Origin of the sequence: Chryseobacterium vietnamense (assembly GCF_031454475.1) — a bacterium.
GTDB lineage: Bacteria > Bacteroidota > Bacteroidia > Flavobacteriales > Weeksellaceae > Chryseobacterium > Chryseobacterium vietnamense.
The window spans coordinates 461,372-519,042 of record NZ_JAVDQX010000002.1; the positions used below are offsets into that span (position 1 = coordinate 461,372).

The window sequence follows — 57,671 nt, forward strand, 5'->3', positions numbered from 1 at the left end:
TATTTTTGAGACCTGAAAGTCTTCCTTCCTGCAGCTTCCAGCTTCCTTACCCTGCAAAAATAAAATCTCTGTTTAAGAACTCAGTTCAATTAATAAAAGAAATAATTATCTTTGCCACTAAAGAAATAAGGATATGAATACTCCCTCAAATATGCTGGCATTAGGAACAAAAGCTCCGTTTTTTGAACTTCCTAACCCGTCAAAAACGAATGAACTTCAGTCTTTGGATGAACTGAAAGGAGAAAAAGGTACATTGGTGATCTTTATGTGTAACCACTGTCCGTTTGTTCTTCATGTGATTGATAAGATCAATGAACTGTACGAAGATTATAACGAGCGTGGAATTGAATTCATTGCTATCAATGCTAATGATATTGAAAAATATCCGGCAGATTCTCCTGAAAAAATGATCGAATTCCAGATTGAAAGAAGATTTGATTTCCCTTATCTGTTTGATGAAAGCCAGGCTGTAGCTAAAGCTTACGAAGCTGCTTGTACACCGGATTTTTATTTCTTTGATGATAAGCTTGATCTTGTATACAGAGGTCAGATGGATGATTCAAGACCTGGAAATAATAAAGATGTAACCGGAGAAGATCTGATTATTGCTTTTGAAAATCTTTTGGCTGGGGAAGCTCAGGAAGAAATTCAAAGACCAAGCATGGGATGCAATATTAAATGGAAATAATTACTGGTTGCTGGTTTATTTAGTTACTGGTTTTACTCAATAATACAAAGCTGCTCTTTTGGGGTGGCTTTTTTGTTTCTTGCCGGGTTCTTTTCTCTCGCAGATTTTGCAGATGACGCAGATTTTTAATACATAGTAAATTTCTTCCTACGCTTTGTCACTCCGTAGGAGTCTCAACACAGTTTGTATTCCTTTATTATAAACTTCTGAAATGTAAGCCTGGATTCCTACGAAATGGACAAGTATAACGCTTAGTATAACCATACGAATTGTCCTCAGGAATTTATACTACTATTAAAAACTTGCTTTAACCTTAGTCTCCTTTTCAACCTTCAGATCCACATTCACTTTATTATGAGAGTAATTTCTGATAAACTCAGAAGGAGTCTTTCCTGTATATTTTTTAAACATTCTGTTAAAGTAGGTCACATTATTAAATCCACATTGATAACTGCATTCTGAAATAGATCTGTCCTGCGCCATCAGCAGGCATGCTTTATTAATTCTATAGCGGTTCACAAACTCTGTAAACGTAATCTGGGTGGCTTTTTTAAAGAAATTGCAGAAAGCAGGTAAAGTGAGGTTGGCAAGTTTTGCCACGTCTTCAATATCAATTTCCTTGTCGTAATGATGTTCTACATAAGTGAAGATGTTTTCAAGGCGGGTTTTATTTTTTGAAATAATGGTGTAGGGCATGATTTCTTTATTCAACAGATCATAATCTTCACATTTTGAAAGTTCAAAAAGAATTTCAAGCAATAATAAATATCTTTTGTAGCCTTCAGATTCCAGCATCAGTTTCAGTTTGGGAAGCATTACTTTTTTAACTTTATGATGAAAATGAATTCCATATTTTGAAAGTTCCAACAGGTTTTTGATGGATCTTACTTCTACTTCCTGCTGAGGAAACTGTAGAACTTCTTCCTTGAACTGGAGGACAATTTCTTCATGCGGATCAATAGAATTCAGGCCAAATCCGGAATGAGGAATATTCGATCCGATGAGTACCAGATCTCCGTTCGTATAATTACTTTTATGATAGCCCACGTGACGGGTACCACTCCCGGAAATCACACATACCAGCTCAATTTCGGGATGATAATGATACTCCCATTTGAACTCTGAAATAGGGGAATTATTATGAATCGTGCGGAATGAGCTCTTTTCATTAGGGATAACCCTTTCAAAAGTAACTTTCATTTAATTAATCATATTTAATTACTAAAAATAGTAAATATATTAATATAGTTCAAATATTCATTTACTGTGTTAAATTATCGTTAACACAAATGCTTCTATCTTAGCCGACAAGAAATAACCTGAATGAGAAATCTTAACATCAAGGCCGTTTTATTTTTAAACTATTTTGTCTTTGCCATTCTTCTGAATTCTGTAGGAACAGTCATTCTACAGGTACAGCAGAACTTTGGAATTTCAAAATCATCGGCCAGTGTTTTGGAAGGCTTCAAAGATCTTCCCATTGCTATATGTTCTTTCATTCTGGCTTCATTTCTTCCGAAGATAGGAATCAAAAAATCAATGCTGACCGCCTTGCTTTTGGTAAGCTGCATGTGTTTTGTAATGCCTTTTACCAATGATTTTTGGGTATTCAAATTATTATTTGCAACGGTAGGAGTGTCCTTTGCATTAATCAAAATATCGGTTTTTACCTCTATCGGGCTGGTAACGGAAACAGATAAGGAACATTCCAGCTTTATGGGATTTCTGGAAGGTTTTTTTATGATCGGAGTATTGGCAGGAAATGTTTTGTTCAGCTTATATATTGATGATCATAATCCGAAATCTACAGAATGGCTGAATGTATATTGGGTGCTGGGAGCTCTTTCAACGCTGTCTTTTTTATTCTTATTCTTTTCAAAACTGAACGAACAGGAAGCTAAAAGTGAGAAAACAGACCTCTTGGGTGATTTAAAAAACAGTGTAAGTTTATTCAGCTATAAAAAAGTATTGTGCTTTTTATTATGTGCTTTTCTTTTTGTATTGGTAGAGCAAAGCTTTCAGACGTGGACGCCTACTTTTTATAAAGAAATTTTAAAAGTGCCTACTTCTATGAGTATCCAGGCAGGTGCCGTTTTAGCAGGAGCTTTTGCATTGGGCAGATTTTTGTCGGGATTCTTCTCCAAAAAATTCAGCTGGATCTATGTGGTTTCTTTCTGTGTAGTTGGTTTTGCTATCAGTTTACTGTTGGTTTTACCATTGACCCATAACATTCATATTGATACGAATACAAACTGGATGAATGCTCCTTTGGTTGTTTATTTATTTCCTTTGATGGGAGGTTTGCTGGCACCCATTTATCCGAGCATTAATTCTGTAATTCTTGCATCTATCCCGAAATATCTGCACAGTGCGATGTCAGGACTGATTGTTGTGTTCTCAGCAATCGGAGGAACTATCGGTTCTATCATTACCGGTTTTGTGTTTCAGGAGTTCAGCGGTCAGCAGGCATTTTACCTTTCCCTGATTCCGCTTTCATTACTGATCACCTCGGCGGTTTTCATGAATAAATTAAAAATTAATCCTAAAAAATAACAATGAGTAATCAGCTTTATATAAACGAAATTCAAAGTCTGTTTGATGATGTACAGAGATCTGAAATTTTTGAAGATCAGAAAATGATGACGGATGCAGTTCCTCTGTTTCCCATAGCAAAGATCAATGAGGACTATGAACAATCAAAAAATGCAGAAGGTTTTGATCTGAAAGATTTTGTGATGACTCATTTTGACTTTTTAGGGGCAAGAGTTTCTGTGCAGAGAGAAGACCAGCTTCCCATTCGTGAACATATCGAAAAGTTGTGGGATGAGCTTACCCGTACAGCGTATGAAGAAAAGGGTACTCTTTTAAAATTACCTAAACCTTACATTGTTCCCGGAGGCCGTTTTAATGAGTTTTTCTATTGGGACAGTTATTTTATCATGCTTGGACTGCAAGTGTCCGGCAGAGTGGAAATGATGAAAAACATTATTGAAAACTGTTCTTACCTGATCCAAAATGTAGGATTTGTTCCGAATGCCAGCAGAACGCATTTCCTGAGCAGATCGCAGCCTCCTTACTTTTCATTAATGCTTGATCTCCTTTTTGAAACAACGCATGATGAAACAATTTATACACAATACCATGAAACATTGAACAAAGAATATGCTTTCTGGATGAATGGTGAAGAAGAGCTTGAAAACAATTCCAGGGTAAAAAGAGTGGTGAGAACAGCAGCCGGAGATATTCTGAACCGTTATTACGATGCAGAAAATGCACCACGTCCCGAAAGTTATCTGATCGATATTGAAGATCATGAAACAGCTTCAGGAGAAGAATTTTACAGAAATATAAGAAGCGCCTGTGAATCAGGCTGGGATTTTTCCAGCAGATGGTTTGCGGACGGAGAACATATACAGACGATAGAAACTCTGAATCTTGCACAGGTTGATCTGAACTGCCTTTTATGGCATTTGGAGATGACTTTGGCAAAATCTTCAGCACTTCAGGATCTGAGTGAAAAAGAAAATTATTTTTCAGAAAGAGCAGCAAGCCGAAGACAGATGATCAATAAATATTTCTGGGATGGAAATACTAACAATTATAAAGATTATCACACAAAAAAAAACACAAAAACACCGTCTGAACATATTGCTGCTCTTTACCCTTTATTCCTGGGTATTGCAGATCAGAAACAGGCTGAGGCTGTTGCCAACACTGTTGCTGAAAAGTTCCTTTATCGTGGCGGGCTTGTTACCACCACTAAAAACTCAGGGCAGCAGTGGGATCTTCCCAATGCGTGGGCTCCTTATCAATGGCTTGGCTTTAAAGCAATGAAAAATTACGGCTTTGATGAGCTGGCAGAAAAAATTAAAAACAACTGGTGTTCCAATGTAGAAAGAGTCTACAAAAATACCGGGAAACTGATGGAAAAATACAATGCATTAGACACAGAAACAATAGCAGGCGGCGGGGAATACCCCAATCAGGACGGATTCGGTTGGACGAATGGAGTGTATTTACAATTACAACAAAACTGAAACTAACTATAAAAATAAGGCTATGAAAAAAAAATCAATCTTTTTAATCGCCGCAACAGCTACATTATATTTTAATAATGCTTATGCCCAGGAAACGCCGCAGGATTCTGCAAAAGTTTCCTCTATCGATCAGATTGTCATCACAGGAAACTCAAATCCAAAGAAAAAAATAGAATCCAGTACAGCGATTTCCACATTTAGTGCCAAAGAAATCCAGAAGCAGAATCCGATCAGTGCTGCTGCTTTATTACAGAGAGTTCCGGGATTTGCCGTGGAAACTTCAGGAGGAGAAGTAGGAAACAACCTTTTTGCAAGAGGGATTCCTTCTGCAGGAGCGTACGAATTTGTACAGGTTCAGGAAGACGGTCTTCCGGTTTTTGAAGACGGAGCGCTTCAGTTTGCCAATGCAGATAACTTTTTCCGTGTAGACAATTCGGTCAGCCGTATGGAAGCCTTGAGAGGAGGTTCCGGATCTATTTATGCAACGAATTCTCCAGGAGGTCTGATCAACTTTATTACCAGGGAAGGAACTAATGATTTCAGAGGTACAGCAAAACTTGAAACAAGTACTTATGGATTAATGCGTACCGATGTAAACGTGGGAGGAGCTTTAGTTCAGGATAAATTATTTTTTAATGTCGGTGGTTTTTACAGAACAGATGACGGAATCAGAAAAACAGGTTTCAAAGCCAATAACGGCGGACAGATAAGAATGAACCTGAAATATGTTTTCGATAAAGGGTATGTAAAAGTATATTACAAAAAACTGGATGACAGAAATACATTCTTCCTTCCGATTCCTTTGGTACAAAACGGTAACAAGCTGAAAGGATTCCAGGGGTTTGATCCTAATTATGGAACCTACAGCTACAGAGCCATCAGCCAGCTGAATATTCCACAGGCAGGAGGCGGATTTTTCAACAGAAATCTTGAAGATGGAATCCATCCGAAAGTAGATGTATTGGGTGCTGAATTTAAATATGATCTTGGAAATAATTTCACGGTTTTAAACAAAACCAGATATACCGATATCAATATGAATTATACTGGGATTTTCCCGGCAGGAGGCCCAAAACTAGCTTCTAAATATGCCACTGATGCTGTGAAAGACGGTGGACTTGGAATGAGTAACTATCAGTATTCTCTGGTAAGCAACGGAGCTGTTGTCAACCCTGAGTATGTACAAAAATTAGGATTCTGGGCAATCGACAAGCAGATGAATAACTTCGTGAATGACTTACAATTCAATTATAAATTCGATAAAGGAAATGTTACCGCAGGATTTTACAAATCCAACTGGAAATCTCAGCAATATTGGAACTGGAGTAATGTTCTGGCAACTGCTACGGACAGACCTGAGCTTTTAAATCTGGTAAACCCTTCTATGAGTCCGTCTGATAATGGGTATTCTAAAACCTACAACGGAGTAATGGATATGACATTCTTACAAAGAAGAACTCAGACTCAGGGAAGTTTGAATGACCTTTATGTAAACCTTGATTACAACATTACCGATGCTTTAAGTGTAAATGGAGGTCTTCGTTACAGCCACGATTATTACAAAGGAAATTTTGCCAATACAACAAGTTCGAATTTAAATAATTCAGGGTTAACAACTGATGGAACTCACAGCTTCAACACAACAACCGCTGATGATAATATGAGTGTATTGGGAAACAAATATACCTATTGGAATTATAATATTGATAAAGTATCCTTCACTGCGGCGGCTAATTATAAAATCAACAGAGAGAATGCAGTGTATGCACGTTTTTCTAACGGTTTCAGATCACCGAATGAGGAAGCTTATTACAACTATTTCTCCAATCCAAACCCTGATAAACCTTTAAAATCAGTAACAACAAACCAATTGGAGGTTGGATATAAATATTACTCGCGTACTTTTGATGTAGCAGTGATTCCGTTCTATTCCACATTAAAAAACCTGTCATTTACAGATATCTTCTCAGATGGAAAGTCTGAAAATACATTTGCCAATACAGAAAATTATGGAGTTGAATTAGAAGGTTATGCCCGATTATTCAATAATATCTTGGAAGTTACCTTTAATGGAACCATTCAAAGCCCAAAATATAAGAATCTTGAAGCAGGAAGTGTTCTTGAAGGAAATGTAGTAAGAAGAATGCCGAAGTTTTATTTTAATCTTTCACCGGCAGTCAATATTACCAAATCATGGAGAGCCTATGTAAGTATGAATTATTATGGAAAACGTTTCCAGGATGAAAAGAACGTACAGACGTTGCCTTCTTTCACAGAATTTGGGGCGGGAATGTCTTATCAGCTAGGGAAAATACGCTTTGCAGTGGATGGAACCAATATCTTTAATACCATCGGAATCACAGAAGGTGATCCAAGAGCAGGTTCTCCAAATGGAGACGGAATCATCATGGCAAGACCTATTATGGGAGCCGCTGCCAGAGCATCCATCACACTGGATTTCTAAATTCTATTTCTTTATAACAGCAAAACCGTTAGAATTTCTGACGGTTTTGTATTTTTTTATTATTTCCGATAAAAAGTCTAAATACATTGGAAATATCAATATTTATATCATGGATTAACAGGTCGCTCCTCCGGAGCTCTAACGTTAAAACATATACGTTCTATGAACAGCTAGCTCCCATTAGAGCTAAATTTGATCCCATCGGGATCAACTGTTAGTAGAAAAATGAGATCACCGTAAAATAAAGCTCCGTAGGAGCGACCTGTTAATTATGTTTAAATTTTATTTATATAATTAAGCATTTGAGAGTATTAAGATAAGCTGCGCTTTAAGCTTAAAAATCAGAATGATTCATCTTAACTATTCTTATTACTTAAATCCTTCTTAATGGTTAGCGATATGAGTATTTTTAAATAAACTTAATGATTTCATCTCGAAGGAATCTGCATTATCTGTGTGAGGTTTAAATAGATTGTTTACTTCAAAAACGGATTATACTGTTTCTCAAAACCAATCGATGTAGGATTTCCATGTCCTGAGAAAACCTGGGTGTCATTATCTAAAATAAAAAGTTTCGATTTAATTCCTTCAATCAGCTGGTCGTAATTTCCTTTATACAGATCTGTTCTTCCGATACTTCCTTCAAAAAGAACATCGCCTGAAATCATGAATTTTTGGGTGTCATTATGATAGACTACACTTCCCGGAGAATGTCCCGGAACATGATAGATTTTGAACTTTTCTCCATCCAGATCCAGTTCATCACCTTCCTTCACATATTCTATATTCACTTTTACAGGGTTGATCTGCATTCCGAATCTCATACCGCTTGCCTGAAGCATATCCAGTACTTCCTGATCGTCCTTGTGCATATTTACAGGGACATTGAATTTATCAAAAGCCCACTGGAGTCCCAATACATGATCAATATGGGCGTGGGTTAAAAGAATTTTCTGAATCTTCAGCTCCTTTTCTGTAATAAAATTATCAATGGCCTGAGTTTCCTGAGCATTCATATTTCCCGGATCGATTAACCAGGCATTTTTATTTTCGTTATAGATGATATAAGTATTTTCACTCGCAAAGTTGAATACGAATCCTTGAATCTGAAGCATAACTGAATATTTTTTATTCAAAAATACGATATTATTAAGAAAATGGCTATTTTTCGTTATCTTCGTCATAATGAAAACTTTGCGAATACTCTTACTTTCTTTGGGCGGACTGGTTTTTGGACAAAATATCCAAAGTGTTCAGCTGTTCAATCCTCAGACTAATGATGAAACCCCTGTAATTAAGATAGGTGAACAATTGTTTTTAGGTTTTGATGATCTTACAAACGGCAGTCAGATCTACAGATATACCTTCAAGCATTATGACAGAAACTGGAATGAAGATAATCTGTTTTTTACAGAATTTGCTACCGGAAGTATGAATGCTTTGCTGGACCAGTTTCAGTATTCATTCAATACATTGCAGGCTTATACGCATTATAAACTGGTTTTTCCGAATGATAAAATTCAATTAAAAGTTTCAGGGAATTATGAGCTGATTGTCTACAAAGATTCGGCAGACCAGCCACTTTTCAAAAAAAGATTCTATCTGGTAGAAGATGTAACCGCTGTGGGTTTAAATATTTCGAGATTTGCGGATGCAAAAAATCCCAATGTTAATCAGAGGGTAGAAGTGAATGTTTCTCCGAAAGGGGGTGATATTTCTTCCAATGTCAATTCTATCACCATGAATGTGATGCAGAATAACAACCCGAATATGGTGATTTCCAATCTTAAGCCTAGTAGTGTTTTAGGAAATCAGGTGTTATTCCAGCAGATGAATCTTGTTTTTCCGGGAGACAATGAGTTTTATTATTTCGATAATAAAAATATGAACATGGCAGCGGATATGGTGCGTGCTACTGAAATAAAAGATGATGTCAACCAGACTTACCTTCATCCGGTATGGGCGTTTCCTTTAAATTATCAGTATCAGCCGGATGTGAATGGAGCATGGTATTACAGAAGAAACGACTTGGGAAGAGAGAGAGATGCGGAAAGAGAAGCTGACTATTCATGGGTTCATTTCTATCTGGACTCTGATCCTGTGGATAAAGAAATTTATGTGCTCGGAGGATTTAATAATTATAAGCCAGGCAAGGAAAATCAGATGCAGTATGACGCATCCACCAAGCAGTATGTAGCGAAAATATTCCTTAAACAAGGGTTTTATAACTATGTGTTGGCTACAAAAGAAGGAAATGGCGCTCTGAATTTTGGAGAAGTGAATGGTAATTTCTGGCAGACAGAAAACCTTTATCAGGCCTTTCTTTATTATGCGCCATTTGGAAGAAATTATGATGGTTTAATGGGATATGGAGAATTCAGAACACCCATTGCCAATAAACGGTAAGTAATTATAATTTAAAATATACATAAAAAATAGGACTGTCTCTTAATATAGTCCTATTTTTTGTCTATATTGAAAAGAATTAATCTCTCAAATCTTATATTATGACTAATTTTTTCATAATATAATGCACTACATAGTGAAAAAAATAATTCACAAAATTTTGATTTTAATTAAATTTTTTAATATAAAATTCACATTACGAAAAAATTATGTTTAAATAATTTTCTTTTTTTTAAAATCATTATTGTGTTTTATTTATTGATTTATAATATCAATTGAATTTTATTCATTGTTTTTATTGTTTTATTGTGAAAAGTTTATAAATTCGTCACCACAATCAACCAATATTAATATGAAAACGAAATTTATCTTAGTGGCAAGTGTTGCCGCCTGCTCCTTTGTGTTTGGACAAAACACTCCATCGAAATTAGTTCCGGGTAAAAGCGGACTGCATGCTGAATTTATGAGATTTGAAAAAAATGCTCCCGCCTATCAGGGAAGCCCTGTTTTATTTGATGAAGCTTCTCAGAGACTTTCTCCGGGACAGGCCCGTAAACTAGGCTTAGAAAAAGATGCATTGGGTTTTGAAACTCAAAGATTTCAACAGACCGTAAATGATATTCCTGTAGAATACGGAATGATGGCGGTACAAACGAAAGACGGTAAAATTGTAGGACAATCCGGAAAATGGGTTGTTAAAGTTCCAAAAGGACTTGACAAAAATGCCAGCCTTGCTGAAAATGCAGCTTTACAGAGTGCTTTGTCATTTGTAGGAGCAGAATCCTATAAATGGAAAAATAAAGAAGAGGAAGATTTTCTTAAAAAAGAAACCGGTGATCCCAATGCAAGCTATGCTCCCAAAGGTGAACTGGTTTATTATTCAAATCCTGATGATGACAAGCTGAATGATTTAAGGCTCGCTTATAAATTTGATATCTATGCAGAAAAACCATTAAGCAGACAATATGTTTTTGTAGATGCTAAAAATGGGAAAGTACTTGGAGTAGATGCCATTATTCATGAAGTAAACACACCGGGATCAGCCGTTACAGGATATAGCGGAACCCGCAACATCACCACAGATTCTTATAACGGAAGCTATCGTTTAAGAGAAACCGGAAGAAATGCGGGAACTTCAGTAGAAACCTATAATCTGAAAAAGGGAACCAGCTATGCTTCTGCGGTAGACTTTACAGATACAGACAATAACTGGAATAATGTTAATACCAATAAAGATCAGTATGCTACCGATGCTCATTGGGGAGCAGAAATGACAGTGGATTATTTCTACACAAAATACGGACGTAAGAGTATTGATAATAATAATTTCGCCATAAAATCTTATGTTCACTATTCTACCAACTATTTTAATGCGTTTTGGGATGGCTCCAGAATGACTTATGGTGACGGAAGCTCTACTACCAACGGTGGAAAACCTTTGACAGCAATAGATGTATGTGGGCATGAAATTACACACGGGCTCACTTCTAAAACGGCTAATCTTGCTTATCAGAGAGAATCCGGAGCATTGAATGAAGGTTTCTCAGATATCTTCGGAAATACCATTGAGCGTTGGGCAAGACCTACACAGGCAAGCTGGACACTGGGAGAAGATTTCAATTATGTAATCAGAAATATGGCCAATCCTAATGCGTACAGCCAGCCGGATACTTATATGGGAACCTATTGGAAAACTACTACAACTTCGGGTTGTGTTACTCCAAGCCAGTCCAATGACTATTGCGGAGTGCATACCAATTCAGGAGTACTTAATTTCTGGTATTATTTATTAGTAACAGGAGGGTCAGGTACGAACGATAAAGGTTTTGCTTATAATGTTTCCGGAATCGGACTCGATAAGGCTGGGGCCATTGCCTACAGAACATTGACAACTTATCTGACGTCTTCTTCTACCTATGCGAATGCAAGAACCTATTCTCTTCAGGCAGCCGCAGATCTGTATGGATCAGGCAGCAATGAAGTAACACAGGTTACCAATGCCTGGAATGCTGTAGGTGTAGGAGGTGGAACTTCTCCTTCAGGAAAAGTGGCAGCAGCACAAACAGCCCTGTATACCATAAGCCCGAATCCTGCAACCGACAGATTTACCATCAACTTTGAAGGAAAATCAGGAAAAGGAATTGTAGAATTGGTAAGCCTTACAGGTAAAAAAGAAATTTCTGAGAAAGTAGAAATTACAGATGGAGTAAATAAGCTTAACATCCAGCTTCCTTCCAATATTCTTCCGGGAGTATATATTGTATTGGTAAACGGAGAGAAAGCAGGAAACCTGATTAAAAAATAGCACCAAATTTTTTTATATATGTCAACAAAATGGCCGCAAGTTAATTCCTGCGGCCTTTTGTATATTGTAAGTAAAGAAGATTATACCAAATAGAAATCATTCAGTTTTTCTTCACAAAGCGTTTTTACAACTTCAATCCATCGGTCTTCATCATTCAGACATGGGATATAGTGGAAATTTTCACCGCCGCCATGCATGAACTGCTCTTTTCCTTCTACAGAAATTTCTTCCAGGGTCTCAAGACAGTCAGAAACGAAAGCCGGACATACAATAGCCAGGTTTTTGATCCCTTTTTTACCAATTGTTTCCAATGTTTCATCGGTATAGGGTTCAATCCATTTGTCTTTTCCTAATCTTGACTGGAAAGAAACAATAGTCTTCTCTTTAGGTAAGTTTAATTTGTCAATGACAAGCTGTGTCGTTTTATAACATTGATGACGGTAGCAGAACTGATGGCTTGGATTATCATCCCTGGAACAGCAGTCATTAAGATTACAGGTCTTCGTAGGATCTGTCTTATAAATATGTCTTTCCGGAACTCCATGATAAGAAAACTGTAATGCATCGAAATTTTCGGGAAGCTTTTCCTTAATGCTTTCCGCAAGACAGTTAATATAAATATCTCTGTTATAGAAAGGCTGAATATAATTAATTTTTATACCTGGAAACTTCTTTTTTCTTACCTCTTCGGCTTTTTCAATGACCGTTTCCGTTGTACTCATCGCATATTGAGGATACAGAGGAAAAAGAACGATTTCAGTGATTCCCTGATCTACCAGTTTCTGAATACCGGTTTCAATGCTCGGTTGTGCATATCTCATTCCGATTTCCACAGGAACATCTACTACTTTCTGAAGCTTTTTCTGAATCTGTTCAGTGATGACAATCAGAGGAGAACCTTTATCCGTCCAAACCGTTTTATACGCTTCAGCAGATTTTGCTGGTCTTGTTTTCAGGATTATTCCCTGTACAAGAAGGGCACGAAAGATCCAACGGTAATCAATCACTCTTTCGTCCATCAGAAATTCATCAAGATATTCCTTTACATCGTTTACAGAAGTAGATCTCGGTGATCCGAGGTTGACTAGTAAAATTCCTTTCTTATTCAATATTCTAAATTTTAATTATGAAACAGAAGTTCTAAAATCTGTTACTAATTTTGATACTTTAGCAAAGGTATTACTTTCCAGTAAGCCATTGCTTCCAAATTTGCCTTTTATCCCTTTTATTAATGCCTGATGTTTATCATCTGCTATGGCTCCGAGAGTTTTTAAAATCAACAACAACTCTTCATGCCCCTTTTCTCCACTGGCAGATGCGGTGATCACAGCAACAGGTTTTTCAGAAAATACTGTTGTGGAAACACACCACTCCAATAGATTTTTTAATCTTCCGGGAATGCTGAAAATATATTCCGGTGTAGAAAATATAACACCTGCGGAGTTTTTAATATCCTCTCTGATCTTCAGAACTTCTTCCGGAACATGATCATCAGTTAATGCAGTATCAAAATGCGGAAGAACAGATAGATCAGCATACAGCTGAAAATCTGTGTTGTCTGTCTTTTCCAGCACCTGTTCCATCAGTTTCTGATTGCTGGAATTTGCCGAAGCACTTCCAATAATCACCAAAATTTTCTTTCCGGGAGGCATTTCAATTGTTTTATCCGTTTACAGCTTCCACTCTTTCTACAAGGTCCGGAACGAATTGCTTTAAAATATTTTCAATTCCGTTTTTCAAAGTAGCAGTAGAACTTGGGCATCCGGAGCATGCACCCTGTAGAAGCATTTTTGCTGTTTTACTTTCCTGATCATATTCCATCAGAGAAATTTTTCCACCATCATTTTCTACAGCAGGAGCTACATATTCATTTAAAATATCAGAAATTTTCTGCTCATCTTCAGTATAATCTCTGTTGATAATTTTTTCCACAGGATTTTCATGTTTCTGAGGTTCTATTTTCGAAATTTCACCTCCGTTCTGAAGATATTCAGCGATAAGTGCACGAACAGTCATCATCACCTGGTGCCATTCTACAGAATTATCTCTTGTAACGGCTACAAAGTTGTCCGAAATGAAAACTTCCGTTGCAAAATCAAACTCTTTAAAAATAGCCAATGCTAAAGGAACTTCTTCAGCAGCTTCTTTCGATTTTACTTCTACAAAACCATCCATCAGTAATTTGCTGGAAACAAACTTCATTACATTCGGATTCGGAGTCATTTCAGCATAAATCTGATACATTTCTTTTTTCTTCTGAAGATAAATTCTCGGGTTGGCCAGTAATTCATCCTCAATCACATTTTTCAGACTTTCAGCAACATGTTCCCATTCTATGGTATCCTGTTTTGCCACAGCTACAAAATTAGCGGTAATGAAAACTCTTTCCACAAAAGGATAATTGAAAAGTTCCTGTGCCAAAGGAATTTCTGAAATATCTGAATTTCTGTCCAGTTCTAAAGAACCCGGGATGAGATTGTAATCTGCTACAAATTTCATCACTTTTGGGTTTTCAGTTGGTTCTATAAGTACGGTACGCATTTTTTCGTTAAATTTGAGATACAAAAATACGCATTAGAAGTTAGAAGCTGAAAATTGAGAGTTAGATTTTTGCTATCACTGTAATTTAGAAGTTAGATATCAGAAAAGATAGGGTATTTTAATTTTCAATTGGGCACATTTTCACATTTCAAATTAATATTATGGCACTAATAAAACAGCTTTTAGGAAAAGCACCACAGATCGGAGAGAATACTTTTTTAGCAGAAACGGCAACCATTATTGGCGATGTTACAATGGGAAAAGACTGCAGTGTCTGGTATAATGCAGTGATCAGAGGTGATGTTCACTATATCAAAATGGGTGACAAGGTGAATGTTCAGGATAATGCAATGCTGCACTGTACTTATCAGAAATATCCTTTGAATATCGGTAACAATGTTTCTATCGGACATAACGCGATTGTTCATGGATGTACCATTAAAGATAATGTATTGATCGGGATGGGAGCTATTGTGATGGATGACTGTCTTGTAGAAGAAAACTCTATTGTAGGAGCTGGTTCTGTAGTGACTCAGGGAACCCATATCAAATCCGGAGAAGTCTGGGGAGGAGTTCCGGCAAGAAAAATCAAAGATATCAATGCTCAGTTACTGGAAGGAGAGGTGAACAGAATTGCAGATAACTACGTGAAATATTCATCATGGTACAAGGAGAATGTGAAGGATCATCAATTTTAGGTTGTTTGGCGAATAGCGAATCGTCAATTCGCTGCGTTTGTCAATTATTTTTGGCAGTAAAATGCACTATTCACTTGCGAAGCACAATTCACCATTGATCTATTTAAAATAAATATAAAAGCTCTGTTTGAGGACAGAGCTTTTTCGATTTGATATAGAACCTTTGCGTTATTGTTAATTATTATCTGGTGTAATAAGTCTGATCTTACCATTGACACATTTGAGTGATGTGGGAGGCGTGATCATCATACAGTCAGATGTAATATTATACTTTTCATTAAAAGCTTTCACTTTATCCGTATACTCATTCACTCTTTGTAAGAAAGTTTCTTCTATTTTCTTAGGATAGGCGATGTATTGCTGAGGTCCGCCACAGGCTTTTGATCCCATAGGAGCAAATGCCCATTCACTGGCATCCGTACATTTTTCTCCTGATACTTCAGATTCAATAGAAGCTTTTAATCTATCCAGCTGTGCCTGCTCATATTTCTGACTGTCTTCGTCAGCAGGTCTGTCTGCGATATCAATAGGAAGATTGGTATTGGCATTCTTTGAGGTATTACATGAAACTAAAGTTAATGTAGTACACAATACTATTGCCGGGATATGAAAGAATATTTTTTTCACAATAAACGTTTTCTTTTTTATAATTTTTCAAAACTTATGCCAAGGTAAGAAATTCAAATTCATTTCCGTATTTTTGACGAAGATGAATAATCATTTTTTTGACTTAATAGAGTATACCAACAGAAGCGTTTTTTTAACCGGGAAAGCCGGAACAGGAAAGACGACATTTCTTAATGATTTTGTACGGCGCACAAAGAAAAAGCATATTGTAGTGGCTCCCACGGGAATCGCTGCCATTAATGCAGGAGGAGTAACCATCCATTCCATGTTTGGGCTGCCGTTAAGAACCTTTCTTCCTACTACAGAAAGGATAGATACCAGTTTGGCCAATAATATTGCCGATCTGATGCCTCATTTCAAATACCGTAAAGATAAGCTGAAGCTTCTGAGAGAGGTTGAAATTATCATTATCGATGAGGTTTCAATGCTGAGGGCTGATGTGCTGGATATGATGGATTTTTCTTTGAGATTTATCAGAAGGAATAATCAGAGATTTGGAGGGGTACAGATGCTCTTTATCGGAGATTTGTTTCAACTTCCTCCGGTGGTAAGGGATGAGCATATCCTGAAAATGTATTACAATTCACCCTTCTTTTTTGACAGCCATGCCATTAAGGAAATTCCAATTGTCACCATTGAGCTTACAAAAGTATACAGACAATCTGATGAAGAGTTCCTGGAAATTCTGAATGCAATCCGTGACGGTGATGTGGATAATATAGACTTTAATCATCTCAATGAAAGATATGATCCTGATTTTGATATGGGAAAAGAATCTTATGTATATCTGTGTTCTCACAACAAAATGGCAGATGAAATCAACCAGGAAAAACTGGCGGAAATTAAAGTTGATCCTCAGGTGTATGAAGCTAAACTGGTGGGGGATTTTAAAGAAAATCAATTCCCGAACGAACAGTTTTTAGAATTGAAAATAGGAGCTCAGATCATGTTTATCCGAAATGATATTTCCGGTGAGAAGAAATATTTTAACGGAAAACTGGGCGAGATTATCGGGTTGGACGAAAACGAAATCCGTGTTGTTCTGGATGAAAGTGAGAGGGAAATTGTTGTAAAAAGAGAAACCTGGGAACAGAAAAAATATTTTCTTGATACGGATAAAAATATCAAAGAGGAAGTGTTGGGAAGTTTCGAACAGTTTCCTATCAAATTGGCATGGGCCGTTACGATTCATAAAAGTCAGGGATTAACGTTTGATAAAGTGATTATTGATGCCGGGAAAAGTTTTACTGCCGGACAGGTATATGTTGCTTTATCCCGTTGCAGAACCTTGGAAGGAATTGTTTTAAAATCAAAAATTACTCCCGAAGTAATCTTCAAGGATAACAGGATTCTGCATTTCCATACGGATACTATTGCCAATGATCATGTAGAAGCTATCCTGAATCAGGAAAAATATGATTACAGCATCAGAAAAGTATTGCGTACGTTAGACTGTACATGGTTTTTGAAAGAAGTGGAGGAGTGGAATAACCTTTCCATTGTCACCAAGAATATTGACCATGTTAAAACCAAACAGCTTTATCTTCAGCTGAAACATGAAGCAGTAAATCTTGGAAAAATATTTGAAAAACTGGAACGTATCATTTTTCAGAAAGTCAATAATTTTATTGAACAGAAAGAAGAATGGTCCGAAATTGAAAGCAAATCAAAAGGCGCTGTTAACTTCTTCTTTACAGAAATCAGAAATAAAATTTTCGATCCTTTGAAAGATTTTTATGCCGAAATAAAGGGCGCGAAAGGCTTAAAACAATACAACGAAGAATTTAAAAGCTGGCTGGAAGATATTGAAGAATATCTGAACAGCCTGAGAGACATTCACCTTCTTGAAACGAAACTTTTAGATGAAAAGAATGATAAAGAAATCAATCTGAAAATTGCTAAAGTTCCGTCACAGGTTTTAACCTTCCAGTTGTTTGAACAGGGAAAAACCATAGGAGAAATTGCCTTGGAAAGAGGATTGGTGAAAGAAACCGTTATTGGCCATCTTGCCAAATTTGCCGAGCAGGGATTACTGGATATTTCCCGAGTCATTACTTCAGATAAGATCAAGGCTTTTGAAGATGAGTTCTACAAAAACCCGCATGAAACATTGACTGAATGGAAAAATGCACTGCCCAATCATTTTGAATTTAACGAAATCAGGATTTTAATTAATCATTATAATTATAAAAAAGAAAAGAACTCATAAGAGTTCTTTTTTTGATATGAATTTTTTGAAAACTAAGGATACATCGCATTGATGGTATTGATGTCTCCGGTAGTAAATCCGGTTCTGCTATAAGTAAAATTACTGTTATCAGCTCTGGTAATCGTTGGCAGTCCATTTTTAGAATAAGAGGTTGGCCAATACATCATCACAGAATTAATATTGAAAGGTCCTATATCTGTTCCGGAATTATAGATATTGAAATTATAAGACTGTCCGCTTTGGATATTGTTCCACAGGATTTTTACATATTGATCTCTGTCTTTACGCGTATGTTCGTGGTAAAGTCCCACAGTATGTCCCATTTCATGAATGACTGAGCCTACAGAAATATACTGATCCAAAGAAATAGTTTGTTTTCCACCCCGATATCCGATATGGGCCCAGCCATCAGATCCTGATGAGCTTCCGAAAATAAATTCAACATAATTAGACTGGTTGGTACGGTAGATCCATTGCGTATTCGTTTTATTATTGTACTCGCTGATGGCAGAATTGATTTTATTAATATTAATGGAACCCATATTGCTGGCAATGGTATAATAGATTTTCCCATTAGGCCATCTTGAATAACTGGCACCGCCTTTATTAACTTCATTACCTTCTGATAGTTGTTTGTCTGTAAGAACAATATCTCCCTGAAAGAAATTCATTCCGTTTTTTCTTTCATAGGTAATTTCCTGGCCATTCAATTGTCCTTTTTTTACATTGTCTGCGTTGAAGGCATTGGCTTGAGCTTCAGAAGCAATTTCCTCATTGTTTTTACTACAAGAGGAAAATGTAGCTGCAATAAGAAAACTCATAAACACAGTTTTTCCTGTCAGCATCTGCTTATAAAACAGGCTGTTTGTTTTTTTGATCATATTAAAGTTTTTAAAAATTTGGTATACGAATATAATGAATATCTCTCTTTTTATTGAATTATTTTTGTTAAAATATATTTTTTAATGCGATTATTTAATTTTAAACTCACATAAGCAAAACGATGTAAACAAAAATTTTATTCCAATAGTTTTTCCCTGAACTGACCAATTGTTTTTATTAATTACAAAAAGTAACTAATGCAGTTTTTATGTTTTAAATTTGTTTGGTTTTTAAGAACTCAATTTAGAATATGAAATTGACAGAGGAGATTCACTATCACCTTTGGAAAAATTAACGATCTCAATATGAAAAATTTTGAAATTTCTGTTTTAGATCTTGCGCCGGTAAAGCAGGATAAAAGCATTCACGATACTTTTCAGGACAGCTTATCATTAGCGAATCATGCTGAAAATTTAAATTATAAAAGATTCTGGCTGGCAGAGCACCATAATATGGAAAGTATTGCCAGTTCAGCAACCTCTGTTTTAATTGGTTTCATTGCCAACGGAACGAAAACTATAAGGGTAGGTTCGGGAGGAATTATGCTCCCTAACCACAGCTCCCTGATCATAGCAGAACAATTTGGAACTTTGGAATCTTTGTTTCCGGGAAGAATTGATCTTGGATTAGGGAGAGCACCAGGAACAGACGGACTTACTGCACAAGCTTTGGGAAGAAACCCAGCTATCATCAACGAACAGTTTCCAAGACAGATTCTTGAACTTCAAAGATATTTTTCAAAAGAAAATTCGGATGCGATGGTTCGTGCCATTCCCGGAGAAGGACTTGATATCCCGCTTTATATTCTGGGATCCAGTACAGACAGTGCATGGCTGGCTGCAGAACTAGGTTTGCCGTACGCATTTGCAGGACATTTTGCTCCTGAGCAGATGGAAATGGCTTTTAAAATCTACAGAGAACATTTTGAACCGTCAAAATATCTGGACAAACCTTATATCATCGCTTGCGTTAATGGTGTGGCAGCAGAAACTTCAGAAGAAGCTCATAAAATATCCACGACTTTATTTCAGGCATTCATCAATATTGTAAGAAACGACAGAAAACCTTTTGCTCCACCCGTGGATGATATGGATGAAATCTGGTCCCCGATGGAAAAATCCATGGTGTTGCAGAAACTGAGATATACCTTTATCGGAGATCAGGCTGAAGTTCAGGAAAAACTTAAAGATTTCCAGGAAAGATTCCAGGTTGATGAGCTGATGATCAACTCACATATTTATGATCATCAGAAAAGATTGAGATCTTACGAGATTTTCAGAGAGGCAGCAGACTCCTTATCCAAAGCGTAATAAACCATCCATAATTAATTGGCAGATGCTTATTTTTATGAGTATCTTTGCAAAAATAAAAAGTAAAAATGTCCGATATTAAATTAAATACTATTCCAGAGGCTATTGAAGACCTTAAAAATGGTAAAATAATCATAGTAGTAGATGATGAAGACAGAGAAAATGAAGGTGATTTTCTTTGTGCTGCAGAACTGACAACGCCGGAAATTATCAATTTTATGGCACTTCACGGAAGAGGACTGATCTGTATGCCGCTTCCTGAAAAAAGATGTGATGAGCTCGGCCTTGAAGTAATGGTAAGCAGAAGCAGCGATCCTAAAGAAACTGCCTTCACCGTATCCGTTGACCTTCTGGGTAACGGAACATCTACCGGAATTTCTGCAGGTGACAGAGCAAAAACAATTTTAGCACTGATGGATGAAAAATCCAAACCTACAGACTTTATGAGACCTGGTCACATTTTCCCGCTTCGTGCAAGAAAAGGTGGTGTATTGAAAAGAGCCGGACATACTGAAGCTGCAATCGATCTTACGAATTTAGCTGGGTTGAAAGAAGGAGGAGTGATCTGTGAGATCATGAATGAAGATGGTACAATGTCCCGTCTGCCGGAACTTCACGCTTTTGCGCAAAAACACGATATGAAGATCGTTTCTATCGAAGACCTGATCCATTATCAGCTTAAAAAAGGAAATCTGGTAGAAAGACTTGAAGAGAAAAAAGTAAAAACACATTATGGTGATTTTGATTTTTATGCTTTCAGAGAAACTTCCAATGAACAGATCCACTTTGCATTGACAAAAGGAACATGGACAGTAGATGAGCCTGTTTTGGTAAGAGTACAGTCTTCAGATTCTTATTTCGATGTACTGACAAGATTAAATAATGGTGAGAAACCCCTGTTGGAAAAAGTAACAGGTATGGTTAATGAAGCTGGAAAAGGTGCCATCATTTTCATTAATAACGTTTCAAACTCTGAAAATACATTGAGAAAGCTTCAGCAGTTCCTGAACTATCAGGACGGTCAGGAGCAGCATCCTACATTAGCGTACAACTACAGAGATTATGGAATCGGAACGCAGATTCTGAAGAATTTAGGAATCAATAAGTTTAAAGTAATCACTCAAAACCCTAATATCAAACCTCAGGTTGGAGGATATGATGTAGAGGTTACTGAGATGGTACAACTCTAGTAAATGAACAGTCAATAATGAATTTTTCATAATAAATGACTGTTGTAATATAAAATATAAGGTTTAGGATTTTTCTAAACCTTTTTTATTTTTAAACCATGACTGAATCTTTAAAAAAACATATCCGGGGATATATTGAAATTTCAGACGAAAAGCTGGAGAAATACTGTAGTGCTTTCAGTGTAAGGAAAATCAAGAAAAAAGAATTCCTCTTAAAAGAAGGGGAAATTTGCGAATTTGAAGGGTTTGTCGTTAGCGGATGTTTTAAAGTTTTTCATACCCATCATAATGCAGCCGAACAGATATTGTATTTTGGAATTGAAAACTGGTGGATCTCCGATATTGATAGTTTTGTAAACCGTATTCCCTCAAAACTTAATATTCAGGCGCTTGAGGATAGTGAAATTCTTCTTATTCCCAAAAAAGAAAAAGAAAAACTGTATGCCGAAATGCCGGAGATTGAAAGATTAATGAGACTTAAATTTCAAAAATCAATTATAGCATTGCAGCGCAGAATTATTGATAATCTAAGCAAACCGTCAGATGAAAGGTATGTAGAATTTTTAAAAGATTATCCACAAACAGCCAACCGGCTTACCAATATTCAGATTGCGGCTTATCTGGGAGTAACTCCGGAATTTATAAGCAGAATCCGAAAGAAAATTGTCAGCAAAAGCTGATGGCTGAAAATAAAAAGTCCCGAAAGTTTATCTGTAAACACTTCGGGACTTTTTTATGCTGGATCATGATCTGTTAGCTTAATGCAATTCCGTCAAAGTTTCGGAAGCCATTCAGAAAATCTTTTACCATCATTCTTTTTTTTCCTTCCAATTGGAGTTCCAAAGGATAATAAATTCCGTCCTGGGTATAGATTTTAAATTCATTTTTTGAAATATCGAGACTTCCGGCTGGTTTTCCATGAACAGAAAGTTCAAACTTTCCCCCGAATATTTTTAATCCTTTTTCTTCATTGTCAATCTTTAAAGTGGTGAAAGCTGCAGGATAGGGTGACATTCCCAGAATAAACTGATGAATGGTTTTTGAAGGCTGCTCCCAATTGATTCTCGTATCTTCCTTGAAAATTTTATAGGCATTTTTAGGATGTTCTACGTGGGGTTGAGGCTTTTCTTCAATTGCATTTTCAGCAAGACCATCCAGGGTTTTTACAACAAGACCTGAACCCATTTCCATTAGTCTGTCATGAAGGCTTCCTGCATTTTCATCAGGTAAAATTTCCATTTCCTCCTGAAGAAGAATATTACCTTCATCAATTTTTTCATTAATAAAGAAAGTCGTTGCTCCGGTTTTTTCTTCTCCGTTGATTACAGCATAATTGATGGGCGCAGCACCTCTGTAATCAGGAAGCAATGAAGCATGAAGATTGAAGGTTCCCATTTTAGGCATTTCAAAAAGTACTTTAGGCATCATTCTGAATGCTACCACAACAAAAACATCAGCATCCAGTTTTCTAAGTTCTTCGAGAAACTCCGGGTTTCTCAACTTTTCCGGCTGAAAAACAGGAATATTATTTTCTTCTGCATAGATTTTTACCGGGGATTGGTGAATTTTCTGTCCACGCCCGCTGGCTTTATCAGCAACGGTGACAACGCCTACCACCTGATGATGAGATTGATGAATAGCCTCCAAAGAGGTTTTTGCAAACTCAGGAGTTCCTAAAAAAACGACTTTCAATGATTTCATACTGCAAAGATAAGTTTTTGATCTGAGAGTCGGATGATATTGGAGTTTGAGGGTAAGAGAGTTTTAGGGTGTGAGAGTTTGAGAGCAGTGGATTTAGGCAGGTTGAGATCATAATGTTTATAATACTCATTGCTCATTATCCATTACTCATTACTCATGATTCAGCGCATACGTTCTGAAATTCAGCATTCTTACCTTTCCTGAATCCAAAAGAAAGATCAGGTTTTCCAGTATATTTTCTTTGGAATGGTAACTGAGCTGGATAGACAGTTCTTCAATAGTAGCTGATTTTTTAGCTAGTAAGCTGATGATTTGCTGAGAAATATTTTTTCCAAAGATAGACTGCTTATTTTTTTCACAGACAGAACACTGACCACAGTTTTTGGAATTTTTTTCACCAAAGTAGGCTAGGATAAGTTTCATTTTACAGTAGTCATTGTTTTCTACGTAAAATTTCATCTCTTCCCATTTCTGAATTTTGTTCCTTTGAATATGTTCAAATAATTTCCAGTAAGCACTATTCACAGCTCTTTCATCGCGGGGTTTCAGGAATTTGATACTTGCCAGTGCCCCATCAATATATTCAAGATAATTCTTTTGCTGAAGTTCTTTCAAACGTTCTTTGATCAAAGGAACACTGATATTGATTTTGTTGCTTACCTGCTGCTCACTGAACATTACTTTGTGGGTTGTAATCCCGGATATGTTTCGGAAAAGAAGCTCTATAAAATGGGCATCCTTCTGGGGGAGCTGGTCTATCTCATCAGCTTTAATGAAAAGTTCAAGCGAAGACAGGCTTTTATAATCGTTGTAGTAAACAATTTCCTGGTTGTGGAGAAAATTGAGTACATTGTTGATCTTGGCTTTAGACAGTTTTGTGAAATTCTGTATACTAAGGCTGTTCAGTTGAAATGTTTTTTCCGGAAGTTCGAATTCTGCTACCTGAAAAATAGAGTAGAGGTAGCTGATGATCTTCAAAAACTCAGCTTTGTTGGGGGTCTGATTTTTTAAAACCTGATCAAAATTTAATAATTCCTGTTTGTTCCAAAGCATGAAAGCAAAACTTTCTTTTCCATCTCTTCCGGCTCTTCCGATCTCCTGATAATAGTTTTCCAGAGACGCAGCAGGAGAATAGTGAATGACAAAGCGAACATTGTCTTTGTCAATACCCATTCCAAAGGCGTTAGTAGAAATAAGAACATGATTATCGCTGTTATTCCAAAGATTCTGTCTTGCATTCTTTTCCTTGGTTGTTAGGCCGGCATGAAAATAATCTACATTTTTCAGTTGGTTTTTCTTCAGAAATTCTGCCAGCAGTTCTGCTTCTTTTCTTGTTCTTACATACACAATCCCGGAGTCGTTGCTGTATTTTAAAATATCAAAAACACGTTGGAATTTATCAGATACTTCATCGGTAAAGATTTTGATATTCTCTCTCTTGAAACTCTTTTGAAAAACAAAAGGATTTTTCAGTTCCAGCTTATTTTTGATTTCTTCAAGCACTTTCGGGGTCGCTGTTGCCGTTAAAGCAAGACATGGAATTTCAGGATGATTATTTCTGAATCCTTTTATATTCTGGTAACTGGGTCTGAAATCCTGTCCCCATTCCGAAATACAGTGGGCTTCATCCACGGCAATGAAGGATAACTGAATTTCCTCCATGTTTTGAATAAACTGTGTATTGGTAAGTCTTTCAGGAGAAACGTAGAGCAGTTTTGTAAGCCCTTCCTTGCAACGGTCGTACACTGCTTCCGCATCATATTCATCCAGTTCAGAAGACAGATATTCTGCTTCTATTCCGCGTGATTTAAGCTGATTGACCTGATCTTTCATCAATGCCAGCAAAGGAGATACAACAAGGCAGGTCCCTTCTTTCAATAATGCGGGTAATTGATAGCACAGAGACTTTCCTGCTCCTGTAGGTAACAGAACCAAGGTATCTTTTTCGTTGATAACAGTATTGATAATTTCTTCCTGAGAATCTCTGAAATCGGTATAACCCCAGAAATACTTAAGAGTATCATATTTTAGCTTTTGAAAATCCTGCGGAGAAATCATGTTGTAAAAATAAGGAAAGATTTAGACAAAAAAAGTCACGCAGGGCGTGACTTTCATATGATATATCAATATATTTATTATTTAGCTTCGAAGTATACTCTTCTATTGGCTCTGTTTTTCCATTCAGGGCACTTCGTTGCTGGTTCACACTCAGGGTATTTAAGGTCTTTTTCACCTTTTCCTACAGCCTGTAGTTTACCTGTTTGAACACCGTTTTTGATCAGATAGTTCTTAACGTTGTTTGCTCTTCTCTCTGATAGTTTTTGGTTGTAAGCATCAGTACCTCTTGTATCAGTAGCTCCGATTACATTGTAAGAACCAGTTGAAGAATTAATATAGTTTACAGCGTTATTTAAAATTGGAGTATTTGATGGTAAAATTCTGTCAGAATTTAAATCAAATTCAATTCCCTCCAACTTAGTTTCTGTTTCTACTACAGGTCCGGTTGTAGCTACAGGACATCCGTTGTTTTCAACAGGTCCTGGAACTGTTACACACTTATCGTAAAGGTCAATTACACCATCCAGGTCAGTATCCAATGCAACTCCGGCACCGTCCACTCTAGCACCTGCAGGTGTATCAAGCTGTCTGTCCCAATCGTCGCATACCCCGTCGTTATCAGCATCTCCTTTTTTACATACTTCAATATCCTGGTTTTTATTAGCCAGTACATCAAGTTTATAATAGATTTCCTGAAGTGGGTCATGCCACATTAAGTGAGATTCGTGTTTTCCAAGTTTAACGGAAAGACCCAAAGTAGCATTGAAGAAGTTGTCAGAAACCTGCTCAGAACGCTTGTTGATAGCGCTGTATTTATCTCCTCCACCGTCAAATTCATCATCACCGGTTACTACATACATTAATCTACCTTCAATATCGATTCTTCTGTTCACTTTGAATTTAAGACCAGTACCAGCCTGCATGAACATAGAACCTAGTTCAAAAGGTTTGATTTCAGTCATTAATGTCTGTCTGTTATTTCCGGTTTTCTGGTATGCTCTGTAGGCAATAGTACCAATACCTGCATATCCATGAAGTGCCCATCTGTAAGGTGAGTGATTATCAACTCTTCTTAACAGATTCGAGAAGTTAATATCTCCTAAGATAGAGATTGCGTCATACTGAGTTCTTGCTCCTACCGCTGATGCATCTGGTGCAGAATTTTTAGTATTGAACCATCCTTGTCTGGTTTCACCTCTGTCATACTGTAAATTGATCCCAAAAGCATGGGTAATTGCTTTATCAATACTTACATACGCTGAATATCCAAAAAGGTTTTTACCGTTACCATTTTTGATCGACGTCAAATCTGCTGACTGAAGAAGTGGAACACCTACCCCGGCAGAAATAGACCAATCGTTAAATCTTTTAGATTGATTGGTAAATGGGGAAACATTAGCAGATCCCGAAGAAAATGTATTAGGATACTCTCCTTTTGAAACTGCCGTTGAGTCTTGTGCATAAGTGGCAGAAGGAATTGCCAAAGCTAATGCAACAATTGCTAAACTTAATTTCATAGTGTTATTTTTTTAAGTTAAGTTATTTAAATGATTTTTTTACGTTAAAAAGTGATTTTGTGTTAATTTTTTTCAAAACAAACTTACTGATTACTAATATGTTTCATAAAGTTGTCTTAAATAATGATAAAGGTATGTAAAAAAATCGTAGTAAAAAAAAAATAAACCGAAAAGAACAATTCTTTTCGGTTTATGAAGTATTTTAAAATTATTTCTTCTTTTTCTTAGCAGGAACTTTTTTTACTGCTTTTTTTACAGGAGCGTCTTCATAGTCTTTCTTTTTGATAGAATCCCATTCTGAACTTTCTATAAATCTTACCGTAACTTTTCTGTCTGCCATTCTTTCAGCATCTGAAGCCGACGCCGGGATTGTTGCTTCAGCAGAACCAACACCTCTTGATTTCAGCACATTTTCATTAATGCCTCTGTTTTCCAGAGCTCCTACTACAGCAGCTGCTCTTTCTTTAGACAATCTGAGGTTGTACGCTGCATTTCCTTTGATATCTGTATGTCCTGTTAACAAATAATTACCTCCGTTTTCTTTAATAATGGAAGCTGCCAGATCCAATTTTTCGTTAGATTCAGGTCTGATAGTAGCTTTATTAAAGTTGAAGTAAATATCTTTAAGGGTTTTCTCTACTTCTACAGCGGTTTCCTTATTATCTTTTTTAGCAATAGGGCATCCGTTGTTTTCAACAGGTCCTGGAACCGTTACACACTTATCGTAAAGGTCAATTACACCATCCAGGTCAGTATCCAATGCAACTCCGGCACCGTCCACTCTAGCACCTGCAGGTGTATCAAGCTGTCTGTCCCAATCGTCGCATACCCCGTCATTATCAGCATCTCCTTTTTTACATACTTCGATATCCTGGTTTTTATTCGCCAGTACATCAAGTTTATAATAGATTTCCTGAAGTGGGTCATGCCACATTACATGAGACTCGTGCTTTCCTAATTTGAAAGAAAGACCTAAAGTAGCGTTGAAGAAGTTGTCAGAAACCTGTTCAGAACGTTTGTTGATAGCACTGTAAGCATCACCACCTCCGTCAAATTCATCATCACCGGTTACTACATACATTAATCTACCTTCAATATCAATTCTTCTGTTTACTTTAAACTTCACACCTGTACCAGCCTGGAAGAACATAGAACCTAATTCGAAAGGTTTGATTTCGGTCATTAACCTCTGTCTGTTACTTCCGTCTTTCTGGTATGCTCTGTAAGCGATAGTACCGATACCTGCATATCCATGAAGTGCCCATCTGTAAGGAGAGTGATTATCAACTCTTCTTAAAAGGTTTGAGAAGTTAATATCTCCTAAGATAGAGATTGCGTCATACTGAGTTCTTGCTCCTACTGCTGATGCATCTGGTGCTGCATTTTTAGTATTGAACCATCCTTGTCTGGTTTCACCTCTGTCATATTGTAAATTGATCCCAAAAGCATGGGTAATCGCTTTATCAATACTTACATACGCTGAATATCCAAAAAGATTTTTACCGTTACCATTTTTGATGGACGTCAAATCTGCTGACTGAAGAAGGGGAACACCTGCTCCTACAGAGATAGACCAATCATTAAATCTTTTAGATTGGTTGGTAAATGGGGTAACATTGGCAGATCCTGAAGAAAATGTATTAGGGTATTTTCCATTTGAATCTGCAGTTGAGTCTTGTGCATAAGTGGCAGAAGGAATTGCCAAAGCTAATGCTACAATTGCTAAACTTAATTTCATCGTGTATTATTATTTGATTTCTTTTTTGAAAAAAGAAGTTGAAGTCTGTTTAATTATTTAATTGGACATCCGTTATTTTCAACAGGTCCCGGTACAGTTACGCACTTATCATAAAGGTCGATAACTCCATCCAGATCCATATCCAAAGCAACTCCGGCACCATCTACTCTTGCTCCTGCAGGAGTATCAAGCTGTCTGTCCCAATCATCACATACTCCGTCATTATCTGCATCTCCTTTTTCGCAAACAACAAGGTCAGTACTTGCATTTTCAAGAACGCTGGTTCTGTAGTAAGCTTCCTGAAGAGGATCATGCCATGCCAGGTGAGATTCGTGCTTTCCTAATTTGAAAGATACTCCTAAACTTACTGTCCAGGCATTATCAGATCTTCTTGAGTTTAGCATGTTATATTTTGAACCTGGAGTGGAAGGATCATAATCATTAGGATCTGCCCATCCGCCGCCATCGAATTCATCATCACCACTGATGATGTACATGGTTCTTGCCTCAACGTCAATAAGTTTTGAAACATTATATTTTATTCCAACACCTCCCTGATAGAAGATAGAATTGATATCAATGTCTTGCTTAATGAACAAAGGAGTTCTTCTTGGAGTATTGCTCCATCTGAATTCGTCGTTATCATGTAGTGAAGTTCTGAATCCCTGAACTCCAATACCCATATATCCATGGAAAGCCCATCTGTATGGAGAGTGGTTGTCTACTCTTCTGAAGAGATTCGAGAAGTTGATATCCCCTAATAAAGAGATGTTGTCAAATTGTGTTGTTGCAGTAGCTACTCCTGATTTTACACCTGCAGCACCGGGAAGCTGGGCTGTCTGTTTCGTTTCTCCTCTCATATACATTAGGCTTAGCCCGAATGCATGTGTGATTTGTTTGTCCACGCTTACGTAAGCATTGTATCCCCAATTGGTCTTATCCTTGCGGATAGATTTTAAATCGGAGTGTACCATAAATGCAGGACCTCCTCCGACAGAAATAGACCAGTCTCTGAAACGTCTGGCTTTGTTGTCGAAAGTTTGTACATTGGCGGAACCTGAGGAGAATGTATTAGGATACTCTGTGGAAGAGTTTACTGTAGTGCCACTGTTCTGTGCGAACGCAGCAATTGGCAATGACGTAGCCAATAATAATAAACCTAATTTCATACAATATGTTTTATGTTTTAAATAAAATCTTTCAATAATATTCTGGAAAAGTCCCTTTCAAAAAGATGTTTTTTATGAGGGATTTCCAACCTTTCTGATTTAAAATTTAACTCATTATACTTAATGATATCAATGTCTATAATCCTGTCAGTATAACCTCCGGATACTTTTGAATCATTAATTCTTCCCATCTCAACTTCTATATTCTTAATACAATCAAGCAGTTGGATTGGTGAAAGATGAGTGAATATTATTGCTGCAATATTACAAAAAATATTGGAACTGGCAAACTCTACGGGGTCAGACATTAAAAATTCGCTGGTTTGTGAAATGTGATTTCCGGCTTCATTGATCTTCTTTAATGCAAGCTCTACATTTTTTTTTTGCTCTCCTAAGTTACTTCCTAGTAACAAAACGACCTTATGCTGCGACATATTAGAAAATTGATTGATTTATGAGAAGTTTCTTTAAAAATGTTTTGGCAAATATAGTAGCAATTATCATACTTTGCGCTCTATTTTTCATCTTTTTCATTATGATGCTTGTGTTTAGTGCGATGGGGAATGATAAGTCGGTGGCGGTGAAAAAGAACTCAGTTCTTACGATTAATTTAAAGACCAATATAATCGATAGTCCTACGGAAGAAGAGATGGGATTATTCGGTATAGGTGCCCAGAATAAAAGTATCCTTATATATGATGCATTAGAGGCCATCAATAAAGCAAAAACGGATGATAACATTAAAGGAATCAGTATAGAAACTGATTATTTATCTGCCGGGCTTACTCAAATTGATGATCTTAGAAATGCTATCGAAGATTTCAAGAAAAGCGGAAAATTTGTATATGCCTATGGAAACGGGGTATCACAGTCTGCTTATTATTTAGGATCTGTTGCTGATCAATATTATCTGCATCCGGCAGGAATGGTAGAATTAAAAGGTCTGGCTACGGAGGTTACTTTCTTTAAGGATTTTGCCGATAAATACGGAGTTGGAATTGAAGTAATCCGTCATGGTAAATTCAAGTCTGCAGTAGAACCGTTTTTAAGAAATGATATTTCGCCTGAAAATAAAGAACAGTTAAGTACACTTTTGAATGACCTGTGGAAAAATACTTCCAATAAAATGGCAGCATCAAGAAAAATTGATACTGCTCAGTTCAGAATGATTACAGATAGTTTGTATGGAATGATTCCTGAGCAAAGCTTAAAGTATAAACTTGCAGATAAACTGATCCAGAAATCAGAATATGAAGATCTTCTTAAAGCGAAGTTAAGTGTGAAGGATGATGAAAAACTGAACAAAATTTCTTTGACAAGTTATATCAATTCTTATGCGGATGATGATAAATCCGGGGAAAAGATTGCAGTACTTTACGCTTCGGGATCTATTAATAATGGAGATGATTACAATGACATCCATTCTGAGAAATATGTGAAGTATATCAAAAAGCTTCAGGAAGATGATAAAGTGAAAGCTGTTGTTTTCAGAATCAACTCTCCGGGAGGAAGTGCTAATGCTTCAGATGAAATTTTATTTGAATTACAGCAGCTGAAAAAGAAAAAACCATTAATTGTTTCTTTTGGAGACTATGCGGCATCAGGAGGATATTATGTGGCTATGGCTGCAGATAAAATTTATTCAGAGCCTAATACACTTACCGGTTCTATCGGAGTGTTCGGGGTGATGCCTTATTATAAAGATATTGCTGCTAAAAACGGGATCCGTGCAGATATTGTTGCTACCAATGCCAACTCTATGTATTATTCCGGGTTAAACGGAGTGACACCTTATGGAGTGAATATGATGACAAGAAGTGTAGAAGGTACCTATAAGAGATTTGTACATTTTGTGACTCAGAACAGGAAGAAAACTTTTGAGCAGATTGACAATGTAGGAGGCGGTAGAGTATGGAGCGGTGTTCGTGCAAAAGAAATTGGACTGGTAGACGAATTGGGTACTTTAACTGATGCTGTGAAATTTGCAGCACAGAAAGCAGGATTAAAGTCATACCATGTAGAGGCTTTCCCTAAGAGAATGACTCCGTTTGAACAAATCTTCAAAGACCTGAATGAGGAAGATGTTTCTGCCAGAATTATTAAAAATAAGATAGGGAAGTCCAACTATGAAATTTTACAGCAGATCACAAACAAAAAACTACAGTCTGAGGTGAAAATGGAAATGCCTTATCAGATCAGAATCAACAACTAACTAAATTTTATATTGTATACAAAAATCCCGGACCTGAAATTTCAGATCCGGGATTTTATTTTTATCAGCTTTAATATCAGCTTTTCTTTGTTGCCATTCCGTAAATCCAGAGAATAATTAAAGCACCTCCGATTGAGAGAATCCAACTTCTTGGATTCCAGAATGAAGTGACATCTCCCCAGTGTAAAACGTAAACTCCTATAGCTCCACCAACAAATGCTCCAAGAATTCCAAGGATAATAGTGATAAGCCATCCTCCTCCCTGAGTTCCCGGCATGATCATTTTAGCGATAGCACCTGCGATAAGACCGAACAGGATCCATGTAATAATTCCCATAGTTGCAAATTTTTTTATTGTTAATATTTAAAAAATGATTTGTTTGCTAATATAAGGGAAAACATGATATAAATCATCTTTTCTTGAAGAATGAGTCTACAAATTCCGTACCATTAAAGAGTTGTAAATCCTGCATTTTTTCGCCTACACCAATATACTTCACCGGAATTTGGAACTGATCGGAGATTCCGATAACAACACCTCCTTTGGCTGTTCCGTCCAGTTTTGTAACTGCCAAAGCATTGACTTCCGTTGCTGCTGTAAACTGCTTGGCCTGTTCGAAAGCATTTTGTCCTGTAGATCCGTCAAGTACCAATAGAATTTCATGAGGTGCATCAGGAATCACTTTCTGCATTACTCTTTTGATCTTGGACAATTCATTCATCAGGTTGATCTTGTTGTGAAGTCTTCCTGCGGTATCGATGATGACAACGTCTGCATTTTGAGCGACAGCACTTTGTACGGTATCAAATGCTACAGAGGCAGGATCTGATCCCATTTCCTGTTTTACAATAGGAACACCCACTCTTTCGCTCCAGATAACAAGCTGGTCAACGGCGGCAGCTCTAAAGGTATCAGCAGCCCCAAGAACTACTTTTTTACCTTCCGATTTGAACTGGTGAGCCAGTTTTCCAATGGTTGTTGTTTTTCCCACTCCATTTACCCCAACTACCATAATGACATATGGTTTTTTGGAGGTATCTATATTTCCTGTACCTGCATGTGGGTTTTCAAGCAATAATCCTGAAATTTCATCACGAAGAATTTTGTCAAGTTCGTTAACACCTACATATTTATCTCTGGCAACACGTTCTTCAATTCTTTCAATAATTTTGATCGTGGTAGAGGCTCCTACATCGGAAGCAATCAGGACTTCTTCCAGGTCATCCAGAACTTCATCATCTACTTTGCTTTTACCGACTACGGCTTTCGTCATTTTTTCAAAGAATCCCTGGCTGGATTTTTCCAATCCTTTATCTAAGGTTTCTTTTTCTTCCTTTTTGAAAATATTTTTAAACCAACTCATAGTTTTAGTTTATTCTTATTTATTTTTAATCACTGCTGTGGCTTCTACTTCTATCAACACATCATCTCTGAAAAGCCTGTTCACTTCTACAAGGCTGCTTACGGGAGGATTTTGAAGATTAATATACAAATCCCTTACTTTTCTGAAATCAGGTGTTTTTTTGATGTCTGTGGTATAGATTACCAGTTTGATAATATCTTTGCCTGTACCTTCATATTCTTTCAGGATGTTTTCAATGTTTTTGAAAACCTGCTGCGTTTGCTCTTCAATAGTATTTCCTACAAGATTACCTTCAGGATCCAGAGGAACCTGTCCGGATAACAAAATCATTCTGGAATTTCCGCAGTCAATACTTACCGACTGGGATAATCCTTTTATGTTGAAAACTTTAGGCGAACTTTTATATTCTATGGTATTCATTGTTTTCTGACTGAATGAAAATAGAAAAGTTGCTGTGCAGGCCAGAACAAGTATCTTTTTCATACTTTACTGATTAATAATCTGGTGAGCAAAGATAGCAAAAAAACTACCCAAAACAGGAGTTGTTTTTTTATATGTAAACAAAGTCTTTATTATTTTTATTTACTGATATTCCATATCAGGAGTTTTTATTACGGCCTGATAAAGAAACTGATGACAATTACAATTCAAACTCGTCTCCCAGACGTGCGATATTAAAACCTTTTTCAATGACCTGCTTACTCTGTTTGCTGTCCTGATTTAAAATTTTATTGCTATGGTTAAAATGGATAAAGAAAATTCTTTTTTTATATTCCGGTGACAGGTTTTTAAATAGTTCCATACTCTCCACTACAAACGGGTGTGGAATATCCTCAATATTTCTGTATCCTATTTCTTCCGAGTCATAGAATGTACCGTCCAGAAATGCATAATCTACTGTTTTTATAAGTTCTGCAATATTGTGTTTCCACTTGTTCCATTTGTCTATATCCGGAATGAATAGTGCCTTTTTATGAGGACCTTTAATGATGAAACAAACGGTTTCCGAATATTCATCACGATGGGGAACCTGGATAGGAGTAACTTCTAAATTGGAGTTCACCTTTATTGGCACTTCATTCTGCATCTCATAAGGAGCAATATTATTCAAACGGATCAGCTGAGACCATGGCCCATTGGTTTCAAAAAACTTTTTAAGCCTCGGCATGGTATATACAGGAACAGCCTTGGAATTCATAGCTTCTTTCCCCAAAAACATAAGACCTGTATAATGTCCGATGTGGGCATGGGTAATAAAGATACCATCAGGTACAGTTTTCTTCGGAACCGCTGAGTGGTCCATCAGTAATTGCAGTTGTTGGGTGAAATCAGGAGTAGCATCGAAGATGTAATTTTTCTGCAGCCCGTTGTCGATTACTCCCAGAGAAGATACTTTTCTATCCTGCTTAGGATGTTTCCAGAGGTCCATACAGCATTCTTTACGGCATCCGATCTGTGGGGAGCCTGCATCCTGCACATTTCCTAAAATAATAATTTTTACATTCTCCTGAGAACTGCTTTTTTCGTGAATAGTCTGAGAATGATAGGAAGGTCCGGTGAATAGTATCGCGGAAAATAAAATAAACAATTGTTTCATACTGTGTTTTTTATGAAACGAATATAACAAAAAAACTACTCAAATAAATGAGTAGTTTTTTATATTGTAAACCAAGTACTGATTATTTTTTTAAATAACCATCTACTTCGTCAGCATTCATTACTTTTTCTTCGAAAACGTAAGCTCCTGATTTAGAAGACTTAACCATTTTCACCACTTTAGTCATTTTCTTAGACTGACCGCTTTGTAGGGTTGCTACTACTTTCTTTGCCATGGTAAGTTATTATTTATAAATTACTTAATTTCTTTGTGAAGGGTAGATCTCTTAAGAACAGGATTGTATTTTTTCAATTCCAATCTTTCTGTAGTGTTCTTTTTATTTTTTGTAGAAATGTATCTAGACATTCCTGGCATACCACTTTCTTTGTGCTCTGTACATTCAAGGATTACTTGAACTCTATTTCCTTTTTTTGCCATGATTTATTAATTCTTTTTAATCAATCCGTTTCTAGTAGCTCTTTCAATAGCTTCCTCGATTCCAATCTTGTTAATCACTCTCAATCCATGAGCTGATACTTTCAGTGTAACGTGCTTATCTTGCTCCGGAAGGTAAAACTTCTTCTCTAATAAGTTAATTTCAAAACGACGCTTCGTTTTGTTATTAGCGTGAGAAACGTTGTTACCAACCATTGCACGCTTTCCTGTTATTTGGCAAATTCTTGACATATCTCGATGTTCTTATTTGTATAATATTTGAGAGTGCAAAATAACGAAGAATTTTTTAGATAGACAAATCTTTTGAAAAATATTTGCAAATAAGTGGCTGATTAATAATATTGAATTTTTAAAATAGTAGAATCCTTGGGATACAGCAGATAATCAGTGCTGATATATTTCATACAGCCTTTTTTTCACCCAGAAAATTTAATATTCTATCTTTGTTTTTAATTAATCTAAATAAAAACAAATATGAGGAGGATTTATATTTTATTATCTATGTTACCAGTCAGCATCATGGCTCAGAACTTTACTGAGCTACAAACAAGCACGAATAATTTTTATTATGCTGCAGCTGATATTGCGGATATAGACAACAATGGTACGCTGGATATTGTGCTCAACGGAGCAATAGATTCTGATGGCGACGGAAATGTAGACAGTACCTATAATGAAGTATATCAGAATAATGGGATGACCTTGGTGCCGTTTGTAGGATTGGGAGCAGATGTGACCCATCTGGGAGATATTAAATTTATTGATTACAATAATGATGGGTTAATGGATATTATTTCTACAGGACTCAGTTATATGGATGTTGTTAATTATAAACAATACCGATTCAAAAATACGGGGACAGGATTTGTAAAAGAAGCAGAACTGCCTGGTAAAATTTATGGTTCTCTGGAAGTTTTTGATTTTAACCATGACGGGAAACCTGATTATGCCATTAATGGAACTCAATATGCTCATGGAGGAGGTTTTGGAAATAGCTTGGATTATTACAAAAATACAGGCGCCGGTTTTGATCTTACGGAAAATTGGGTAGATGGAACTCAGAGTGGAAGTTTTAAAGTAGTAGACCTTAATAATGATAACCTTCTTGATCTTGTGATTATCGGATCAGATATCAATGGAGATGCGGTATCCAAAGTATATATGAACCAGGCTGGAGTTCTTACCCCTACACAGGATCTTGCACCTGTAGCCGTGGGGAAAATAGATTTTGCAGACTTTAATGCAGATGGTTTCCAGGATATTGTAGTGATGGGAAGAGATGCTAATGATGATGCCTATTTTGCTGTTTTAATGAATGATGGCACCGGAACATTGACTCCTCAGTCGATTGCAGTAAATGATATTTCAGATGTAGCATTGAGTGTTGGAGATTTAAACAACGACGGCTATTACGATTTTATTATTTCAGGAAATGAGAATTACAATGCTGTTGTGAAAACCTATATCTATGATATTACCAATCATACATTCAATGAAGGAACTGTCAATGGCATTACGGCGCTTGGAGGTCCGGGGCTGGTACAGCTTTTTGATTTTAATAATGATCATCATCTGGATATCTTATTAGGAGGATTTGATTGGGCAGCTTCCGATCTTCCTTCACTGACTAAAGTTTTTAAAAATAATTCTACAGCAGTAAACGCAAAACCTACTGCTCCTACTCAATTGAATGTAACTAAAAACGGAAACCGCTTTAATTTTACATGGAGTGGGGCATCAGACGATAAAACTCCGGTGAATGCTTTACGATATGAAATTACGGTAGGAACTGCACAGGGCGCTCAGGATATTGCTAAATATGTAGTAACAACACCATCTTGGTTCCTGGACCTTGATCCGTCCATTCAGAATGTGTACTGGAGTGTGAAATCTATTGATGCTGCAAAAGTATATTCTGATGCTTCTGCACAAAGTGTGTTGGGAACAGTGGAAATTAAATCTGAAAATCAGCTTGTTATCTATCCGAACCCTACGTCAGACAAAGTATATATCAAAGGAGAAAAAGTTTCAGAAGCCGAAATGTATTCTATGGATGGAAGAAAACTGAATGTCAGTATGAATGCAGACCAGTCAATTGATGTTTCTCATTTACCTAAAGGAGTCTATTTATTAAAACTGAAGATAAAAAACGAAATAACCACAAAGAAGCTTACGATTAAGTAATTGAATCAATTCTATCTTCTATCAATGAGAAAAGCCAGACGTCCAGCTGGCTTTTCTTTTTTTATCTGTTTATCTTTTTGATTTTCAATAAATATAAATAGAGTTTACCACTGAAATTCTGAAACACAAAAAGGAAAAATAGGGGGAAATATAACAGGAAATATCTAGGTAATGGTGCTACTGAATAAAACAATAAATAGAAAATGAAAATGACTCCGGGAAATACAGCATCAAATGTGAATCTTAATTTTAGCTTTTGAATGATTGTGTAAATAAAAAGCAAACTAAAAACCAGTAAAATACCAGAGTATAGATACACTATGTAAGCGCTTGTTAAATTATAGTTTCCTGGATAATAATTTAAAAAGTTGATTCCTAATTTTTTTAAACTGTTTGTAATAAATAGTTCAGGGTGCTTGGAAATAAAATTTTTATTGAGCTGCTGCAGATATTGATCTATTTGTTTCTCATCTGTGAAATTCTGACGAAGATATTCATCGGTTAATACCATTTTTTTTGCTGGATCATACGGCAGGTTTTCGCTTGAGAAAATATCATATTTTTCATTATTCCCCTTTGCGAAATTATAATTGAGAGAAGTTGAATAATGAAATACTCCCGTTTTTTCATAGTTTCTTATACACCATGGAAGATAAGCAATGAAAATAAATGCGAAAACAAACAGAAGGTTGTAATATTTCATTCTCTTATATCGGATCAGCATAATTGCTGAGATGATCATTAAGAACAGAAATTCAAACCGGAGGTACAGCCCTGCTATTGAAAATATTGAAATTAATATTACACTTTTTGCAGTGACCATTCGCGATAATTTCAATACTAACGCAAAGAAAATGCAGAATACAGATAATGTAAGAGCAAATGAACTGATTTTTGTAGCGCCTAAAAGAATAGGCGGGAAAAAAATAATACACGCAAAAGCAAAGAAATATCTGTTTTTTATTATTGCATTTTTTTCAAAAGAAAGAACAAGCACTAAAACCGAGAAAAATAAAATGACAGACTGCAGAATACATGAAATCATAACCCACTGCGGTGTCTTAACAATACTTTCTATTAAAAGTAAATAATAAGGATATAAAGGCGGCATATAAGCTGTGGGTTTGCCTAGATAATAATAATCATGATAAATGGAAAAATCTTCCATGATTACCTTCCATTCAAATACAAGACTTGCATTTTTACTCAGAAAGTATACTGTAATACAATACACCAGAAAAATGACAGAATATCTGTATCTGAATATTTTTTCTTTCATGTTAGCCCTATCTAGTAATTTTAATTAACCCTCGGGATTACGCTTTCTTCGTTTTCTTTTTAAACCATTCAATCAGGTAGTAGAACAATAAAAATCCCAGTGCAAATATGGAAAACCTCGAAAGAAGATCTCCGGCTCTGCTATAAAATGTCATGGTATCATAAAGGTTTACCTTTGCGAATAAGGCGGTCTGGTCACCATAGAAAGTATCGGCCATTATCTCTCCTTTAGCATTGATGTGTGCTGAAATTCCGCTGTTGGCTGCGCGGGCAATTTCCCTTCTGGTTTCAATAGCTCTCAGTTTAGCGTAAGATAAAAGCTGTTTGTGCCCTTCGGTAACGCCCCACCATGAATCATTGGTCATAATACCTAAAAAGTTAGCCCCCTTTTTTACATAGTCTGTTACAAATTCACCATAAATGCTTTCATAGCAAATGATAGGGGCAATTTTCCCCTTGTTATAAGGATTTGAAAAGGCCACTCTCTCTTTATCTGTTCCCAAAGAGGCTACAGTTCCTCCCAGATTCAACATCGCATCTCCCAATAAAGGTTTTAAAACATTCATATAAGGGAATATCTCAACGCCTGGCACAAGTTTTCCTTTGTGATAAGCCTGTACCTTTTGGTTAGGCACAAGTTGAATGGCGGTATTATAACTGCTCACCCAAACTCCGCTGTTGATCTGGTATGCTTCTTTAGGTAAACCGGCCGGATTATAATAAAAACGGTGTGAAGAAATTCCTGTAGCAAAAACAGATCCGGGATGATTTGATAAAAATCCTTTGATATTGTTGAGAAGTAAACTTTTTTCAAAAGCTGTTTCAGAAATAGATCCTCTGCCCGGAAGAGCCGTTTCCGGAGCCATATAATAATCAATCTTACCGGTTGAATTTTTTTCAGCTAGGGCTAATAAATCCTGTTCTATAGTCAGACTGTCTTTCGAGTATTTTTCAGCATAAGGATCAAGATCGGGCTGCAGCATCAGAACATTGACCTGTCCGATTGGTTTTTCATCAAAATTGTTGTATCTGATTACTGAAATAATCATTGGCAGAACAATTAAAGCTGCAACAATAACTGAATTTTTAATAAGATCTTTCCGTTTTCTCCCGGCTTCCCATGTTCTTACAGTATAAAAAATCAGAACATTAATGATAAGAATCCAGAAGCTTCCTCCGGTTGCTCCCAAAGTATCATACCACTGGATCAGTTTGGGATAGTCTGAAAATACATTCCCAAGATTCAACCAGGGCCATGTCAGCTCCCATCCCAGATGAAATTTTTCAAAACTCATCCAGATGGCAATCAGAAAGCCTAATCCCCAATACGTTCCCTGAGCATTTTTATACCAGTGATAGCATTGGAAAACCAGTGAATATAAAAAAGAATTAACCAATACCGGGAATACAACGGCCATCAGAGAATGGCTTCCGTCAGGATTCTTTGAGCCATAGAGCCATCCTGTAGTGACTATATTCCAGATCACAAAACATAGATAAGACAATCCGAAGACCACCCAGCTTTTCCTTTTGTAATCTGAAAATTTTGAAATTCCATGCTCCATCATCAGAAGTGGAACAAGAGCAAAAAATATAAAAAACGGAACTCCATAAGTTGGCCATGAAACCGACAGCAGCATTGCTGAAATAAGTGTAAGTAGAACGTATTTCATTAAATTATTTTAATACACAAATTTAATGTTTTTGAAATGAATATATTAGCAGTTTGATGTTAAAGAAAATTTATAAAATCATTATTGTTCCGTATCCTCTGTTTTTGCTCTATCTGATGTTTTTGGGAATGGGCAGATTTCAGTATGAGGAAAATCTCATTACCATAGAACCTGTTTTTTCTACAATTAAATTTATCCAGGGGCCCGCTAAGACCATAGATATTGTGACGATTGTTTTGGGAAATATTATGATGTTTATTCCTTTTGGTTTTTTGGGCTGGGTCATTCCCGAAATGAAACAACTGAAGCCCCTGATGTTTAGCTTTATTTCATGTATTGTTATTGTGGAAGCACTTCAATATTTTACCAGAATGGGAATATTTGAGGTAGACGATATCATCCTGAATACGTTTGGCGTGTATCTGGGATGGGAGTTTTGCAGAATGATTGAAAAAAAAATTAGTTATTAAGTTCCTTTGCACGCTTTTCGGCGTTCAGAATGCCCTGTTTCAGAATTTCTTTGAAACTGTTGTCTTCAAATGTTTTTAAAGCAGCTTCGGTAGTTCCTCCTTTGGATGCAACATCTTTAATCAGTTCCTCAAGGTTTTTTTCTGAATTATTGATCAGATGATAAGCCCCAAGCATGGTCTGTTTTACAAAAAGTTTCGAAAGATTTTCTTCAATTCCCATTTCAATACCAGCTTTGATCATCGCATCAATAATATAATAGAAATAAGCAGGGCCACTTCCTGAAAGGGCGGTGACGCCATCCAGAAGCTCTTCATCTTCCAGATAAACCGATCTCCCAGTGCTGTTCAATAATCTTTCAATATTGATTAACTGGCTGAAAGAAATTCCGTTGGCTGCAGTGTAACCTGTGATTCCCATTCCCAGGAGGGTAGGAGAGTTGGGCATTGCTCTTACTACAAGTGGATGATTCAGTAATTTCTGAATTTTCTCAATATTGATTCCCGCCATGATGGATAAAATCATCTGGTTTTCTTTGAAAGTAAATTGAATATTTTGAGCAACAGTTTGAAAATCCTGAGGTTTTACAGCAATAATAACCAGATCCGCATCAATGTCTCTTACTTCTTCAAAAGTGGAAATTTTAGACCTGGGGAATTCGTCAGCTATTTTGGAGATGTTTTCCTTATTTCTGATAATCAGGTGAAGGTGTTCAGGTTTGATCAGTTCATATTTCAAAAATGATTTTGAAAAAGAAAGTCCCATATTTCCGGCTCCAAGAATAGCTATTTTCATCGCAAATTATAATTTTTAAGCTAAAATAGTGATTTTCCGGAGACTGGATATGAGTTTATTCTGAATTAATTGTTGGTTGGAAAATGCAAAGAAGCAAAGATTTTGAATAATATGCTGCTTTAAGGCGCAAGAAAATCGAGAATTTCAGCAAGAGTGAAATAAAAGTAATATCATAAAGATCTGTGCTATCTGAGAAATTCGTGCGAAAATATATTGCGTAAAATAAGACTTCAAAATATTCGACACTTACAGATAATTAAGAAATAAAAAAGACTGAATTCATATGAATCAGCCTTTATGTATTTTTAGATTAAATAATATTTACTTCCCTTTCTAATTCTATTCCGAATTTTTCTTTCACAGAATTAATGATCTCAGTGGAAAAATCAAAGATTTCTTTTCCGGTAGCATTTCCGGTAGCATTGATGATCACCAGAGACTGTAACTTGTGTGAAGCTACATTCCCGATTTGTTTTCCTTTCCATCCACATTGTTCAATCAGCCATCCTGCAGGAACTTTTACCCAGTCTCCATTCGGGTAACCCTGAATATTTTCAAATTTTTGTTGTAAAACTTCAAACTGACCTAAAGGAATGGTCGGGTTTTTGAAAAAGCTTCCGGCATTTCCGATTTCTTTAGGATCAGGTAATTTGCTTTGCCGGATATTAATAACAGCTTTGGAAATATCCTGAATGGTTGGATTGTCAATGCCAAGATTTTCGAGCTCAGATTTGATCGCTCCATACTCGGTTTTGATAGAGTGTTTTTTTTGAGTCAGTTTAAAAGTGACTTCAAGGATAACATACCTCCCTTTTCCTTCCTGTTTGAAAATAGAATCTCTGTACCCGAATCTGCATTGTTCCAGATTGAACGTTCTCAGTTCCAGGTTTTCTAAATCCAATACTTCGCAGCTTATAAAAATATCTTTAATTTCTGTTCCGTAAGCCCCGATATTCTGCATTGGAGAAGTTCCTACATTTCCGGGAATTAAAGAAAGGTTTTCAAGACCTCCATAATTTTTTTGCAGGCAGTATATCACAAATTCATGCCAGTTCTCACCTGCTTTTGCTGTTACCCATACTTCGTTTTCATTGATATTCTCTTCAGAAATCCCTCTTAAATTAAGTCTGATGGCAAGACCGTCAAAATCTCTGGTTAGAAGAATGTTACTTCCACCTCCCAGAAACAGAAGCTGAAGAGTTTGGGTTTTCGCAAAAATGAGCGCCTCTTTTAATTCATCAATTGTATTGACTTCAGTAAAATATTTGGCTTTGGCTTCAACACCGAAAGTGTTATAAGGTTGTAATGAAAAATTTTCCTGCATGTTTATTTGTATTCTTTGGGAAGAATTTTGTCTAGTTGTTCCTTAAGTTGTTGTAATTGCTTGTAATGTAAAGTATCTGCATAAGCATTCACATAGATATGTGATTTTTTGGGAGTCCGGATCTGGAAAGTTTCATCCGTTCCGTCTACAGACTGCTGGCTGGGAGAACTTTTTATATGATCAAGATCTGTAACATGGATTGTTGATACCAGCTTTTTCCAGATGTCGGAATTCATAGCAGCTGACCAGGCTTTATGGCTCTGATTGGCTGTCATTCCTTTTTCTGCAAAAACAGAATCTTTAGTGGCTTTGATAATTCTGTAATTTCCAAGATTTCCTCCGATATCGGATACGCTGATGAATGTAATCTCGTATGGATTTTTGTGGGGAGCTGACTGTTCTGTCTTTTTGGAATCACAGGAAAAAAATGCCGACAGCAAAAGAATCGAAAACAGGATTTTCAGATGGTTTTTTTTTGTTGTCGGCATAAGATATGTTTTACAGACTGAATTCTTCTCTGTACTTCTTTAAAGCTTCTTTAAGAATTTCAGCACTTTTCTTTAAATCTTCTTCTTTCAGAACGTACGCAATTCTTACCTGTTTTTTACCTAATTCCGGATCGCTGTAGAATCCTCCTGCAGGCGCAACCATAATGGTTTCGTTGTTAAGAGAATATTTTTCAAGCAACCACTGAGCAAATTTTTCAGTATCGTCTACCGGAAGTTCTGCAACACAGTAGAAAGCTCCTCTTGGCTTAGGGCAGATTACCCCGGGAATAGCATTTAAAAGGTCTACCAATACATTTCTTCTGTGGGTATATTCTTCTCTTACAGCTCTGATATAAGGACCATCATTCTGGTGTGCTGCAGTTGCTGCAATCTGTCCTAAAAGAACCGGGCTCAATCTTGCCTGTGCAAAAAGCATAGCAGCATTGCGGATTTTGTTGGAACGTGTGACCATACATCCGATTCTTACTCCACACATAGAGTAACGCTTGGATTCTGAGTCTATGATGATACAGTTTTCAGCCAGTTCAGGGAAATCAAGCATTGAAATCTGCTGCTTTCCATCATATACGTATTCTCTGTATACTTCATCAGAGATGATTACGATATCGTATTTCAAAGCTATTTCTGCCAATTTCTGAAGTTCCTCACGGGTATAAAGATATCCTGTAGGGTTTCCAGGGTTACAGATAATGATTGCTCTTGTTTTTTCTGTAATTTTTTTCTCGAATTCTTCAACAGGAGGCAAAGCAAAACCAGTGTCAATTGTAGAAGGTACAGCGACTACATTCACATCAAATGTGCTGGTGAACCCATTGTAGTTAGCATAATAAGGTTCAGGAATAATCACTTCATCCCCTTCGTCACATAAAGTTGAGATGGCAAAGTTAAGCGCTTCAGAACCTCCGTTAGTCACAATAAAGTTATCAGGAGTAAGATCTGAGAAACCTAACGAATGGTAGTATTCTGTAAGGGCTTTTCTGTATTCGATATTCCCTTCAGAAAGCGCATATTCCAATACTTTTAAATCGATGTTTTTTAAAGCATTTAAAGCTGTTTCCGGAGTTTCAATATCAGGCTGTCCGATATTAAGGTGGTATACTTTTATTCCTTTCTGTTTTGCTTGTAATGCAAAAGGAACCAGTTTTCTTACCGGCGATGGCGGCATATGCAGTGCTCTGTTTGAAATATTCGGCATTGTTCAAAAAATTTGTATGACAAAAATAGGATTTAATTTCTCAATAATAAAATTAAGAATCGAGAAGAAGATGTTTCATTACATTTTTTGTGTCTTTAAAATCTGTTTGTTTTAGTATTAAATTTTCATGTATATAAAATAAACTTTACGATTATGTTAAAAATAATATTTTCGTGTTAATATTTTTCTTAAATTTCGCCTCAAATGTGATTAAAATGGTAATAAATTTATTTTCTAGAGTGGTACCTGCTATTGCTCTCTTTTCTGCCAGTGTACTCATGGCGCAAAATTATCAAACTATGCCTATTTCTTCCGGCTTAACAGCTGATGTGATTGCTAACGGGATAGGCTCCTCAACAGTTACTACGAACAATGACGTAGACGGAGTTTCTTACGCTTTTGTAGCGAAAGATTTTCAGTTAACCTCCACAAGTGCAGCTATTACGTATGGTATTCCTGTTGACGGGGTTATTAATTCTGTAGTGGGAACAACTCCGGGATTGAGCTTTCAGCTGGCCGGTTTGAATGCAAATAATTCTTTAAGGCTGGCTGCAATCAGTGATAACGGAACGTTGGCATTTACAACACCAAAAGCAGCAACCAAGCTGTATATGCTTGCTGTAAGTGGAAGTGGGACTTCTACAGTAAGTGTAGTGGTCAATTTTACGGATGGCAGTTCACAGACTTTTTCAAGTATCAGCCTCGCAGACTGGTATAACGGATCCAATTTTGCCATTCAGGGAATAGGAAGGATTAAAAAGCCGGGAGCTACTCCTGCAGCTGGTGATGATGTTCCTTCCCCGGAAGGCGGAACCAATCCAAGATTATATCAGGCTGAACTGGCAATAGATGCTGCCAATCAGGCTAAACTGATACAAAGTGTAACAGTAACCAAAGCAAGCGGCTCGGGGATACCAAATATTTTTGCTTTTTCAGCAGATGCTTATTCGGATTGTATGCCTCCTGTATTGCAGGCAGTTTCCGGAATTACGGCCAACTCAGCTTTGGTTTCATGGACAGGTAGTGCTGCCAGTTATGATGTATACCACAGTACTTCAAACACAACACCGGCAAGTACAGTAACACCTACTTATCCAGGAGTAACAGGGTCAAGTACAACGATTGGAGGTCTTAATTCAAATACAACCTATTATTATTGGGTAAGATCCAATTGTAACACGGCGACAGGCCAAAGTGTATGGTCATTTGCAGGAACATTTAAAACAGCCTGTTCTACTTTCACAGTTCCCTATACAGAAAATTTTGATACTACAAGTACAGGTTCCAGTACCAATACAAATGCACCAAGCTGCTGGACATATCTGGAAAGTGCATCATTTGCGGGGTATGGATATGTAAGTACATCCAACAACTACTCAGCACCTAATGCCTATTATATGACCAATTCAAGTGCTACTACGGGTAGCCAAATGCTGGTTGCACCTCCAACTGTAAATCTTTCAGATGGTACCAAACGTGTAAGATTCTATGCAAAAGGAGGAGGAAGTAATTATACATTATTAGTGGGAACATTGTCAAATCCTACAGATCCTGCTTCTTTTACACCAATTGGTTCTCCTATTGCTTTAACAACTACCCACACTCAATATACCGTTAATATACCAGCGGGTACTGATTTACAGTTAGCATTTAAACATGGTTTAGGAGGTTCTTCACGTTCTATTTATATTGATAATATTACTGTTCAGGATATTCCTTCCTGCCTTGAGCCGAGTGCAGTTGTAGTGTCAAATCTTACAATGAACTCTGCGGCAATTGGTTGGACAGCTCCTTTTACGGTTCCTGGAAACGGATACGAAGTATACTACAGTACAACGAATACAGCACCTGATGCATCTACTGTTTTGAACGCTTCCAACTCTGTAACTTCTGCTACGACTTCTGCATCTCTGAATTCACTGCTTTCTGATACAAATTATTATGTGTGGGTAAGATCTGTATGTAGTGCTACTGATAGAAGTATCTGGAGTGAGATGCTTACATTCAGAACAGGATATTGCTTACCTTCATCTACTTCTCAGAACTCGTGGCTTTCTGACTTCAGTTCTACAGGAGGACTTGTAGATATGGCTTATTCGTCCGGTTCAAGTATTGCAGGCGGATATCAGAATTTAACAACAACCAGTAACAAAATAATAAATGCTCCGGGATCCAGTACTTCAGTATCTTTCACTGCAGGTGGTCCTACATGTGGAATTGGGGTTTGGGTAGACTGGAATAATAATTTAACTTTTGAAGCTTCGGAGAGAATGTTTGTAACTAACACTTATGTTACAAGTACTTCAGGATCCATCACTGTACCAGCAGGAACACCTCTTGGAACTTACAGAATGAGAGTAGTGACTGATTATAACAGTACAGCACCTTCAAATCCTTGTACTGCTATTTCAAGAGGAGAATTCATTGATTTTACCTTTGAAGTGGCTACCTCTTTATCCACTTCAGAAACGAACCTGAAGAAAAAAGAAGTGAATGTATATCCTAATCCTTTCAAAGATGTACTTCATGTTGCAGATATAAAGAATGTTAAATCTGTAACCGTTACAGATGTAGCAGGAAGAGTAGTGAAAACTATTGACAATCCTACATCGGAACTTCAGTTAGGAGAATTAAATACCGGTTTATACCTGGTGACGATGAACTTTAAAGATGGCTCAAAATCAACAGTAAAAGCCATTAAGAAATAAAATTTTTTGAGTTAATAATTTCTGTAGGCAGTTGCATTCGTGTGGCTGCCTTTTTTTGTGATCAGGTGTAACTTTCTGATTTTTACTATTCTCCCGTTTTTATGAGATGTATTATTTCTAATTTCGGGGATTTATTATGGGGAATAAGTAAATAATATTCATTACATATTTTTTGAGTGTTAATAATTTTAGTTTTTTTGCGGCTATTTTTTATAATTTAAGTCAATATGTTATTTATTGTTTTGTTAAATAGCTTTTTTATTATGGGTTTTCTATTTTTGAATTGAATTAAACACAAAAACATCTTATTATGAAAAAAAATATATTTTTAGAAAAGCTTTCATGTCTTGCTTTATTTTCTGCCGTTGTAATGCAGGCTCAAAATTTTCAGACAATGCCTGTCCTGTCAGGATATACGGATGATGTAATAGCTAATGGCATCGGATCTGCTGATGATTCTACTACCAATGACATTGATGGGGTAGGTTATGCTTTTGTTGCAGCAGATTTTAAAGCAGTGAGTTCTGATCCGCCACTAACTTTTGGTATACCTTCTAATGGTATTATCAATTCTGCAGTAGCCTCGACTCCTGGATTAAGTTATCAGTTGGGGAATTTGAATTCCAATAATTCGCTGAGGCTCGAAACTATCGGGCAATCTGGTACACTTGTATTTATTACTCCATTAGCAGCTTTAAAATTATATATGCTTGCAACAAGCGGAAGTGGTTCAGCCAGTGTAACGGCTACCGTTACATTCACAGATAATACATCTCAGGTATTTTCCAATATAAGTATTCCTGATTGGTATGGCGGATTCAATTATGCGGTTCAGGGGCTGGGAAGGGTTGTGGTAGGTAGTGATGATATAGAATCTGATAGTTCTAATCCCAGAATGTATCAGTTTGCATTGAATATAGATACCGCCAACCAGTCTAAATCTGTAAAAAGTGTTACCCTGACAAAAAGCGGAGGAGATGGTGTTGTCAATCTTTTTGCCTTTTCTGCAGACAAAAATATACAACTCAGTATTGCCGAAGCAAATGGTCTTAAAAAAGAAGAGATTTACCCAAATCCTTTTAAAGATACTTTTCATATAACTGACATCAAAGGTATTCAAACCATAACAGTTACGGATGTAGCAGGAAGAGTAGTGAAAACTATCGACAATCCAACCACTGAACTTACGCTGGGAGAATTAAATGCCGGTTTATACCTGGTGACGATGAACTGTAAAAATGGTTCAAAATCTACTGTAAAAGCCATTAAAAAATAAAAGTTTTTGAGTTAATAATTTCTGTAGGCAGTTGCATTCGTGTGGCTGCCTTTTTTGCAATACATATATAAAAATAATTGTATTTTAGAAAAAAATATAAAATGCAGATTCAGTCAGTTTCTATAGAAGATTATATTTCAAAAATTCCTGAAGAAAGACAGGAAGCTTTTAAAAAACTTTTTGATACAGTGAACAACAATCTCCCGAAAGGTTTCGAAGAAGCCACGAATTATGGAATGATAGGTTGGGTAGTTCCTCTGGCCACATTTCCTGCCGGGTATCACTGTGCACCCGGGACACCGCTGCCATTCATCAATCTTGCTTCCCAGAAGAATTTTATAGCATTGTATCATATGGGGCTCTATTCAAAACCTGAACTTCTCGACTGGTTTGTAGGAGAATATCCAAAACATTCCAAAAAGAAGCTGGATATGGGGAAATCCTGTATCCGTTTCAAAAAAGTAGAAGATATCCCTTTTGAACTGATCGCTGAACTCAGTAAAAAAATGACTCCTGATGACTGGATCGGAATTTATGAATCTCAGTATAAAAGATAAAAAAAGGCCCCGAAATCTAAATTTCAGGGCCTTTTTTATGCTGGAGGCAGGGGGATGGGAGTAGGAAGTTATAGTTGTGTTTTTAGAATCAATGTTTGTCGTTTGATGGGTATGTATTTTAGGATTAAAAAGTTAATTAAATGGTGTATATTTATTCATCGACATCCGGAAACTTCCATCCTCCAGCTTCCCTCTTCCAGCTAAAAATGAATATCCCAGATTCCTGCTTTCCTTTCAAGCTCAATTAAAGCCGCTGCATTATCGGCAAGAGCCTGGTAATAATCTTTTCTTATATTGTTATAAGTTCGCTGGGCATTCAAAACTTCAAGGATAGAGCTTTCTCCTCTTTTGTAGCTGTAAGTGATTCCTTCAAGAATACTTTTCGCTTCGGAAAGCATTCCGTTGTGAAACTGTCTGAGCTGTTTCTGAGTAGCTGTATATTGCTGATAGGCCTGCATTACTTCCGCTCTTATACCTTGTTCAATCTGTCTGTATTCAACTTCTGCCTGTGAATGGGTCATTTCAGCGATTTTCAATCCTGCATTTCTCCTGTTGGAAAATTTCAAGGGAATGCTAATACCCATTTTGACAGCATTGACGGTGGGAGAAGGAGCTATCTCGTTGGTGGCTTCGGTGTGGCGTTCTGCTCCTGCACTGATACCCAGATCTATGATCCGATTGGCTTTTTCAAGATTGATCTGACTTTTGGCAACTTCTGTATTTTGTCTGGCTGCCAATAAATCTGCTCTTTCATTCAGCGCCTGAAGAATCAGATCATCAATGCTGAAATCTCGATTGAAGGCATTAAAATCCCCGGAAACATCTCTCCCTGTTATTTTGGTGTCACCAAGAAATACAGACAAACTGGTGAGTGCCTGCTGTTCTGCACTTTCTGCCTGATATACTTCATTAAGCAGCGAAGCGGCTTCCAGTTTACTCTGTTTGGAAGCCACTAATGTTATAGTTCCCAATTTGTAACGGATACTGTCAGATTTTGCCAATTGCTGCATATTTTTATAAGAGTCCTGCTGTACTTCAAGCAAAGCCTTGGATTTTAAAGCTTCAATATATCCTAAACTGGCGTCTGCACGGAGGTTTCTGAAAAAATCCTGCAATAGTATTTTGCTCAGCTCAGATTGGTTTCTGGCGAGATTTACCCTGGCTTTTCTTTTACCACCCAATTCAAGTGTCCAGCCGAGTGAGGCACCATACACATATCCCATACTTTGTTTTACTCCATTATTGGTGGTTTCCATTTCCAGTTGAGGATCAGGAAACATATTAGCTGTCTGGATAGCGGCTTCGGCTATACTTACGTTATATTTCTGAGATGCATAACCCAGATTTTTATTGCCGACAAGACTCAGGTATTCTTCAAATGGTAAAAGCTCTTTTTCCTGTGCCTTCATGCTTGTAATACTAAACAATACGACAGATAGTATCATAATGTGAACTTTAATTTTCATCTGATTCCAAATTTTGTTTTTCGTTGCGACGTTCAGCCATAAAATAAATAGCCGGCAGTACGAACAGGGTTAAAATAGTAGAGAACATCAGTCCATAAACAATGACTGTTGCCAGTGGACGCTGTACATCAGAACCGATTCCTGTGGCCAATGATGCCGGGAACAATCCGATTACAGCCACCGTTGCGGTCATCAGTACAGGTCTGAAACGGTCTTTTGCGCCTTTGATGGCTGCCTGTTTCAGTTCGTATCCTTTCTTACGCAGATCGTTGATGTGGGAAATCATAATGACTCCGTTCTGGATGGCAACTCCAAAGAGAGCGATAAATCCCACTGCGGAAGATACATTCAGAGACATTCCCCGGATGTTAAGCGCCAGCATTCCGCCAAATAATGCCAGTGGAACAATAGACATCAGAACCAAAGCCTGTCTGAAATCCCCAAATGCGCCATACAGCAACAAGAACATAATAGCTAATGCCAGAGGAACGATAAATGCCAGCCTTGAATAAGCCCTGTTTTGATTTTCAAACTGTCCGCCCCATTTAATCTGGTATTTCTCATGATCATATCTGATGTCTTTTTCAATTTTATCCTGCGCTTTTTTCAGGAAAGAAGAAAGATCAGTTCCTCTCAGATTCAGCTTTACCGTAAGATGCCGTTTATTCATTTCTCTGGTAATGGTGCTTTCTCCGGTACTTAATTTTACTTCTGCTACCTGGGATAGTGGAATTTTTGCTCCGGAAGCTGAAGTCAGCATCAGGTTTCCGATTTTATCCGGAGTATCACGGCTGTCTTCCGTATAGCGGCATGAAATATCATATACCTTATTGCCGATAAAGATCTGAGAAATGGCTTTTCCTCCCAATGCCACTTCAATAAGGTCGGCAACATCAGCTACGTTCAATCCATATTGAGCAATCTTGTCTCTGTTGGCAATGATCTGCAATTGAGGTAACGGAGGCTCTTGATCGATAGCAAGGTCTGCCGAACCAGGAATTGTATTTAAAGTTGACAAGACATTTTCTGCAATTCTTCGGGTTTCCTTAAAATCTTCTCCATATACTTTTACCACCAGCTCACTATGAGCTCCGGAGATTTTATCCATGACCCCGTCAATCATAGGCTGTGAAAACCCAACGGTGAATCCTGGCATGTCTTTATAATCTGCTGCGAGTTCTTTGATGAGGTCGGCTTTTGTTTTTCCTGAAGGCCATTCGCTGTAAGGCTTTATTCCGACAGAAACTTCAAAGTGGGAAGCGGTCCATGGATCGGTACCATCATCATTTCGTCCTGCCTGAACCATCATATAAGTGATTTCAGAATGTTTTAAAGTTCGGGCACGTAAAGTATCACTCATTTCTTTTGATTTGGCTAAAGAAATTCCGGGTGGCAGCTGTACCTGCAGCCATATGGAACCTTCGTCCAGTTCGGGAAGAAAATCTTTTCCTACATGATAGGAGAGAACTCCGGCAGATACAAGAACAATTATAATAGGAATGATCACTCTTTTAGGAGTCTGCATTATTTTTTCAATGCTTTTTCCATAGGCTGTGCTTAGTTTCTCCAGCCATTTATTATGATAGATTTTCTGTGGTTTACGATAGATCACATAAGCCAATCCGGGGATTAACAATAATGCTACAGCGAGTGCACCCAGCAGTGCATATCCTACAGTGAAAGCCATGGGTGTAAATAATTTTTTTTCTACTCTTTCAAAGGCAAATAATGGAAGATAAGCAGTAATGATAATAATGGTGGAAAAGAAAATAGGTTTTGCCACTTCAATCACTCTTTGGGTAATGGTCTTTTCTTCCAGCGTTTCTTCTGAGTCTTCTTCTCTTTTCTTCAGAATGGTTTCCAGCATGACGATAGCTCCGTCTACAATGATTCCAAAATCAATAGCTCCCAGTGAAAGCAGGTTGGCCGGAATATTGGTGAATTGCATTAATATAAAAGCAACTAATAAAGAAAGCGGAATGGTAATCGCCACCAGCAATGCTCCGCGCCAGCTTCCAAGAAATACGATCAATACGATAATAACCAATACAATTCCTTCGGTCAGGGTATGGGAAACAGTAGTAAGCGTTGTTTTGACAAGATCTGTTCTGTCCAGAAAAGGATGAATCTTTACACCGGGAGGAAGCGTTTCGTTATTCAGTTCTTCAATAGCTTCATGAACACTCTCCAACACTTGTGAAGGATTTTGTCCTCTTAATAAAAGCACAATTCCTTCCACACTTTCAGAATAATTACGTTTTCTGTCTGTATAGCCAAGAATCCCTTTCCTTTCCAGATTTCCGTATTTCAATGTTCCTACGTCATTCAAAAAAACCGGAACACCATTTTGAGTTTTGACTACAATTTTTCCAAGATCATCTAAATCTTTTACCAAACCAATTCCACGGATTACATAGGCAAGGTTTCCACGAGGAAGCATACTTCCTCCGGCACTCACGTTATTTTTAGAGATCGTTTCGGTAACTTCTGAGAGAGATAACCCATATTGTTCAAGTTTATGCGGATCCAGCTCGATCTGAAACTGAGTGGTAATTCCTCCAAAATTGGTAACGTCAGCGATTCCTGAAACCTGCTTAATACGAGGAATGATGACAAACTTTTGTAGATCTGTCAATTCCCGCAGACTGTGGTTGTTGCTTTCGATAATATAACGGTATACTTCGCCGATAGGAGAGGTGAGAGGGTCTAATCCTGGTTGCGCACCATAAGGAAGCTCCACATCCGTCAGTCTTTCCTGAATACGCTGGCGTGCCCAGTAATCATCTATACCGTCATCGAAAACCATGGTAATAATGGAAAGCCCGAAGGTACTTTTGCTTCGCATCACATGCATTCCCGGAAGGCCGTTCAGGGATCTTTCCAAAGGAATAGTGATCTGCTGTTCTACTTCTTCGGCTGCCAGACCCGGAACCTGTGTTACCACCTGTGAGGTTACATCGGCAATATCAGGATAGGCTTCTATGGATAATCTGGTCCAGGAATAATATCCGAAGAATCCCAGTAAAAGGAAGAGAGCAAGCATAAGCCATCTCTTCTGTATCGAGATTGTTAGTAATTTCTTCATAGTTTTTCTTTTACATTATTTCGCATCCAGCATATAAATTCCCCCTTCAGTCATGATGGTTTCTCCCGGCTTTATTCCTGATGTGATTCTTACTGTTTTCTGATCGGTTTCTCCCGTTGTCACAGGACGTTTTGCATATTGGCTCTTACCGGTTTTTACCCATACATACTGGGAGTCATCCTGCTGCATCAAAGCGGTTATGGGAATCATCACTGTCTTTTCAGGAGTCGTTGAAAAACTGACTGTAGCATACATTCCTGGCTTTAGTTTTCTGTCCGGATTGTCACATTCAATAAGAACTTTGATACTTCGGGTATCTTCGTCTACAATTTCATTGATATGATATACTTTTCCGGTAATATTTCTGTCCGGATACGCACTTACTTTTACAGAAACCTGATCTCCGGTGTTGACAAAGCGGATGTCTTTTTCCTTTACATCCCCTGAAATCCAGACTTTTGATAATTCTGCGATAATCATTACCGGATCTGCATCTCCTTTCAGATATTGGCCGTTTACAATTTTGTTGGAAATAATTTCTCCGTTAATAGGAGCTCTCACCACAAGAGGGCTTCCTAGACCTCCGCCTTTACTGTTATAGACTTTCAAGGCAGAAGAAGCATTGGAGAGAGAGGTTTTCTTATTTTTAAAATCAGTTTCCGCTTCGTCCAGTTCCTTCTGAATACCGACTCCATGTTTTACGAGATCCTGCTGGCGCCTGTAGTTTTTTTCGGCTAGCTGTACATCATTCAAGGCATCTGTATAATCCTTTTGAACTGAAAAATAATCTGAAGAAAGGATTTCAAAAAGAGGACTTCCCGCAGAAATATTTTGGCCAAGCTGAATAAACGATTGGGTGATTCTTCCGGAAAAAGGGCTGGCAATTTCCGCATAATGATTAGGGATTGCCTGGATTGTTCCTGCAGAAACCACACCATCACTGTGTTCCTGCTCAGTAACAATCTGTGTTTTGATTTTTTTGAAAATGGGATTATTTTCAGGAACGGTCACGTGACCATTTTTTATAAGGAGATCCTGATCCTGCGGAACTTCACTTTTAGAATTTTTACAAGAGGTTATCAATGTCAAAAAGACCATTGTTAAGACTGTTTTTCTCATATAAGTTATTTATAACCATTATTTAAATTTCTTTTTCTAGATCCATAGCTATGATTTTTTTAAAGCCATTGCCCGAATTTTCTAATGAACCATTGTTTCACAAACTGGGTTAATACACAGTATCCTGTAAGAATTCCTATTAAATAAAGGAAGTAGCTCAGAGGCAGAGGCTGCATTTTCAGATATACGGCCATTGGAGTGAAGGGAATCAGAATTCCGATCAGCATCATTAAACTTGTTAAAGCAACTACCGGTGTGGCGGCCCAGCTTTGGATAAATGGTATTTTTTTCGTCCTGATAATATGAACAATCAAGGTCTGGGATAATAAACCTTCCACAAACCAGCCTGTCTGAAACAAACCTTGTTGTTCCGGTGTATTGGCTTTAAAAATGAAGAACATCACAGCAAAAGTCACATAATCAAAAATGGAACTCAAAGGACCTATATACAGCATAAATTTTTTGATGCTTGCTGCTTCCCATTTTTTCGGTTTTTCCAGAAAATCTTTATCCATTGTATCCCATGGAATGGAGGCTTGAGATACATCATACAGTAAATTCTGTGTCAGAATCTGCAGCGGAAGCATAGGCAGAAACGGAAGCAAAGCACTGGCTCCGATCATGCTGAACATATTTCCGAAGTTGCTGCTGGCAGTCATTTTTATATATTTCACTATATTTCCGAAAGTTCTTCTTCCATAGATCACTCCGCTTCGAAGGACCATCAGATCTTTTTCCAACAGGATAATATCTGCACTTTCTTTGGCAATGTCTGCTCCTGTATCAACAGAGATTCCTACATCTGCTTCCTTGATGGCTGCCGCATCATTGATTCCGTCTCCCATAAAGCCAACGGTGTGACCTTTAGATCTTAATATTTTTACAATACGTTGTTTTTGTAAAGGGCTTACCTTAGCAAAAACAGAATAGAGGTCCATCTCCTTACGAAGTTCATCATCACTCATGTGCTCCAGTTCATCACCGAGCATAATAGTATTGATAGGAATTCCTACGTCATGGCATATTTTTTTAGCCACAATATCATTATCTCCGGTTACTACCTTTACTTCTACACCCAGCTTGTGCAGAGCTTTGATGCTTGGTTCTGCAGAAGGCTTTGCCGGATCAAGGAATCCCATAAATCCTGTAAGCGTAAGGCTATTTTCATCGGCAACAGAATAATTCAATGGGTGATCACCGTCAAACTCCCGGATGGCAATTAATAATACACGTTGTCCTTCCGCATTCAGTTTTTCGGACATTCTGATAATCTGCTGCTTCATAGTATCATCCAGCGGAACACTATTATCATTCTCGATATGCAGACTATGATCTTCACCCGGATCTAAAGCATATTGACATAAAGGAAGCATTTCTTCCACTGCGCCTTTACAGATCATCAGGTGTTTTCCTGTGGAGGTATTCAATACCACAGACATTCTTCTTCTTTCAAAATCAAAAGGAATTTCGTCTACCTTTTGATACAATTCATCAGCTCTCATCAGGTTGTGAACCTCAGCATGATCCAGCACTGCCTGATCCAGCAGATTTTTGAGACCTGTTTGATGAAAACTGTTGAGGTAGCCCCATTTCAAAACCTCATCATCTTCAATACCACGAACGTTGAGGTGGGTTTCCAAAACAATTTTGTCCAGTGTAAGCGTTCCCGTTTTATCAGTACATAGAATATCCATAGCTCCGATATTCTGAATAGCATTCAGTCTTTTAACGATTACTTTCTTTTTGCTCATATTGACTGCTCCCTTGGCGAGATTGGCAGTAACAATCATAGGAAGCATTTCAGGAGTTAATCCTACGGCAACGGCAATGGCAAATAATAAAGCCTGCATCCAGTCTCCTTTTACCAACCCATTGATCAGGAAAATAACAGGAGTCATGATCAGCATAAACCTGATCAGCAGATAGCTTACTTTATTGACTCCGATATCAAAAGCGGTTTCTGGTCTTTTAGAAACCAGGCTTCTGCTGATGCTTCCGAAATAGGTGAAAATACCTGTGTTTGCCACAACAACTGTTGCAGATCCGCTTACCACATTGGTACCCATAAAGCATATATTCTGAAGGCTGAGAGGATTGATGTCTTTAGCATCCTTGATGGGAAGTGCATTTTTTTCCACCGGAAGGGCTTCTCCCGTCAGTATAGATTCACTGATGAAAAGATCTTTACTCTTAAGAATTCTGCAGTCGGCCGGAACCATATTCCCTGCGGACAGAATAATGATATCACCGGGAACAATTTCAGTGATTTCTATTTCTTTGCTTTCATTGAATTTTCTTTTGGTGAGACAGCTTGTCTTTACCATCTTTTTTAATGCTTCTGCCGCTTTGTTGCTTCGGAATTCCTGAATGAATCTTAAAACCGTACTAAAGAGCAGCATCACCGAAATAATAATACTGGTGCTGAAATCTTTTTCACCCGCAGGTACAAGAATAGCATCAATGAATAATGAAATGATGGCAATACAGGCCAGGATATAATTAAATGGATTAAAAAAAGAATGGGCAAACTGTTTCACCCATGAGGGGGCTTTTTGGGTAGCAATTTCATTTTTACCATAAATTTTCAGACGGTCTTTTACCGTGTTTTCACTGAGGCCTTCTTCTGAGGTTTCCAGTAGGGCATAAATCATTTTTTCGTTCTCGGCAGCAGCTTCTTTCAACTTTACAAGAGCTGCGGAATTGAGATTTTTGTTTGAAGATTTTTTTAACATTGCTTCAAGGGTTGTTTTTAATGTTACAAATCGTTTTCAGTGCCTATAATTTCCCAGCTTACTTTGATGACTTTATCTTCAATGGTGAGTCTGCTGGCTGTTTTTTCCATGAAACTGTCCTGTGGAGTAGAAG

Annotated in this window: 48 protein-coding genes (1 of these 48 cut by a window edge); 17 read left to right on the forward strand and 31 right to left on the reverse strand. The window is 37.2% G+C overall.

Annotated features, from left to right (window positions below):
- Positions 1 to 133 precede the first annotated feature (133 nt).
- The gene (locus J2786_RS11350) at positions 134 to 688 is read left to right on the forward strand and encodes a thioredoxin family protein (RefSeq protein WP_047434973.1); all 555 of its coding nucleotides are present in this window, start codon (positions 134 to 136) and stop codon (positions 686 to 688) included.
- A gap of 294 nt (positions 689 to 982) precedes the next feature.
- On the opposite strand, the gene J2786_RS11355 is transcribed toward J2786_RS11350, so the two are convergent.
- Positions 983 to 1,888, reverse strand: a complete 906-nt coding sequence (locus J2786_RS11355; protein WP_047434970.1) for an AraC family transcriptional regulator — start codon at positions 1,886 to 1,888, stop codon at positions 983 to 985.
- 123 nt (positions 1,889 to 2,011) lie between these two features.
- On the opposite strand from J2786_RS11355, the gene J2786_RS11360 reads away from it, so the two are divergent.
- The 3 genes from J2786_RS11360 to J2786_RS11370 are packed head-to-tail and all read left to right on the forward strand — an operon-like array spanning position 2,012 to position 7,189.
- Positions 2,012 to 3,241, forward strand: coding sequence for an MFS transporter (locus J2786_RS11360; protein ID WP_047434967.1), 1,230 nt, complete (start codon positions 2,012 to 2,014; stop codon positions 3,239 to 3,241).
- Positions 3,242 to 3,243: 2 nt separating this feature from the next.
- A complete protein-coding gene (locus J2786_RS11365; RefSeq protein WP_047434964.1) occupies positions 3,244 to 4,725 on the forward strand; it encodes a trehalase family glycosidase in 1,482 nt (493 codons plus the stop codon).
- Positions 4,726 to 4,747: 22 nt separating this feature from the next.
- Complete coding sequence (locus J2786_RS11370) at positions 4,748 to 7,189, forward strand: TonB-dependent receptor (protein ID WP_047435897.1); 2,442 nt, start codon at positions 4,748 to 4,750, stop codon at positions 7,187 to 7,189.
- A 476-nt stretch (positions 7,190 to 7,665) separates the two neighbouring features.
- On the opposite strand, the gene J2786_RS11375 is transcribed toward J2786_RS11370, so the two are convergent.
- Positions 7,666 to 8,304, reverse strand: a complete 639-nt coding sequence (locus J2786_RS11375; RefSeq protein ID WP_047435896.1) for an MBL fold metallo-hydrolase — start codon at positions 8,302 to 8,304, stop codon at positions 7,666 to 7,668.
- 70 nt (positions 8,305 to 8,374) lie between these two features.
- Between J2786_RS11375 and J2786_RS11380 the strand changes: the two genes are divergently transcribed.
- A complete protein-coding gene (locus tag J2786_RS11380; RefSeq protein WP_310025232.1) occupies positions 8,375 to 9,595 on the forward strand; it encodes a type IX secretion system plug protein in 1,221 nt (406 codons plus the stop codon).
- Between the two features lie 352 nt (positions 9,596 to 9,947).
- Positions 9,948 to 11,900, forward strand: a complete 1,953-nt coding sequence (locus J2786_RS11385) for a M4 family metallopeptidase (RefSeq protein ID WP_052187131.1) — start codon at positions 9,948 to 9,950, stop codon at positions 11,898 to 11,900.
- An 80-nt stretch (positions 11,901 to 11,980) separates the two neighbouring features.
- On the opposite strand, the gene hemH is transcribed toward J2786_RS11385, so the two are convergent.
- From hemH to J2786_RS11400, 3 genes are read right to left on the reverse strand one after another with little or no spacing between them, the layout of a single operon-like run.
- Positions 11,981 to 13,009, reverse strand: coding sequence for a ferrochelatase (gene hemH / locus J2786_RS11390; protein WP_047434959.1), 1,029 nt, complete (start codon positions 13,007 to 13,009; stop codon positions 11,981 to 11,983).
- 15 nt (positions 13,010 to 13,024) lie between these two features.
- On the reverse strand, positions 13,025 to 13,552 hold the full coding sequence (locus J2786_RS11395; RefSeq protein ID WP_047434957.1) for an NADPH-dependent FMN reductase: 528 nt from the start codon (positions 13,550 to 13,552) through the stop codon (positions 13,025 to 13,027).
- Between the two features lie 10 nt (positions 13,553 to 13,562).
- Positions 13,563 to 14,441, reverse strand: a complete 879-nt coding sequence (locus tag J2786_RS11400) for an iron-sulfur cluster biogenesis protein NfuA (RefSeq protein WP_047434954.1) — start codon at positions 14,439 to 14,441, stop codon at positions 13,563 to 13,565.
- A 161-nt stretch (positions 14,442 to 14,602) separates the two neighbouring features.
- Between J2786_RS11400 and J2786_RS11405 the strand changes: the two genes are divergently transcribed.
- On the forward strand, positions 14,603 to 15,139 hold the full coding sequence (locus J2786_RS11405; protein WP_034694954.1) for a gamma carbonic anhydrase family protein: 537 nt from the start codon (positions 14,603 to 14,605) through the stop codon (positions 15,137 to 15,139).
- Positions 15,140 to 15,313: 174 nt separating this feature from the next.
- Here the strand turns inward: J2786_RS11405 and J2786_RS11410 are convergent, their stop codons facing one another.
- On the reverse strand, positions 15,314 to 15,766 hold the full coding sequence (locus J2786_RS11410) for a hypothetical protein (protein WP_047434951.1): 453 nt from the start codon (positions 15,764 to 15,766) through the stop codon (positions 15,314 to 15,316).
- A gap of 82 nt (positions 15,767 to 15,848) precedes the next feature.
- Here J2786_RS11410 and J2786_RS11415 point away from each other — a divergent pair, with 82 nt between their 5' ends.
- Positions 15,849 to 17,975: a helix-turn-helix domain-containing protein gene (locus J2786_RS11415; protein WP_047434949.1), complete on the forward strand. Its 2,127-nt coding sequence runs from the start codon at positions 15,849 to 15,851 to the stop codon at positions 17,973 to 17,975.
- A gap of 32 nt (positions 17,976 to 18,007) precedes the next feature.
- On the opposite strand, the gene J2786_RS11420 is transcribed toward J2786_RS11415, so the two are convergent.
- Entirely contained in the window at positions 18,008 to 18,856 is an 849-nt protein-coding gene (locus tag J2786_RS11420; RefSeq protein ID WP_047434947.1) for a M12 family metallopeptidase, read from the reverse strand.
- 306 nt (positions 18,857 to 19,162) lie between these two features.
- Between J2786_RS11420 and J2786_RS11425 the strand changes: the two genes are divergently transcribed.
- The 3 genes from J2786_RS11425 to J2786_RS11435 all read left to right on the forward strand — a co-directional run bounded on the left by J2786_RS11425 (position 19,163) and on the right by J2786_RS11435 (position 22,037).
- Positions 19,163 to 20,167 carry an LLM class flavin-dependent oxidoreductase gene (locus J2786_RS11425; protein WP_047434944.1) on the forward strand — a complete coding sequence of 335 codons (1,005 nt, stop codon included), beginning with the start codon at positions 19,163 to 19,165 and terminating at the stop codon, positions 20,165 to 20,167.
- 68 nt (positions 20,168 to 20,235) lie between these two features.
- A complete protein-coding gene (ribB, locus tag J2786_RS11430; protein WP_047434942.1) occupies positions 20,236 to 21,357 on the forward strand; it encodes a 3,4-dihydroxy-2-butanone-4-phosphate synthase in 1,122 nt (373 codons plus the stop codon).
- Positions 21,358 to 21,455: 98 nt separating this feature from the next.
- Positions 21,456 to 22,037, forward strand: coding sequence for a Crp/Fnr family transcriptional regulator (locus tag J2786_RS11435; protein WP_047434941.1), 582 nt, complete (start codon positions 21,456 to 21,458; stop codon positions 22,035 to 22,037).
- Positions 22,038 to 22,110: 73 nt separating this feature from the next.
- On the opposite strand, the gene fmt is transcribed toward J2786_RS11435, so the two are convergent.
- The 6 genes from fmt to folK form a co-directional block, all read right to left on the reverse strand.
- Positions 22,111 to 23,058: a methionyl-tRNA formyltransferase gene (gene fmt, locus J2786_RS11440; protein WP_047434939.1), complete on the reverse strand. Its 948-nt coding sequence runs from the start codon at positions 23,056 to 23,058 to the stop codon at positions 22,111 to 22,113.
- Positions 23,059 to 23,208: 150 nt separating this feature from the next.
- Complete coding sequence (locus J2786_RS11445) at positions 23,209 to 25,116, reverse strand: RecQ family ATP-dependent DNA helicase (RefSeq protein ID WP_310025242.1); 1,908 nt, start codon at positions 25,114 to 25,116, stop codon at positions 23,209 to 23,211.
- Positions 25,117 to 25,193: 77 nt separating this feature from the next.
- The gene (locus J2786_RS11450; RefSeq protein WP_047434936.1) at positions 25,194 to 26,633 is read right to left on the reverse strand and encodes an OmpA family protein; all 1,440 of its coding nucleotides are present in this window, start codon (positions 26,631 to 26,633) and stop codon (positions 25,194 to 25,196) included.
- A 208-nt stretch (positions 26,634 to 26,841) separates the two neighbouring features.
- A complete protein-coding gene (locus tag J2786_RS11455; protein WP_047434933.1) occupies positions 26,842 to 28,371 on the reverse strand; it encodes an OmpA family protein in 1,530 nt (509 codons plus the stop codon).
- A 53-nt stretch (positions 28,372 to 28,424) separates the two neighbouring features.
- Positions 28,425 to 29,540: a hypothetical protein gene (locus J2786_RS11460; RefSeq protein ID WP_047434931.1), complete on the reverse strand. Its 1,116-nt coding sequence runs from the start codon at positions 29,538 to 29,540 to the stop codon at positions 28,425 to 28,427.
- 17 nt (positions 29,541 to 29,557) lie between these two features.
- The gene (gene folK, locus J2786_RS11465; protein ID WP_047434928.1) at positions 29,558 to 29,974 is read right to left on the reverse strand and encodes a 2-amino-4-hydroxy-6-hydroxymethyldihydropteridine diphosphokinase; all 417 of its coding nucleotides are present in this window, start codon (positions 29,972 to 29,974) and stop codon (positions 29,558 to 29,560) included.
- 20 nt (positions 29,975 to 29,994) lie between these two features.
- Between folK and sppA the strand changes: the two genes are divergently transcribed.
- Positions 29,995 to 31,752: a signal peptide peptidase SppA gene (gene sppA, locus J2786_RS11470; protein WP_047434925.1), complete on the forward strand. Its 1,758-nt coding sequence runs from the start codon at positions 29,995 to 29,997 to the stop codon at positions 31,750 to 31,752.
- A 76-nt stretch (positions 31,753 to 31,828) separates the two neighbouring features.
- On the opposite strand, the gene J2786_RS11475 is transcribed toward sppA, so the two are convergent.
- From J2786_RS11475 to rpmB, 7 genes are all read right to left on the reverse strand, one after another.
- Positions 31,829 to 32,089, reverse strand: coding sequence for a GlsB/YeaQ/YmgE family stress response membrane protein (locus J2786_RS11475; protein ID WP_034694983.1), 261 nt, complete (start codon positions 32,087 to 32,089; stop codon positions 31,829 to 31,831).
- A gap of 73 nt (positions 32,090 to 32,162) precedes the next feature.
- Positions 32,163 to 33,116, reverse strand: a complete 954-nt coding sequence (gene ftsY / locus J2786_RS11480) for a signal recognition particle-docking protein FtsY (protein WP_034694984.1) — start codon at positions 33,114 to 33,116, stop codon at positions 32,163 to 32,165.
- 15 nt (positions 33,117 to 33,131) lie between these two features.
- Positions 33,132 to 33,599, reverse strand: coding sequence for a RidA family protein (locus tag J2786_RS11485; RefSeq protein WP_052187130.1), 468 nt, complete (start codon positions 33,597 to 33,599; stop codon positions 33,132 to 33,134).
- Between the two features lie 157 nt (positions 33,600 to 33,756).
- Complete coding sequence (locus J2786_RS11490) at positions 33,757 to 34,713, reverse strand: MBL fold metallo-hydrolase (protein WP_047434919.1); 957 nt, start codon at positions 34,711 to 34,713, stop codon at positions 33,757 to 33,759.
- 82 nt (positions 34,714 to 34,795) lie between these two features.
- On the reverse strand, positions 34,796 to 34,948 hold the full coding sequence (locus J2786_RS11495) for a DUF4295 domain-containing protein (protein WP_002976755.1): 153 nt from the start codon (positions 34,946 to 34,948) through the stop codon (positions 34,796 to 34,798).
- A gap of 20 nt (positions 34,949 to 34,968) precedes the next feature.
- Positions 34,969 to 35,151 carry a 50S ribosomal protein L33 gene (rpmG, locus tag J2786_RS11500; protein ID WP_027373683.1) on the reverse strand — a complete coding sequence of 61 codons (183 nt, stop codon included), beginning with the start codon at positions 35,149 to 35,151 and terminating at the stop codon, positions 34,969 to 34,971.
- A 6-nt stretch (positions 35,152 to 35,157) separates the two neighbouring features.
- Positions 35,158 to 35,400, reverse strand: coding sequence for a 50S ribosomal protein L28 (gene rpmB, locus J2786_RS11505; protein ID WP_002976757.1), 243 nt, complete (start codon positions 35,398 to 35,400; stop codon positions 35,158 to 35,160).
- A gap of 270 nt (positions 35,401 to 35,670) precedes the next feature.
- Between rpmB and J2786_RS11510 the strand changes: the two genes are divergently transcribed.
- Complete coding sequence (locus J2786_RS11510; protein ID WP_082002029.1) at positions 35,671 to 37,353, forward strand: T9SS type A sorting domain-containing protein; 1,683 nt, start codon at positions 35,671 to 35,673, stop codon at positions 37,351 to 37,353.
- A gap of 61 nt (positions 37,354 to 37,414) precedes the next feature.
- Here J2786_RS11510 and J2786_RS11515 read toward each other — a convergent pair whose 3' ends face one another.
- Positions 37,415 to 38,632 (reverse strand): hypothetical protein, encoded by a 1,218-nt coding sequence (locus J2786_RS11515; protein WP_156121583.1) that lies wholly within the window; start codon positions 38,630 to 38,632, stop codon positions 37,415 to 37,417.
- A 37-nt stretch (positions 38,633 to 38,669) separates the two neighbouring features.
- Positions 38,670 to 40,304, reverse strand: coding sequence for an apolipoprotein N-acyltransferase (lnt, locus tag J2786_RS11520; RefSeq protein WP_047434908.1), 1,635 nt, complete (start codon positions 40,302 to 40,304; stop codon positions 38,670 to 38,672).
- 56 nt (positions 40,305 to 40,360) lie between these two features.
- Here lnt and J2786_RS11525 point away from each other — a divergent pair, with 56 nt between their 5' ends.
- A complete protein-coding gene (locus tag J2786_RS11525; RefSeq protein ID WP_047434907.1) occupies positions 40,361 to 40,774 on the forward strand; it encodes a VanZ family protein in 414 nt (137 codons plus the stop codon).
- On the opposite strand, the gene proC is transcribed toward J2786_RS11525, so the two are convergent.
- The 4 genes from proC to J2786_RS11545 all read right to left on the reverse strand — a co-directional run bounded on the left by proC (position 40,764) and on the right by J2786_RS11545 (position 44,595).
- Positions 40,764 to 41,567, reverse strand: coding sequence for a pyrroline-5-carboxylate reductase (proC, locus tag J2786_RS11530; protein ID WP_047434905.1), 804 nt, complete (start codon positions 41,565 to 41,567; stop codon positions 40,764 to 40,766). The two genes, J2786_RS11525 and proC, sit on opposite strands and share 11 nt — an antisense overlap.
- A 310-nt stretch (positions 41,568 to 41,877) precedes the next feature.
- The gene (gene murB, locus J2786_RS11535) at positions 41,878 to 42,897 is read right to left on the reverse strand and encodes a UDP-N-acetylmuramate dehydrogenase (RefSeq protein WP_047434902.1); all 1,020 of its coding nucleotides are present in this window, start codon (positions 42,895 to 42,897) and stop codon (positions 41,878 to 41,880) included.
- A complete protein-coding gene (locus J2786_RS11540; RefSeq protein ID WP_047434900.1) occupies positions 42,894 to 43,379 on the reverse strand; it encodes a hypothetical protein in 486 nt (161 codons plus the stop codon). The genes murB and J2786_RS11540 overlap by 4 nt, the downstream gene beginning before the upstream one ends.
- 10 nt (positions 43,380 to 43,389) lie before the next feature.
- Positions 43,390 to 44,595, reverse strand: coding sequence for a pyridoxal phosphate-dependent aminotransferase (locus J2786_RS11545; RefSeq protein WP_047434897.1), 1,206 nt, complete (start codon positions 44,593 to 44,595; stop codon positions 43,390 to 43,392).
- A 299-nt stretch (positions 44,596 to 44,894) separates the two neighbouring features.
- Here J2786_RS11545 and J2786_RS11550 point away from each other — a divergent pair, with 299 nt between their 5' ends.
- The 3 genes from J2786_RS11550 to J2786_RS11560 all read left to right on the forward strand — a co-directional run bounded on the left by J2786_RS11550 (position 44,895) and on the right by J2786_RS11560 (position 49,136).
- Complete coding sequence (locus J2786_RS11550) at positions 44,895 to 47,303, forward strand: GEVED domain-containing protein (RefSeq protein ID WP_310025256.1); 2,409 nt, start codon at positions 44,895 to 44,897, stop codon at positions 47,301 to 47,303.
- Between the two features lie 310 nt (positions 47,304 to 47,613).
- Positions 47,614 to 48,579 (forward strand): T9SS type A sorting domain-containing protein, encoded by a 966-nt coding sequence (locus J2786_RS11555; RefSeq protein ID WP_047434893.1) that lies wholly within the window; start codon positions 47,614 to 47,616, stop codon positions 48,577 to 48,579.
- A 101-nt stretch (positions 48,580 to 48,680) separates the two neighbouring features.
- Positions 48,681 to 49,136, forward strand: coding sequence for a DUF1801 domain-containing protein (locus tag J2786_RS11560; RefSeq protein WP_047434890.1), 456 nt, complete (start codon positions 48,681 to 48,683; stop codon positions 49,134 to 49,136).
- 200 nt (positions 49,137 to 49,336) lie between these two features.
- Here the strand turns inward: J2786_RS11560 and J2786_RS11565 are convergent, their stop codons facing one another.
- The 5 genes in view from J2786_RS11565 to J2786_RS11585 are tightly spaced (at most 59 nt apart) and all read right to left on the reverse strand, a layout consistent with a single transcriptional unit that may run on beyond the window.
- A complete protein-coding gene (locus tag J2786_RS11565) occupies positions 49,337 to 50,602 on the reverse strand; it encodes a TolC family protein (protein WP_082002027.1) in 1,266 nt (421 codons plus the stop codon).
- Positions 50,592 to 53,687 carry an efflux RND transporter permease subunit gene (locus J2786_RS11570; protein ID WP_310025259.1) on the reverse strand — a complete coding sequence of 1,032 codons (3,096 nt, stop codon included), beginning with the start codon at positions 53,685 to 53,687 and terminating at the stop codon, positions 50,592 to 50,594. Before J2786_RS11570 ends, J2786_RS11565 begins: the two co-directional genes overlap by 11 nt.
- 15 nt (positions 53,688 to 53,702) lie before the next feature.
- A complete protein-coding gene (locus J2786_RS11575) occupies positions 53,703 to 54,806 on the reverse strand; it encodes an efflux RND transporter periplasmic adaptor subunit (RefSeq protein WP_047434884.1) in 1,104 nt (367 codons plus the stop codon).
- 59 nt (positions 54,807 to 54,865) lie between these two features.
- Positions 54,866 to 57,538, reverse strand: a complete 2,673-nt coding sequence (gene mgtA / locus J2786_RS11580) for a magnesium-translocating P-type ATPase (RefSeq protein ID WP_047434881.1) — start codon at positions 57,536 to 57,538, stop codon at positions 54,866 to 54,868.
- 23 nt (positions 57,539 to 57,561) lie between these two features.
- Positions 57,562 to 57,671, reverse strand: partial view of an MgtC/SapB family protein gene (locus J2786_RS11585; RefSeq protein WP_047434878.1) — the final stretch only. Its footprint extends 589 nt past the window's final position; the window shows 110 of its 699 coding nt (coding positions 590-699); the start codon falls outside the window, past its right edge; its stop codon occupies positions 57,562 to 57,564.

What these genes read in the sequence shown, in the direction of transcription:
- J2786_RS11350 (WP_047434973.1), top strand. Translation starts at nt 134, where the DNA reads ATGAATACTCCCTCAAATATGCTGGCATTAGGAACAAAAGCTCCGTTT.
- J2786_RS11355 (WP_047434970.1), bottom strand. Translation starts at nt 1,888, where the DNA reads ATGAAAGTTACTTTTGAAAGGGTTATCCCTAATGAAAAGAGCTCATTC.
- J2786_RS11360 (WP_047434967.1), top strand. Translation starts at nt 2,012, where the DNA reads ATGAGAAATCTTAACATCAAGGCCGTTTTATTTTTAAACTATTTTGTC.
- J2786_RS11365 (WP_047434964.1), top strand. Translation starts at nt 3,244, where the DNA reads ATGAGTAATCAGCTTTATATAAACGAAATTCAAAGTCTGTTTGATGAT.
- J2786_RS11370 (WP_047435897.1), top strand. Translation starts at nt 4,748, where the DNA reads ATGAAAAAAAAATCAATCTTTTTAATCGCCGCAACAGCTACATTATAT.
- J2786_RS11375 (WP_047435896.1), bottom strand. Translation starts at nt 8,304, where the DNA reads ATGCTTCAGATTCAAGGATTCGTATTCAACTTTGCGAGTGAAAATACT.
- J2786_RS11380 (WP_310025232.1), top strand. Translation starts at nt 8,375, where the DNA reads ATGAAAACTTTGCGAATACTCTTACTTTCTTTGGGCGGACTGGTTTTT.
- J2786_RS11385 (WP_052187131.1), top strand. Translation starts at nt 9,948, where the DNA reads ATGAAAACGAAATTTATCTTAGTGGCAAGTGTTGCCGCCTGCTCCTTT.
- J2786_RS11395 (WP_047434957.1), bottom strand. Translation starts at nt 13,552, where the DNA reads ATGCCTCCCGGAAAGAAAATTTTGGTGATTATTGGAAGTGCTTCGGCA.
- J2786_RS11400 (WP_047434954.1), bottom strand. Translation starts at nt 14,441, where the DNA reads ATGCGTACCGTACTTATAGAACCAACTGAAAACCCAAAAGTGATGAAA.
- J2786_RS11405 (WP_034694954.1), top strand. Translation starts at nt 14,603, where the DNA reads ATGGCACTAATAAAACAGCTTTTAGGAAAAGCACCACAGATCGGAGAG.
- J2786_RS11415 (WP_047434949.1), top strand. Translation starts at nt 15,849, where the DNA reads ATGAATAATCATTTTTTTGACTTAATAGAGTATACCAACAGAAGCGTT.
- J2786_RS11420 (WP_047434947.1), bottom strand. Translation starts at nt 18,856, where the DNA reads ATGATCAAAAAAACAAACAGCCTGTTTTATAAGCAGATGCTGACAGGA.
- J2786_RS11425 (WP_047434944.1), top strand. Translation starts at nt 19,163, where the DNA reads ATGAAAAATTTTGAAATTTCTGTTTTAGATCTTGCGCCGGTAAAGCAG.
- ribB (WP_047434942.1), top strand. Translation starts at nt 20,236, where the DNA reads ATGTCCGATATTAAATTAAATACTATTCCAGAGGCTATTGAAGACCTT.
- J2786_RS11435 (WP_047434941.1), top strand. Translation starts at nt 21,456, where the DNA reads ATGACTGAATCTTTAAAAAAACATATCCGGGGATATATTGAAATTTCA.
- fmt (WP_047434939.1), bottom strand. Translation starts at nt 23,058, where the DNA reads ATGAAATCATTGAAAGTCGTTTTTTTAGGAACTCCTGAGTTTGCAAAA.
- J2786_RS11445 (WP_310025242.1), bottom strand. Translation starts at nt 25,116, where the DNA reads ATGATTTCTCCGCAGGATTTTCAAAAGCTAAAATATGATACTCTTAAG.
- J2786_RS11450 (WP_047434936.1), bottom strand. Translation starts at nt 26,633, where the DNA reads ATGAAATTAAGTTTAGCAATTGTTGCATTAGCTTTGGCAATTCCTTCT.
- J2786_RS11455 (WP_047434933.1), bottom strand. Translation starts at nt 28,371, where the DNA reads ATGAAATTAAGTTTAGCAATTGTAGCATTAGCTTTGGCAATTCCTTCT.
- J2786_RS11460 (WP_047434931.1), bottom strand. Translation starts at nt 29,540, where the DNA reads ATGAAATTAGGTTTATTATTATTGGCTACGTCATTGCCAATTGCTGCG.
- folK (WP_047434928.1), bottom strand. Translation starts at nt 29,974, where the DNA reads ATGTCGCAGCATAAGGTCGTTTTGTTACTAGGAAGTAACTTAGGAGAG.
- sppA (WP_047434925.1), top strand. Translation starts at nt 29,995, where the DNA reads ATGAGAAGTTTCTTTAAAAATGTTTTGGCAAATATAGTAGCAATTATC.
- J2786_RS11475 (WP_034694983.1), bottom strand. Translation starts at nt 32,089, where the DNA reads ATGGGAATTATTACATGGATCCTGTTCGGTCTTATCGCAGGTGCTATC.
- ftsY (WP_034694984.1), bottom strand. Translation starts at nt 33,116, where the DNA reads ATGAGTTGGTTTAAAAATATTTTCAAAAAGGAAGAAAAAGAAACCTTA.
- J2786_RS11485 (WP_052187130.1), bottom strand. Translation starts at nt 33,599, where the DNA reads ATGAAAAAGATACTTGTTCTGGCCTGCACAGCAACTTTTCTATTTTCA.
- J2786_RS11490 (WP_047434919.1), bottom strand. Translation starts at nt 34,713, where the DNA reads ATGAAACAATTGTTTATTTTATTTTCCGCGATACTATTCACCGGACCT.
- J2786_RS11495 (WP_002976755.1), bottom strand. Translation starts at nt 34,948, where the DNA reads ATGGCAAAGAAAGTAGTAGCAACCCTACAAAGCGGTCAGTCTAAGAAA.
- rpmG (WP_027373683.1), bottom strand. Translation starts at nt 35,151, where the DNA reads ATGGCAAAAAAAGGAAATAGAGTTCAAGTAATCCTTGAATGTACAGAG.
- rpmB (WP_002976757.1), bottom strand. Translation starts at nt 35,400, where the DNA reads ATGTCAAGAATTTGCCAAATAACAGGAAAGCGTGCAATGGTTGGTAAC.
- J2786_RS11510 (WP_082002029.1), top strand. Translation starts at nt 35,671, where the DNA reads ATGTTACCAGTCAGCATCATGGCTCAGAACTTTACTGAGCTACAAACA.
- J2786_RS11515 (WP_156121583.1), bottom strand. Translation starts at nt 38,632, where the DNA reads ATGAAAGAAAAAATATTCAGATACAGATATTCTGTCATTTTTCTGGTG.
- lnt (WP_047434908.1), bottom strand. Translation starts at nt 40,304, where the DNA reads ATGAAATACGTTCTACTTACACTTATTTCAGCAATGCTGCTGTCGGTT.
- J2786_RS11525 (WP_047434907.1), top strand. Translation starts at nt 40,361, where the DNA reads ATGTTAAAGAAAATTTATAAAATCATTATTGTTCCGTATCCTCTGTTT.
- proC (WP_047434905.1), bottom strand. Translation starts at nt 41,567, where the DNA reads ATGAAAATAGCTATTCTTGGAGCCGGAAATATGGGACTTTCTTTTTCA.
- J2786_RS11540 (WP_047434900.1), bottom strand. Translation starts at nt 43,379, where the DNA reads ATGCCGACAACAAAAAAAAACCATCTGAAAATCCTGTTTTCGATTCTT.
- J2786_RS11545 (WP_047434897.1), bottom strand. Translation starts at nt 44,595, where the DNA reads ATGCCGAATATTTCAAACAGAGCACTGCATATGCCGCCATCGCCGGTA.
- J2786_RS11550 (WP_310025256.1), top strand. Translation starts at nt 44,895, where the DNA reads ATGCCTATTTCTTCCGGCTTAACAGCTGATGTGATTGCTAACGGGATA.
- J2786_RS11555 (WP_047434893.1), top strand. Translation starts at nt 47,614, where the DNA reads ATGAAAAAAAATATATTTTTAGAAAAGCTTTCATGTCTTGCTTTATTT.
- J2786_RS11560 (WP_047434890.1), top strand. Translation starts at nt 48,681, where the DNA reads ATGCAGATTCAGTCAGTTTCTATAGAAGATTATATTTCAAAAATTCCT.
- J2786_RS11565 (WP_082002027.1), bottom strand. Translation starts at nt 50,602, where the DNA reads ATGAAAATTAAAGTTCACATTATGATACTATCTGTCGTATTGTTTAGT.
- J2786_RS11570 (WP_310025259.1), bottom strand. Translation starts at nt 53,687, where the DNA reads ATGAAGAAATTACTAACAATCTCGATACAGAAGAGATGGCTTATGCTT.
- J2786_RS11575 (WP_047434884.1), bottom strand. Translation starts at nt 54,806, where the DNA reads ATGAGAAAAACAGTCTTAACAATGGTCTTTTTGACATTGATAACCTCT.
- mgtA (WP_047434881.1), bottom strand. Translation starts at nt 57,538, where the DNA reads ATGTTAAAAAAATCTTCAAACAAAAATCTCAATTCCGCAGCTCTTGTA.